40 protein-coding genes and 1 pseudogene (1 of these 41 running past the window's edge) are annotated in these 44,075 nt (G+C 57.7%); 21 read left to right on the top strand and 20 right to left on the bottom strand.

Going from position 1 to position 44,075, the window contains the following annotated elements:
• Positions 1–106: 106 nt before the first annotated feature.
• Positions 107–283, bottom strand: coding sequence for a hypothetical protein (locus GRO01_RS13280; RefSeq protein ID WP_167494564.1), 177 nt, complete (start codon positions 281–283; stop codon positions 107–109).
• A gap of 123 nt (positions 284–406) precedes the next feature.
• Here GRO01_RS13280 and GRO01_RS03995 point away from each other — a divergent pair, with 123 nt between their 5' ends.
• Entirely contained in the window at positions 407–1,177 is a 771-nt protein-coding gene (locus GRO01_RS03995; RefSeq protein WP_167494563.1) for a retropepsin-like aspartic protease, read from the top strand.
• Here the strand turns inward: GRO01_RS03995 and amaB are convergent, their stop codons facing one another.
• Both amaB and GRO01_RS03985 read right to left on the bottom strand, forming a co-directional pair.
• The gene (amaB, locus tag GRO01_RS03990) at positions 1,178–2,716 is read right to left on the bottom strand and encodes an L-piperidine-6-carboxylate dehydrogenase (RefSeq protein WP_062509087.1); all 1,539 of its coding nucleotides are present in this window, start codon (positions 2,714–2,716) and stop codon (positions 1,178–1,180) included. It lies immediately after the preceding gene.
• Positions 2,717–3,187: 471 nt separating this feature from the next.
• Positions 3,188–3,502, bottom strand: a complete 315-nt coding sequence (locus GRO01_RS03985; protein WP_062509089.1) for an antibiotic biosynthesis monooxygenase family protein — start codon at positions 3,500–3,502, stop codon at positions 3,188–3,190.
• A 221-nt stretch (positions 3,503–3,723) separates the two neighbouring features.
• On the opposite strand from GRO01_RS03985, the gene GRO01_RS03980 reads away from it, so the two are divergent.
• Complete coding sequence (locus GRO01_RS03980) at positions 3,724–4,881, top strand: iron-containing alcohol dehydrogenase (protein WP_062509092.1); 1,158 nt, start codon at positions 3,724–3,726, stop codon at positions 4,879–4,881.
• Between the two features lie 38 nt (positions 4,882–4,919).
• Here GRO01_RS03980 and GRO01_RS03975 read toward each other — a convergent pair whose 3' ends face one another.
• The gene (locus GRO01_RS03975; protein ID WP_062509095.1) at positions 4,920–5,510 is read right to left on the bottom strand and encodes an NAD(P)H-dependent oxidoreductase; all 591 of its coding nucleotides are present in this window, start codon (positions 5,508–5,510) and stop codon (positions 4,920–4,922) included.
• A gap of 131 nt (positions 5,511–5,641) precedes the next feature.
• Between GRO01_RS03975 and GRO01_RS03970 the strand changes: the two genes are divergently transcribed.
• Positions 5,642–6,559 carry a LysR family transcriptional regulator gene (locus GRO01_RS03970; protein WP_062509379.1) on the top strand — a complete coding sequence of 306 codons (918 nt, stop codon included), beginning with the start codon at positions 5,642–5,644 and terminating at the stop codon, positions 6,557–6,559.
• Positions 6,560–6,580: 21 nt separating this feature from the next.
• On the opposite strand, the gene GRO01_RS03965 is transcribed toward GRO01_RS03970, so the two are convergent.
• Positions 6,581–7,555 carry a LysR family transcriptional regulator gene (locus GRO01_RS03965; RefSeq protein WP_062509098.1) on the bottom strand — a complete coding sequence of 325 codons (975 nt, stop codon included), beginning with the start codon at positions 7,553–7,555 and terminating at the stop codon, positions 6,581–6,583.
• 166 nt (positions 7,556–7,721) lie between these two features.
• On the opposite strand from GRO01_RS03965, the gene GRO01_RS03960 reads away from it, so the two are divergent.
• Genes GRO01_RS03960 through GRO01_RS03950 form a run of 3 tightly spaced genes read left to right on the top strand, consistent with a single transcriptional unit; the run spans position 7,722 to position 11,999 of the window.
• Positions 7,722–9,398, top strand: coding sequence for an MFS transporter (locus GRO01_RS03960; protein WP_062509101.1), 1,677 nt, complete (start codon positions 7,722–7,724; stop codon positions 9,396–9,398).
• A gap of 16 nt (positions 9,399–9,414) precedes the next feature.
• Positions 9,415–10,491, top strand: a complete 1,077-nt coding sequence (locus GRO01_RS03955; RefSeq protein ID WP_062509102.1) for an HlyD family secretion protein — start codon at positions 9,415–9,417, stop codon at positions 10,489–10,491.
• Positions 10,488–11,999 carry an efflux transporter outer membrane subunit gene (locus GRO01_RS03950; RefSeq protein WP_062509104.1) on the top strand — a complete coding sequence of 504 codons (1,512 nt, stop codon included), beginning with the start codon at positions 10,488–10,490 and terminating at the stop codon, positions 11,997–11,999. Before GRO01_RS03955 ends, GRO01_RS03950 begins: the two co-directional genes overlap by 4 nt.
• Positions 12,000–12,023: 24 nt before the next feature.
• Here GRO01_RS03950 and GRO01_RS03945 read toward each other — a convergent pair whose 3' ends face one another.
• The 3 genes from GRO01_RS03945 to zigA all read right to left on the bottom strand — a co-directional run bounded on the left by GRO01_RS03945 (position 12,024) and on the right by zigA (position 16,101).
• Complete coding sequence (locus GRO01_RS03945; protein WP_174787398.1) at positions 12,024–12,926, bottom strand: S1/P1 nuclease; 903 nt, start codon at positions 12,924–12,926, stop codon at positions 12,024–12,026.
• A gap of 411 nt (positions 12,927–13,337) precedes the next feature.
• Positions 13,338–14,327 carry a glycosyltransferase family 61 protein gene (locus GRO01_RS03940; protein ID WP_167494562.1) on the bottom strand — a complete coding sequence of 330 codons (990 nt, stop codon included), beginning with the start codon at positions 14,325–14,327 and terminating at the stop codon, positions 13,338–13,340.
• 571 nt (positions 14,328–14,898) lie between these two features.
• Positions 14,899–16,101 carry a zinc metallochaperone GTPase ZigA gene (zigA, locus tag GRO01_RS03935; protein ID WP_062509106.1) on the bottom strand — a complete coding sequence of 401 codons (1,203 nt, stop codon included), beginning with the start codon at positions 16,099–16,101 and terminating at the stop codon, positions 14,899–14,901.
• Between the two features lie 179 nt (positions 16,102–16,280).
• Between zigA and GRO01_RS03930 the strand changes: the two genes are divergently transcribed.
• The 6 genes from GRO01_RS03930 (at position 16,281) to GRO01_RS03905 (ending at position 23,374) form a co-directional block, all read left to right on the top strand.
• On the top strand, positions 16,281–16,796 hold the full coding sequence (locus tag GRO01_RS03930) for a DUF1826 domain-containing protein (protein ID WP_231490266.1): 516 nt from the start codon (positions 16,281–16,283) through the stop codon (positions 16,794–16,796).
• Positions 16,797–16,799: 3 nt separating this feature from the next.
• Positions 16,800–17,366, top strand: a complete 567-nt coding sequence (locus GRO01_RS03925; RefSeq protein ID WP_062509110.1) for a hypothetical protein — start codon at positions 16,800–16,802, stop codon at positions 17,364–17,366.
• Between the two features lie 363 nt (positions 17,367–17,729).
• Positions 17,730–19,376 carry a lactate permease LctP family transporter gene (locus tag GRO01_RS03920; protein ID WP_062509112.1) on the top strand — a complete coding sequence of 549 codons (1,647 nt, stop codon included), beginning with the start codon at positions 17,730–17,732 and terminating at the stop codon, positions 19,374–19,376.
• A gap of 413 nt (positions 19,377–19,789) precedes the next feature.
• On the top strand, positions 19,790–20,407 hold the full coding sequence (locus tag GRO01_RS03915; RefSeq protein ID WP_062509114.1) for a sorbitol dehydrogenase family protein: 618 nt from the start codon (positions 19,790–19,792) through the stop codon (positions 20,405–20,407).
• A gap of 20 nt (positions 20,408–20,427) precedes the next feature.
• Positions 20,428–22,065: a GMC family oxidoreductase gene (locus GRO01_RS03910; RefSeq protein ID WP_062509116.1), complete on the top strand. Its 1,638-nt coding sequence runs from the start codon at positions 20,428–20,430 to the stop codon at positions 22,063–22,065.
• Positions 22,058–23,374, top strand: a complete 1,317-nt coding sequence (locus tag GRO01_RS03905) for a c-type cytochrome (RefSeq protein ID WP_062509119.1) — start codon at positions 22,058–22,060, stop codon at positions 23,372–23,374. The genes GRO01_RS03910 and GRO01_RS03905 overlap by 8 nt, the downstream gene beginning before the upstream one ends.
• Positions 23,375–23,448: 74 nt before the next feature.
• Here GRO01_RS03905 and GRO01_RS03900 read toward each other — a convergent pair whose 3' ends face one another.
• On the bottom strand, positions 23,449–23,703 hold the full coding sequence (locus tag GRO01_RS03900) for a hypothetical protein (RefSeq protein WP_062509120.1): 255 nt from the start codon (positions 23,701–23,703) through the stop codon (positions 23,449–23,451).
• 239 nt (positions 23,704–23,942) lie between these two features.
• On the opposite strand from GRO01_RS03900, the gene GRO01_RS03895 reads away from it, so the two are divergent.
• Positions 23,943–24,998, top strand: coding sequence for a Rieske 2Fe-2S domain-containing protein (locus GRO01_RS03895; RefSeq protein ID WP_062509121.1), 1,056 nt, complete (start codon positions 23,943–23,945; stop codon positions 24,996–24,998).
• A 9-nt stretch (positions 24,999–25,007) separates the two neighbouring features.
• Here GRO01_RS03895 and GRO01_RS03890 read toward each other — a convergent pair whose 3' ends face one another.
• The 5 genes and pseudogenes from GRO01_RS03890 to GRO01_RS03870 form a co-directional block, all read right to left on the bottom strand.
• Positions 25,008–26,054, bottom strand: coding sequence for an aldo/keto reductase (locus tag GRO01_RS03890; protein WP_062509122.1), 1,047 nt, complete (start codon positions 26,052–26,054; stop codon positions 25,008–25,010).
• A gap of 252 nt (positions 26,055–26,306) precedes the next feature.
• Positions 26,307–27,836, bottom strand: a complete 1,530-nt coding sequence (glpK, locus tag GRO01_RS03885; protein ID WP_062509123.1) for a glycerol kinase GlpK — start codon at positions 27,834–27,836, stop codon at positions 26,307–26,309.
• A gap of 52 nt (positions 27,837–27,888) precedes the next feature.
• Complete coding sequence (locus tag GRO01_RS03880) at positions 27,889–28,776, bottom strand: MIP/aquaporin family protein (RefSeq protein ID WP_062509124.1); 888 nt, start codon at positions 28,774–28,776, stop codon at positions 27,889–27,891.
• A 36-nt stretch (positions 28,777–28,812) separates the two neighbouring features.
• A complete protein-coding gene (glpD, locus tag GRO01_RS03875; RefSeq protein ID WP_062509126.1) occupies positions 28,813–30,393 on the bottom strand; it encodes a glycerol-3-phosphate dehydrogenase in 1,581 nt (526 codons plus the stop codon).
• Between the two features lie 130 nt (positions 30,394–30,523).
• Positions 30,524–31,297 (bottom strand): annotated as a pseudogene (locus GRO01_RS03870) (DeoR/GlpR family DNA-binding transcription regulator); the annotation flags it as partial.
• 248 nt (positions 31,298–31,545) lie between these two features.
• On the opposite strand from GRO01_RS03870, the gene GRO01_RS03865 reads away from it, so the two are divergent.
• Positions 31,546–31,998 (top strand): RcnB family protein, encoded by a 453-nt coding sequence (locus GRO01_RS03865; protein WP_062509128.1) that lies wholly within the window; start codon positions 31,546–31,548, stop codon positions 31,996–31,998.
• 80 nt (positions 31,999–32,078) lie between these two features.
• Here the strand turns inward: GRO01_RS03865 and GRO01_RS03860 are convergent, their stop codons facing one another.
• The 3 genes from GRO01_RS03860 to GRO01_RS03850 form a co-directional block, all read right to left on the bottom strand.
• On the bottom strand, positions 32,079–32,261 hold the full coding sequence (locus tag GRO01_RS03860) for a hypothetical protein (RefSeq protein ID WP_062509130.1): 183 nt from the start codon (positions 32,259–32,261) through the stop codon (positions 32,079–32,081).
• An 82-nt stretch (positions 32,262–32,343) separates the two neighbouring features.
• A complete protein-coding gene (locus tag GRO01_RS03855; RefSeq protein ID WP_062509383.1) occupies positions 32,344–33,288 on the bottom strand; it encodes a ribokinase in 945 nt (314 codons plus the stop codon).
• Between the two features lie 85 nt (positions 33,289–33,373).
• Positions 33,374–33,928, bottom strand: a complete 555-nt coding sequence (locus GRO01_RS03850; protein ID WP_062509133.1) for a YceI family protein — start codon at positions 33,926–33,928, stop codon at positions 33,374–33,376.
• A gap of 166 nt (positions 33,929–34,094) precedes the next feature.
• On the opposite strand from GRO01_RS03850, the gene GRO01_RS03845 reads away from it, so the two are divergent.
• From GRO01_RS03845 to GRO01_RS03830, 4 genes are all read left to right on the top strand, one after another.
• Positions 34,095–34,370, top strand: coding sequence for a YtcA family lipoprotein (locus GRO01_RS03845; RefSeq protein WP_062509135.1), 276 nt, complete (start codon positions 34,095–34,097; stop codon positions 34,368–34,370).
• A gap of 2 nt (positions 34,371–34,372) precedes the next feature.
• Entirely contained in the window at positions 34,373–35,422 is a 1,050-nt protein-coding gene (mdtN, locus tag GRO01_RS03840; protein WP_062509137.1) for a multidrug transporter subunit MdtN, read from the top strand.
• Positions 35,403–37,235: an FUSC family protein gene (locus GRO01_RS03835; RefSeq protein WP_083541358.1), complete on the top strand. Its 1,833-nt coding sequence runs from the start codon at positions 35,403–35,405 to the stop codon at positions 37,233–37,235. The genes mdtN and GRO01_RS03835 overlap by 20 nt, the downstream gene beginning before the upstream one ends.
• 86 nt (positions 37,236–37,321) lie before the next feature.
• Positions 37,322–38,884, top strand: a complete 1,563-nt coding sequence (locus GRO01_RS03830) for a TolC family protein (RefSeq protein WP_062509139.1) — start codon at positions 37,322–37,324, stop codon at positions 38,882–38,884.
• Between the two features lie 102 nt (positions 38,885–38,986).
• Here the strand turns inward: GRO01_RS03830 and GRO01_RS03825 are convergent, their stop codons facing one another.
• The gene (locus GRO01_RS03825; RefSeq protein ID WP_062509140.1) at positions 38,987–39,256 is read right to left on the bottom strand and encodes a con-10 family general stress protein; all 270 of its coding nucleotides are present in this window, start codon (positions 39,254–39,256) and stop codon (positions 38,987–38,989) included.
• A gap of 297 nt (positions 39,257–39,553) precedes the next feature.
• Here GRO01_RS03825 and GRO01_RS03820 point away from each other — a divergent pair, with 297 nt between their 5' ends.
• Together GRO01_RS03820 and GRO01_RS03815 are read left to right on the top strand one after the other, a co-directional pair.
• A complete protein-coding gene (locus GRO01_RS03820) occupies positions 39,554–40,108 on the top strand; it encodes a 5' nucleotidase, NT5C type (protein WP_062509141.1) in 555 nt (184 codons plus the stop codon).
• A gap of 155 nt (positions 40,109–40,263) precedes the next feature.
• Positions 40,264–42,471, top strand: a complete 2,208-nt coding sequence (locus GRO01_RS03815; RefSeq protein WP_062509142.1) for a TonB-dependent receptor — start codon at positions 40,264–40,266, stop codon at positions 42,469–42,471.
• A 19-nt stretch (positions 42,472–42,490) separates the two neighbouring features.
• On the opposite strand, the gene GRO01_RS03810 is transcribed toward GRO01_RS03815, so the two are convergent.
• Together GRO01_RS03810 and GRO01_RS03805 are read right to left on the bottom strand one after the other, a co-directional pair.
• Positions 42,491–43,120 carry a TetR family transcriptional regulator gene (locus tag GRO01_RS03810; RefSeq protein ID WP_062509143.1) on the bottom strand — a complete coding sequence of 210 codons (630 nt, stop codon included), beginning with the start codon at positions 43,118–43,120 and terminating at the stop codon, positions 42,491–42,493.
• Between the two features lie 70 nt (positions 43,121–43,190).
• The gene (locus tag GRO01_RS03805) at positions 43,191–43,562 is read right to left on the bottom strand and encodes a hypothetical protein (RefSeq protein WP_141306772.1); all 372 of its coding nucleotides are present in this window, start codon (positions 43,560–43,562) and stop codon (positions 43,191–43,193) included.
• Between the two features lie 174 nt (positions 43,563–43,736).
• Between GRO01_RS03805 and metH the strand changes: the two genes are divergently transcribed.
• Positions 43,737–44,075, top strand: partial view of a methionine synthase gene (gene metH, locus GRO01_RS03800; protein WP_062509145.1) — the 5' portion only. Its footprint extends 3,168 nt past the window's final position; 339 of the gene's 3,507 nt are visible here — the first part of the coding sequence; the start codon lies at positions 43,737–43,739; the stop codon falls past the right edge of the window.

Below are 44,075 nucleotides of genomic sequence, written 5' to 3'. Positions count from 1 at the left end.
AGCCTTTACACGGTAAGGCCGGACACAGCGTCCGCGTGAAAGCATTTGGCTTTTACTGCAAAACGGGACAAGGTTCTGGCAGGGTTACCTCGCCCTTGAGTTAGGATCAGTGATGGGCAGACTGTCTTTCGGGCGGAATATTTCTTCTGCCTTTTTCACTCTGCTTGCCTTCATCCCATCCGCTCAGGCCAGAACCATTCACGACTGTGTCGTGATGAGCGAAGTTTTGCCCTTCCTTAACCCGGCTGGCGCGCCTGTCATTCATGTTGGGATCAATGGGCATGATGTCGGCGCCTTCTTCTCGACTTTCACGTCACGGACAAGCGTCTTGAATGCGAAAGGATTTGACTTTTACAAGCGCGATCCCATCAGAACCATGTCCGTCACGGGAACGGGCGGAAACTATTTGACGTCTGTCGACAGCCTTCAAATCGGTCAATCCGTCCTCAAAGACCTGACTGCCATTCTGGTCGATGAGCGCCCTCCAAAAGCTCCTGAGGGCCTGCTGCTAATGGCCGATATCGGATGGGACATCCTCGGAAACTACCATCTCCTGATCGACCGATATTCGCAGGAAATGGCTATTTTCAGCTATGATACCGCGCAGGACTGTCCGGATATCGGCACACTTCTAAAAAACCCCGGACCATTCATTCCGCTCGTCTCCTTTGATGGGGAGTCTCCGCAGCTCAATCAGGCGACGGTCCTGCTTGATGGTCACAAGGTAGACATGCAGCTCAATACCAGCGCCAACCGCTCCATCATCCAGCAATGGGTGGCGCGCAAAATGGGTATTTCACGACGCATGCTCGCGCAGGATGATGAAATCCGTGTCGGCGCAGGAGAGGTCCTGCTTGGGCACAGACATCATTTCAACACGCTGCAACTTGGCTCGCACACGCTGCATGACATCACGCTGGATGTCGTCCCGGATGCGGAATTCAATATTCTTGGAATGGATGTACTCAAGCACTTCAACGTCCTGATCAATCCCATGAAGGGCAGGCTCTGGCTTGAGGACTTCAAGCCCCCGCCGGATTATGTCGAGGAGAAGGCCCTCCCCTGGTCACCGACCCATGACCGGCTCAGCATCACCCATGCCAGCGAGGAAAAGCAGGCGCCACCTACACAGGACCAAGGGACGAAGCCTGCGCCCCGCCCCTCTGGAAATCCATAATCAGGCGTCCGCCGAGCCGCCATCCACATCGAACTTCACACCCTGCGCAAGTGGCAGGGTTCGTCCATAATTGATGGCGTTGGTCTGTCGGCGCATATAGGCCTTCCACGCATCGGAACCGGACTCACGACCGCCACCGGTTTCCTTCTCGCCCCCAAAAGCCCCGCCGATTTCCGCGCCGGATGGCCCCATATTAACGTTAGCGATACCGCAGTCGGAACCCTGGGCCGACAGGAACTGCTCAACCTCGCGGATATCGGTCGCGAAGATCGAGGACGACAGCCCCTGCACCACATCGTTCTGAAGCGCGATGGCTTCATCGAGCGTGTCATATTTCATGACGTACAGGATCGGCGCGAAGGTTTCTTCCAGAACCGGCCCCGTCTGCGAAGGCATCTCGACCATTGCCGGACGGACGTAGAACGACGCCTCGCCGTTCACATCCACACGCGTTCCGCCGTGGACCGTACCGCCAGCATCAGCCGCAGCCTTCAGGCTGTCCTGCATCATCTTGAAGGAGGCCGCATCGATCAGCGGACCAACGAGCGCGTCCCCCTCGACCGGATTGCCTACCGAAATCGCCTTGTAAACATTCACCAGCTTCGGCACGAGCGTGTCATAGACGCTGAAATGGACGAGCAGACGACGCAGCGTCGTGCAGCGCTGACCGGCCGTTCCCATGGCACCGAAAGCAACAGCACGCAGTGTCAGGTCCAGATCGGCAGAGGGCGTGACGATGGACGCATTGTTGCCGCCAAGTTCCAGAATGGAGCGCCCGAAACGCCGCGCTACACGCTCACCGACATCGCGACCCATTCGGGTTGATCCGGTTGCAGAAATGACAGGGACGCGACGATCTTCCACCATCAGTTCGCCGATCCCGCGACCACCGACCAGAAGCATGCTGAGCGCGGCCGGTGCGTCACTGCCAAAACGGGCCGCGGCTTTCAGGAACAGGGCCTGAGTGGCCAGAGCCGTCAGCGGGGTCTTTTCCGAAGGTTTCCAAATCACGCTATCACCGCAGACCAGCGCCAGCGCGGCATTCCAGGACCAGACCGCAACCGGAAAATTGAACGCCGAAATGATGCCTACCGCCCCGGCAGGATGCCATTGTTCCGTCAGGCGATGATCCGGACGTTCAGACTGGATCGTCAGACCGTAAAGCTGGCGGGAAAGACCGACCGCGAAATCGCAGATGTCGATCATTTCCTGCACTTCGCCCAGACCTTCGGACGGCACCTTGCCCACTTCCAGCGTCACCAGACGTCCAAGCGCCTCCTTGTTCGTCCGGAGCTCTTCGCCCAGCAGACGCACGAGCTCACCACGACGTGGCGCTGGCACCTTGCGCCACGCCTTGAACGCGTCAACCGAACTGGCAATCGCGGCCTTCGCCTGTTCCGCACCGATTTCCGCAACCTCAGCAATCACCTCTCCCGTAAGGGGCGACTTCACCGTCAGACTGCCGCCCGTGTAGAGGTCAGCCGACACACCCAGGCTGTCGAGGAGCGTTTTCACTTCGGTACGGAGAGAGGCCGTCATTGTTCTTCCTGTCTTGGGTGTCGTGTCGGAGGCTTGACACGTCCGGGTTTGCAAAAACTGTTCAGCCTGTCCTGCAAGCGCTTCATAACAAGATGGGCGACAGAGACACCGACCTCGTACCAGGCTTCCTGAACATTCGGGCTTCGAACCCACATCAATGACATTCACAAACCGTTACGACTTATTCGTCAAGATAGCGGGAGCGCGAAAACATGATCATTGGTCATGCCGACGCTGTCCCACCAGCCGCGTTCAAACGCATCCCCAGATGCAGGGGAACAACCACCCATCATCCTTCGGAGATTAATTCCTGTGAATGGCTGCTTGCTTGGCACGATGTCCCATAGGACATCAGACGGCTTACAACCGTTTCCTAAATGGCTTGCTCGGGCGGCCACACAACGCGCCAGGCCCTCATTGCATCACAGTACACGAACCCTAGCATCTGTTCTCAAGGCGTGAAAAAGAACCTTAAGCCTCAATATCCTGAAGAACCTGAAAACCTTCAAAAACTGGCGGACCAAGCGTCAGAACCGGTCCCTGCCCTGCGCCCGCATGAGCAGCGCGGAACTCCTCCGACCGCGTCCAGCCAATAAAGGCATCATAGGATGCCCAGACGGTATGCGAGGCATAGAGGACGTAGTCTTCCATTGCCGGTCCACGCAGAAACTGGAAGCTGACAAAACCGGGGACAGTTCTGAGAAGGACGTCGCGATCCAGCCATTTTTTGCGAAAGGCCTCTTCGCTGTCCGGCCGGACCCTGAAGCGGTTCATGGCAATATACATTGGAATATCCTCGCTTTTCGCCTCACCGGCCCCGTGCCCGGCGGTCAATATAACGGTCGGGCCACAGCCGGGTTTTTCTTGCGCCCCTCTTCCAGACTGGGACAGGACCCTCAAACCGGTTAGGGTGATAGGAAAGCAGGGTCCTGCGGTGGCTTTTGCTGGACCGCATGTCCCACGTCGAATACGGCGCAGTCAGAACATTCATCTTGAAGTCAGGACCCATGCAGAATTTTGAATTTTACAATCCCACACGCATCATTTTCGGCGAGAACACGATCCCGAAACTGGCAGAGCAGATCCCGGCCGAAGCCCGCGTCCTGATCCTGTTTGGCGGATCGAGTGCAGAGCGCAACGGCACGCTCCCGGAAGTCCGCAAAGCACTGGAAGGCCGATACACGCGGGAATTCGGCGGGATTGAGGCCAATCCGACCTATGAAACCCTGATGAAGGCTGTGGACCTTATTCGGACAGACAAACTGGATTTTCTCTTAGCCGTTGGGGGAGGCTCCGTGATCGACGGCATCAAGTTTGTCGCGGCGGCCGTGGATTTCGAAGGCGATCCGTGGAGCATTCTCACGACGCATGGCGCGAACGTCAAAGCCGCAATGCCGCTGGGCACGGTGCTGACGCTGCCGGCGACGGGTTCGGAAATGAACAGCTTCAGCGTCATCACCCGCCAATCCACACGCGAGAAGCTGGCCTTCGGCAGTCCGCATGTCTTCCCGCGCTTCTCGGTCCTGGACCCGACGCGCACCTATTCCCTGCCCGTCCGACAGGTTGCGAATGGCGTCGTGGACTCCTTCGTCCACATCATGGAACAGTACCTGACCTATCCGGCCGATGGTCTGGCGCAGGACCGTTTTGCCGAAGGTCTGCTCCTCAGCCTGATCGAGATCGGGCCAAAAGTCCTGAAAGAGCCAGAGAACTATACGCTGCGCGCCAATTTTATGTGGATCGCAACACTGGCTCTCAACGGAATTATCGGTGTCGGCATGCCGGAAGACTGGTCCACACACAGCATCGGCCATGAGTTGACGGCACGGTATGATATCGACCATGCCCGGACGCTCGCGATCGTCCTGCCGTCCATGCTTCGTGTGCGGAAAGACGCCAAGCGTGGCAAGCTGCTTCAGTACGCAACCCGTGTCTGGAACCTGCATGAGGGTACGGAAGACGAACGGATTGAAGCGGCGATCGTACGGACCGAAGAGTTTTTTGAAAGTCTAGACATCCCGACGCGCCTGTCAGCCTACGACATCGGCGAGGACGCCATCGAACCGCTGATCGGGCAGCTTGAGGCTCACGGCATGACGGCGCTGGGCGAACATGCGGATATCACACCGGATGTCAGCCGCCGTGTCCTGCAGATGAGCCTGTAAACGTCAGGGGCAGCTTACAGGCTTGCCCCCTTGTCTGCTCAGGATGCCGTACCGACGACATCCTGCAGGTGCTGACGATAGGCCGCGAGAGTGGCATCTACATTTGGTGCCTTCATCACGTCTGTAGCCAGAAAAGTTGGCAGCGCAGACATACCCAGAAACTCATGGGCCTTGTGGAACGGAAAATAGACCCCGTCCACGCCACGTCCTTCAAAGAACTGCTTCGGATCCGTGAAGGCCTCTTCCGGTGCATTCCAGGTGACGGACAGCATGTAGTGCTTGCCCTGTACCAGGCCGCCCGAGCCATATTTGCGGTCGGGACGGGACCGGCTGCGGCCATCATTGGCGTAGAGCTTTCCGTGCCCGGCCGTCAGAACCTCGTCCATGTATTTCTTGACGGTCCAGGGCACACCCATCCACCAGCCGGGGCACTGGTAGATAACCAGATCAGCCCACATGAAGTTTTCGACTTCCTGCTCCACGTCATAGCCATCGTCGATTTTCGTCTGGCGGATTTCATGGCCGCTCTTGGGCAGAATATCTGCTGCCAGAGCCTGCAGCGTGTCGTTCAGCCGTCCGTGGGAATGGGCAAACGCCTTGCCGCCATTCAGGAGAAGAATTCTTGTCATGAGTGCATGTCCATTCTGTCAGGCATCGGGGATGTGACTGTTTGAGGGTCATCATGAACCGATAAATGTCTCTTGATAATTGTTTCAGGCTGCACAAAACCTGTGAAGAAGTTTCACAGATCGGAAAGCTGATGGATAACCGTTTCGGCGAAATGAAAATCTTTCTCCGCGTCGTGGAAAGCGGAAGCTTTTCCGAAGCCGCCCGCCTGTCCATGACTACGCCGTCCACGGTCAGCAAGCTGATCGGGCGGGTGGAGAACCGTCTGGGCGTGCGTCTTGTGGAGCGCTCGACACGGCGGCTGTCAGTGACACCTGAAGGTTTGGCCTATTACGACCGGGCGCAGGCCCTGATCGCAGAGCTGGATGACATGGAAGGTTTTCTGTCCAAGAAAACCGTGCAGCTCAAAGGGACGGTGCGAATCAACGCCTCCGTGGCATTCGGAACGCTGGCGCTGGAGCCATTGCTACCGGCGTTCTGGGCGGCATATCCGGATATTCTGCTGGATCTGTCACTGTCGGATGAAATGGCGGATCTGTATCTGGACCGGACGGATATCGCCTTCCGCGTTGGAAAACTTCAGGATTCCAGCCTCACCGCCCGGCATCTGGGGACCGTGCCGCGGCTTATCGTGGGGACGCCGGATTATCTGGAGCGGTTTGGGCGGCCTGAAACTGTGGATGATCTGGAACATCATCGCTGTCTGGGATTCAATTTCCGCCGGGCGGCTCCGGTCTGGCCGTTGCAGGAGCGCGGAAGGATCGTGGATCGGATCGTGCGGGGACCTTTGCTCGCCAATAATGGCGAGACCGTTCGGCGGGCAGCCGTTCACGGTGCCGGACTGGCGCGGCTGGCGGAATACCATGTGCGTGAGGATCTGGCGGCAGGACGGCTGGTCGAGGTTCTGTCGGAAAGCGGAACGCGGGATGAAGAGGAAATCCACGCGCTCTATCAGGGTGGCAAACGTGTTCCCCAGCGCATCCGAGTGTTTCTGGACTTCGTGGTGCCACGCCTTCAGGCCTATCTGGAACCACTTCGGGAAAATCTATGAACGCAATTCCCAGATCCTTCTTCAGGCGCCCGGTAATGCTGGTCCGTTGCCTTCACCCCTGAACCGGACGAGTTCGCGTCGGATGACCTGAAAGACCGTATCGCGCAGCCAGCGGTGAACCCCATCCGTATCCACCCGGGGATGCCAGGCCTGAAAGGACGTAACAGGCGGCAGCTCGAACGGAAAATCAAAAGCCTCAAGCTGGATCTGGGAAAGCGGCAGGCGGTCAATGACGATATCGGGCAACGGCAGGATCATGTCTGTCTCGCGCATGGTCTCGATCATGGAATGGTAGGTCGGCACGACCATCGCGATGGGGCGAGTTAGGCCGTAGCGTTCCTTGAGGATGGCGTCGATCGGGCCATAGGGCCGGCCTTTGCGGGAGACGCTGATATGGTCGTAATCGACCAGCGTCTGCGGGGTAATGCCGCGCGCAAAAATGGGATGCCCCTCGCGGACCATGGCGCGGAATGATGTCAGGAACAGGGTCTGGCGCATGATTTCAGGGCGCAGATCGTCCGTGGCGCCCACATAGAGGTCGATCCGGCTGTTGCGCAGGGCCTCGCTGGCCGGCTCTTCCGTCTCGGGCGAGAAAACGATGCTGCAACCGGGACAGTCCTGTTTCAGAGCCATCAGGATGGCGTTCCCAAAGGCACCGACGATCAGGTCATTGGCGCGGATCGTGAAACGAGGTGAAAGATGCTTCAGGTTCAGCGTTTCGCTGTCATTCACCAGCGCATCGGCGTCGCGCACGATACTCTGCACTCTGTCGCGGATCCGGTTGGCGAAGGTCGTCGCCATCATGCGCCGCCCCGACAGAACCAAAATCGGGTCTCCGAACACTGTCCGGAGCGTGGTGAGATGACGGCTCATGGCGGCGTCGCTCACCTTCAGGCGTCGAGCAGCCTGTGAGACGCTCTCTTCTTCCACCAGAACCTGAAGATAGCGCAGAAGATCGAGATCGTAGCGTCTGTGGCTATCGGTTCGCTTCGCCATTACGCACTCCGTTTCCTGCGGGTTTCAGGCCCATTTTCACGCATTCGTGTAAAAATGGAAGGGTTTCCTGAACCCTTCCGAAAAATGGAAACGTCACTTGCTGCAAATGTGGGTTTTCGGACCCATACACTCCGGATAGGGGCTTTTGGGAAACGGAAGAGACTCCATGGACCCAGCAGCTTCACCGACCGCAGGCGCGCCACCTGCCCAGCCTTCATATATCCCGCCTTTCGGTATGCGGACGATCATTGGCTGTCTGGGAATGCTGCTGGCCGTCCATGTGGCTGGATTCAATGAACACATCACGGAAATCGGCCTCACCGACATCCGGGGTGCGATGCATATCGGGCATGACGAGGGGACGTGGTTCACCTCGATCTATGAGTCCTTCAACATCGCGGCCATGGCATTCACGCCCTGGTTCTACATGACGTTCTCGATCTACCGCTTCTCGATCTTCATGACGGCTGTCCTCGCCATGCTGTCGATCCCCCTGCCCTTCATGCCGGACATGATCTCGCTGTGTTTTCTTCGCGCAGCGCAGGGACTGAGTGCCGGGTGCCTCCCGCCCGTCCTGATGACGGTGATGCTCAAATACCTGCCGCCACCCATCAAGGTTTTTGGCATTGGTGGCTATGCGATGAGCGCCACTTTCGGCCCCAATCTGGGCGGCCCGCTGGAGGCGATGTGGTTCGAACATGTGGGCTGGCGCTGGCTGTACTGGGAGGTCATTCCCTTCAGCATCATCGCCATCGCCATGATGGCCTATGGGTTGCCGCGCGACCCTGTGCATCTCGAACGGTTCAAAAAGTTCAACTGGCGCGGCTTCTTCATTGGCGTGCCATCCATCATATGCGTCGTAACCGTGCTGTATCAGGGGGACCGGCTGGACTGGTTCCGCTCGCCTATCATTTCCCATCTGACATTCTGGGGTGGTGCGCTGTTCGTGGGGTTCCTGTTCCATGAATGGCATCATCACAGCCCGTTTTTCCGGCTTCAGTACTGGAAGAACCGCAACATCACGATGTCACTCCTCACACTGGTGGCGGTGCTCATTATCTGCGGGCTGATGCTCGAAGTGCCGATGACGTATCTGGAAGCCGTGCGCGGATACCGGCCGATCCAGGCGGCCCCGGTTGCACTGACGGTGGCTCTGCCCCAGCTCATCATGCTTCCGTTGACGGCAGCGCTCTGCAACTCCGCGCGGGTGGACTGCCGCTATGTGCTGGCCTTCGGTATGTCATGTCTGGCGCTCTCGGCGTTCCTTGGAACCTGGCTGACTCCCGACTGGGTACGGGACAATTTTTATGTCATGCAGGGGCTTCAGATTTTCGGCCAGCCGATGGTCGTGATCCCGGTGCTGATGCTGGCGACCATGTCCCTTGGCCCGGCGGACGGACCGTTCATTTCGGGCATGGTGAACATGCTCAAAGGCATGGCCAATGCATTCGCAACCGCCATTTTCGAAATCCTGCTGCGCCGCCGTGAACAGTATCATTCCACCATGCTTCTGGACCGGGCGGGCAATAACGCCACGTCGCTCTCGGGCATGGGCGATCCGATCCATGCCGCCATCAGCAACACCTCGCCCGACAGCGATCATGTGGCGCGCAATACGCTTCAGATCTTCCACACCTATCTGCACGAACAGTCGATCACGCTGGCGCTGGTGGACATCTATTTCGTCGTGATGTGCATCTGCATCTTCTATGTCGCGCTGACCGCCGTGCTGCCGAAACGGGTCTATCCGCCCGGCAAGGGACCCGCTCCCCCCATCCCTGCCGCGGCCCGCGAACCGGATCCCGAACCGGCCCCCTCCTCCATTCCCGCCACCGCACACTGACGGACCTGCCTCGAACATGATTTACGGAAAACCCCTTCTCCTGGCCGGATGTGCGGTCATTGTCCTGACGGGTCTGGCCTGGACGGCTGACCGCTTCTTCGTGGGTGACGGCATCCGTCAGGAAACCAACGACGCCTATGTCACGGCCGATTTCACGACTGTGGCCCCGAAAGTCTCCGGGCGTATCGACCGTGTGCTGGCAGAGGACAACGAATACGTCCATGCCGGGGAAGAACTCGCCCATATCGAGGACGACGACTACCGCGCGGCTTTGGGAGCCGCCCATGGTGACACCGCCGCAGCGCAGGGCGATGTGGACAACCTTCAGGCCCTGCTGGACCGTCAGGGCTCCATCGTCGATGCGGCGAAATATACCGTTCAATCCGACGAGGCCGCACTGGTCTTTGCGCGGCAGAATGCGGCGCGATATCGCAATCTCTCGGCCGGTGGGGCCAGCACGATCGAGCAGCAGCAGGGCGCGGAAGCCCGGCAGCTTGAAGCCGTCGCCGCCCTCGCTCGCGACAAGGCCGAAACCAGCACGGCTGAACAGCAGATCGCAGTGCTGAAAGCCCAGCTTGAAAAGGCACAAGGTGCGCTTCTGAAGGCCCAGAGCGCAGAGCATCAGGCCGAACTGAACCTGTCCTACTGCACCATTCCTGCCCCCGTAGATGGCGTGGTCGGCGAGCGTGGCGTGCGCGTTGGTGCCTATGTCCATCCGGGCACGGGACTGCTGGCAGTCGTGCCGGTCCGCAAGGCCTATGTGCTGGCGAATTTTCAGGAAACGCAGCTGACGAAGGTCCAGACCGGCCAGAGTGCGACGATCTGGGTCGATACGTTCCCCGGCCATCCGCTCAAGGCGCATGTGGACAGTCTGGCCCCGGCGACGGGTGTGGCCTTCGCGGCCATTCAGCCGGACAATGCGACGGGTAACTTCACCAAAGTCGTGCAACGCGTTCCGGTCAAGCTGACCTTCGATCCCGGCCAGCCTCTGGCGGAAAAGGTGCGCGTTGGCATGTCGGTCGAAGCACGGATCGATACGTCCTCCACGACTGAAGGCATTCATGCCCATGACGAGCGGTATCTCTGGAAATGAGCTCTTCCCTGTTCCGGCCTTCCCGCTGCTTTCTTCTGGCCCTGACCGCGCTGTCCGCCTGCACGGTGGGTCCGGATTATCATCGTCCCGATCCGCATGCGCCGGCCCATTGGCACCAGAGCCTCGCCCCTGCTGCGAGCCATCCGCAGGAAACGTCTGCCATCGAGGCGCAGTGGTGGCGCATCTATCGTGACCCGACGCTGACGGCGCTGGAAGAGGATGTGGCGCGCAATAACCTCGATCTGCGTGAAGCGGCCCTGCATTTCACCGAAAGTCAGGCTGAACGGAAGATCGCCAGTGCGGCCCAGATGCCCCATATGGAAGGTGCCGCCTCCTATGCCCGCGAGCGCGCCAGCACGAACGGTATTCTCGGCCTTCTGGGGACCATGCAGCAGGCCGGTCCGGGCGAGATCGCCAGTGGTGAACAGGGGTTCGGTCCGGCTGCAGCGGATGGTGCAAAAGGAAATCCGTCATTCAACCTGCCGCAATACGGGTTGAGCGCATCCTGGGAAGTTGATTTCTGGGGACATGTCCGCCGGCAGGTTGAGGCTGCAACAGCGGCCATGCATGAGACAGACGAACTGCGCCGCGATGTGCTGGTTTCGCTCATGGCCGAAACCGCGCAGGATTATCTGAACCTGCGCAACATCCAGACGCAGATCGGCATCACCCAACAGAGCATCGATATCGCCCGCCACAGCGTGAAGCTGACGGAACTGCGTTTCGCACAGGGCACGGCAACGAAGCTCGATGTCGCCTATTCCCGCGGGCAGATGCATGGCTTCGAGGCGCGTCTTCCGGTCCTGAAAAGTCAGGAAGTGCATCTCGTGAACGCGCTAAGCTTCCTCACGGCGCGCGAGCCCGGCGCGTTGAAGGACAAACTTGGATCGTCCCAGACGATCCCCCCCGTTCCCGATATCATTCCGGTTGGTCTGCCCTCCGAACTGGCCGAGCGCCGTCCGGACGTGCGGGCCGCAGAAGATCATCTCCATGCCGCAACGGCCAGTATCGGCGTGGCGGTCGCGGACTTCTTCCCGCGTGTAACGCTCTCGGGCAGTCTGGATATTCAGGCATTGCAGTTCAGTGGTTTGGGCTCATGGGCGTCCCGTCAGTACGGGTTCGGCCCGACCATGACGCTGCCCCTGTTCGAGGGCGGACGCCTGACCGGACAGCTTCATCTGCGCCGGGCCCAGCAGAAGGAAGCGGCGATTGCCTTGCAGCGCACGCTTCTGAAAGCCTGGGAAGAAGTTGATGATTCCATGGCGGATCTGAGTGCCGCGCAGGAGCGCCGGCACCGCTTGGAAGAGACGGTTTCAGAAGACGAGACCGCCGTACATATCGCGCAGCTTCAGTACAGTCAGGGTGCGGGAGACTTCCTTAACGTCCTGACGACGCAGAATGCCCTTCTGTCGAGCCGGAGCGCACTGGCTGAATCCAGCGCCGGCGTATCTGTTTCCGTGGCCCATCTGTACCGGGCACTGGGTGGAGGATGGACGCAGAAATCCTGACATCCATCCACACAGAGACCGTTCTCAGCCACCGTTCAGGGCGGTGTTGAGGACGGCAGCCAGACGCACGCCAGCCTGTTCCAGACGCAGTTCCATGATCGGCCAGGTCAGCGCGGTGTAGTCCTTGCCGATATCGGCGCCCTTGTTGGCTGGAAGCGCACCATAGGCCACACTGCGAGCCAGCGAATGGCTCTCATCGGCCCAGTCAACGGTCGCGCTGTAAACATCGCCGCCGTCCAGATCCTGCACCCAGTACTTCGTCTCATCCGGCGTGATCAGAGCGCCAAGACGGTCGGCCTCCTTCTTCGCGCGGGAGGCGTCGATGCTATAGAACGGGCCAACATGCAGATCCGCCTCATGGTCGATCACGCCCTCGTCCCACAGAGAGTGCAGGTTCATGTGGCCGTTGGCGTTATTGCCGAAATAGGTCAGGCGGATGGCGTTCCCACCCATATCCTTGTTGCGCTCGGCAGCATGCAGCGGCTGATGGATGTCACCCATCAGATGCACCACCCATTTCAGCGCGACCAGACGCTCCTGCGAGGATGCATGTGTATCGGCGAGGACCTTGATCTCTTCAGGCAGTTTCTCGACGACACATTCACCATCCGGGCAGTCCCGCGTCTGCTCATAGGCCGGATGGGACACGTCAATATCGACATAGTGCCATTTCAGCGTCTCGGGCAGGCCACCCTTTTTCTTGGGCACATGGCCGATCGTATCGGGCCAGGAGGCAACCTGATCAAGCGTCTGATGGTTCTCCAGCGCCAGCAGCGCCGTCGCAGCTTTCTGGGCCTGCGGCGTCAGCCGCTCCTGAGCGATGTCTGCCACAATCGCATGACCGTAAGGGCCCCAGGCAAACGCGCTGGATGAAAAAGCAATCGTACCGGCCCCAATCAGGGACGCACATAGATGACGAAAATGCATGGGAACCTGACTATCCATCTGTGAGGGTGACGTTTGAACCTGTTTCTCACCCTTTCGGAAGTCGGACAAGACATTCGGCTGGTACACCGGGATCGGCAAGGATTTGCAGCCGAACATTCCACACGCCCTGTTCACCTCACCATCGAAACCGAACATAGACCAGGTTTCACCTGCCGTAGTGCTTATGCATATCCTTCTAGGACAGACCATCCGCAAAACGTGTAATATATCCTTGAGAAATCAGCAGCTATATCTCGCTGGATGTCCTCCACGTCTAGGACCAAAAAATAGAAGACGCCCAATCATAGAGCATACCTATTCCATCGTACGGCCTTTGCACCGCAACAGTTAAATGAAATTTAATATGTATTTTTAGACAAAATTTTAAATACTTATGCAATAAATATGCTTTCAATTGCCCATAATTCTTATTGAATTTATTATATCGGATATTATAGCTTCACAGTTAATTATTTTAAATACATTTTCTTTTTCTAGATTTCTCGAGATGAAATTTTCTACATTTATATATGCAGTCTTATTATTAGAAGATACATCCACCATTAGTTGTGATCCAAAAACATAATCATCGTGATGAAGTATGATAAGTTTTTTATTTCCAAAAAATGAAGATGTTATAAAAGAAGATCCAGAAAATCCTATGAATATTTTATTCCTGTTCCAAAAATCCAATTGTTCTTTAAAGCTCATTTCTTCTACATAGACAGTTTCGATGCCAAATTTTTTTAAAGTTTCTGATACACATTCTTCTCCCTCGAAAAATCTAGTTCCGGATTTCATTCGAGATCTACTGATGTAAACAGGAGTTTCACTTAGAGAACCGCAATTATCACTTATGATTTTTTTTGAAATTCCCCTCATAAAATCACCCCACATGGGATAGCAAAAATAATTCTCCACAAAAGAAGATTGATTTACAGTGATATTTCTTAATTCACATCCGGAAGATGGAGATATAATTTTATTAACATCTATTTCTAACGCATCAAGTATTATTCCAATGTAATCAAGATTATTTATTAATGATTCATCAAAGCTTGGCGCTATGATGAAATCTTTTTTTTGGTCTATTTTCCATAGTCTTTGAAGGGTGCTTAGTAAAAAATGCCCATAATGAGCATGGAAATACCCCAACCAAAAACTATTATCTATTATTTCATTAGAAAAACTATTTAAAATTGGAGTTTCAGGAGCATATATACGAGAATTAAATACACCATCCAACGTTTCACCGACTGCATAAGAAGATGATTTTATTAATTTTACATTTGAATCGTACAAAGAATTATGAAACAAAAAAGATTTATTATATGTGCGACTTTCAGGTTTACCTTTAAGTATTAGACTCTTTCCAAAAGGAAATTTGCAAAATCTTGTCATTTTTCTGCACATCAAATTAATTTTTAGGTGAGTTTTATATATCACATTGTCAAAAAATATGCAACATTGTCGGTAGAATGCAGTAGAATAAAAATATAGTTTTTAGTATGCGAATTTTGAATATACCAAGGTATGGACTCTAAGTGCATTTCTGTGAGCATTAGATGTCTATTGATGATATGACATTTCTGCGTGAATGACAAAAAGCTTTATAAGATGGAATCATCATAGCCGCGCTATAACCATGCGCGTCCTGCAATCAGCAATATAGCGATCGCAGACTTTGCTTTCGGCGCTGAACAAGGAGTTTGATCTAAACCCAAAAGCTGTAATGCAATATTGAACATACCAGTGAGAACGCACCTCAATGACCGTATCGCGCCCTAGAACTTCAGGCAAAGACTCAAACCCTGAGTGGAATCACATCTTGTGAACATGTCTGCAAAAATCTGGAACTCAGATTCAGAATACTTCATTCTCAACCCAATTCATCATAATACGAGACTAAACACCTAGATCGCGTTGACAGGCTTGGAAGATCCCATCGGACACAACAGCCATACGCTCTCTTCTATGCCCATTGAGGAAACGGATCAGCAAGATGGTCGTAATGCCATGGCATGAAGACATCGTCTTGTGAGGACGGGACAAGACAGTTGTTCAGAGCAGATCGAATAGCGGTTTCATCCATGCCTGCGCCGATAAAGACGAGTTCCTGCCGACGGTCTCCGTAAACATCGTCCCAATACCCCGCAAGGGTCGCTTTCCATGCCTCGTCGTCTGGCCAGTTCTGGTGCGGAATGCTGGCCCACCAGCGTCCGGCAGCCTGATGGCGGGCCAAAGCGCCTGCAATACTCAGATCCCCGACCCAGTCCGGTCGGGTTGCCAGCCAGAAATAGCCTTTGACCCGTACAACGCCATGCCATGACTGCTCGATGAAACCAGCGAAAGCTTCCGGCTTAAAAGGACGGCGGGCACGGTAGACAAAACTGGTAATGCCATATTCTTCGGTCTCGGGGCGGTGTTCTGCATGTCCGTACAGTTCCCGGAACCATGTCGGGTGCTGGTGTGCACGCTCAAAATCAAAACGACCCGTATTCAGGATCTGATCCAGCGCGACCTGACTCTGGCTTGTCTCGATCAGAACTGTATCGGCGTTCAGAGAACGGATGATCAGGCGTGCAGCTTCTGCCTGCTCAGGAGACGCCGTATCAATCTTGTTGAGGATAATGACATCCGCAAATCCGATCTGATCGACAAAAAGGTCCACAAGGGCACGCTCGTCTTCCTCTCCTGCTACTTCACCGCGGTCCCGAAGAAAATCGGTTGAACCGTAGTCTTTGAGCAGGTTCACGGCATCAACAACTGTGACCATCGTGTCTAGCCGGGCCACATCGCTCAGACTATACCCTTCCTCGTCCCGGAACTCGAAAGTCGCAGCAACAGGAAGGGGCTCGGCGATACCGGTTGATTCAATCAGAAGATAATCAAACCGTTTTTCCTGCGCCAGCCGGTTCACCTCCGTCAGCAGGTCATCGCGCAATGTGCAACAGATGCACCCATTGGTCATTTCGACCAGTTTTTCGTCCGTTCGTGACAGGTTACTCCCCCCGTTTCGAACCAGTTCAGCGTCAATGTTCACATCACTCATGTCGTTGACGATGACCGCGACTTTCAGGCCTTCGCGATTGTTCAGGATGTGATTGAGGAGTGTCGTTTTGCCAGCCCCGAGAAAGCCGGAGAGGACGGTCACAGGCAGTCTGGTATCTGACATGGAGGAGAGATCCTTGGGAAGAGCAGGGTTGATGCGCTTCCATTAATAGTTATGTTATAACATATCAATAGTAAGGAAAGCCCTCTTTCATGTTTGCCTGCCCGACACGCTGTCACCTGGAGCAACTGTTGCCTTTCAGAGGCATTCTTTCTCCCAATCGCAGTCTTGAGATGCACCGGATGGACATGTTTCCCGCCCTGAAACAGGCGGCGGAAGCGTACCTCAAAGAAGGGCCGCGCCTGCTGATGGCAAACGGCGCCCTGTCGGAAATAGCAGCACAGCTTCAGGTCAGATGTTCCGGACATACACGGCTTCTGATGGCCGACATGATGGAGCTTGCAGAACTCTACAGGGATGTTTCAGGACACCAGAATCTGCGCGTCCGGCTGGAAAAGATCACCACAGACAGCTGCCGGAAATTCCACGTGGACTGCGTCGATCTGCGTCTGCTTCGAACCTATGTGGGGCCGGGCGTTCAGTGGACAGGGGATGAGGGGCGTACCGTGCAGGAGGCTCCGACAGGTGCTGTTGTTTTCCTGAAGGGAAAGCATTTTCCCGGGTGGGATGATGCCGAGAAAATCCTTCATCGCTCACCACCACTCTCAAAGCGCCCTGTCGCAGAGCGGGTCAGGCTCCTCCTGACGATCGATGAAGCAAATGCCTGCGCGGATGCGCCTTTCGATATGGTCGCCTGAAAGATGCTGGCAATAGAAAGCTGGCCCGATCCTGCTCTGGGTCATGGTCCCCATGTCCGGGCGTCAGGAGGACCCGAGATCCTGACAGATCTGGCCCGGCCGGATCTGGACCTCGTGATCTGGACACGACAGGTTCCGGATGAGTGGAAAAAGGAGCTAAACGGCCATGAATTTTCTGAAAATACCCTGTCATTAACTGGCTCTCTCAATGAGATCCTGAGCCAAGTGAAGGCACCGGATTTCTGCCAGAATTATCCTGAATTCATGCTCGAAGATGTGGCCCAGATTGCAGCACTTGTCGCCGCCTTTGCCGTTTCTGACAGGCTGACGTTTCATCTCGGTTATGAGCCGGATCAGGCGCAGATAACAAAACCCGCAAAACTGAAAGCACTCTGCTGTTACGGCGAAAGCACTGCAGGATGGAGTTCCGGATCAAGATACAGTGGTGATGTCTTGAGTTTGCTTGAGCCTTTCGGTGTAGCTTTCATTCCTTTCTGGAATAATGACCGGGCTCAGATAGGCCCGCCGAGTAAAAGCAAAAATATCTTTCTGACATTGTCCGCGCTCTGAGATCGATTTGAAATTCCGAAGATGTTTTCTGGCAGCGGATATTCAACTGCTCCAAGAAGATGAATGTATTGCCATCCGGCACCAGTCTTGTCCTTGACAAACCTCCTCAAAGCTATGGATCAGGCATTTCGTCACCCCGCCCATGTGCACGAAATCTTTTTGAAAATCGCTCACGGCAGAAATTTTCACAAAAATTGGCTGGATATATCCAACTATTAAAAACAGTATGTCGTAAAGTTTATCTATCAATACATCCACCCCTTATTGCGCTTGTTGTTTTCAAAAAATACGATCCGTCAAATAAGACAAGAAATCATAGTCAAATTCTTATTATCACTTAATTTTTACTTGGAGGCTTTCGGGATGCAATCCTGGGCACAGGTTTACGACCCAATTGGAAATATCTGGATTTCCGGCGTAGTCGCTCTGATTCCAATCCTGTTTTTCTTTTTCGCCCTTCTGTATCTTCGCATGAAGGGACATATTGCCTGCACGATTACTGTCGGAATTACTTTCGCTCTGGCAGTCGCCTTTTATGGAATGCCGTTTTTCATGGCCATCTCGGCCTGTTTATACGGGTTCGCCTACGGATTATGGCCGATTTCATGGATCATCATCGGGGCGGTGTTTCTCTACAAAGTCTCCGTCCGGACCGGTCAGTTCGATATCATCCGCCATTCCATTTCCACGGTTTCGGAAGATCAGCGCATCCAGCTTCTACTGGTCGCATTCGCATTTGGCGCTTTCCTTGAAGGTGCGGCTGGCTTTGGTGCACCGGTGGCGATTACGACTGCTCTGCTTGTAGGGCTGGGTTTTCCGCCCATTTACGCTGCCGGATTATGCCTGATCGCCAATGCCGCACCCGGCGCTTTCGGAGCAATGGGCATCCCCGTGATTGTGGGCGCACAGGTCATCGGCGCTGAACCTTATGTGGTCGGGCGTCTGGTCGTGATGCAGCTCATCGTGATCGGCATCGTCATTCCGTTCTGGCTGGTCGGCGTGGTGGACGGACTACGTGGTATCCGCGAAACATGGCCCATTATTCTGATGACGGGTGCAACATTCGCCATTACCCAGACCCTCACAGCGCTGCTGATCGGCCCGGAACTCCCCGATATCATCGCGCCTCTGGTCACAATGATCGCCATCCCGGTCTTCCTGAGAGTCTGGAAACCGCGCCGCATTTTCCGCTTCGATACAGGTGATACGTCTGCCGATGCCGTGGTGGAAAAGACGTCTTACACAGCATCCCAGATTCTGCGCGCCTGGTCGCCCTTCATCATCCTCACGGCTTTTGTGGCCGTCTGGAGCATCAAGCCCTTCAAGGCCCTTTTTACGGCAGGCGGGCCACTGAACTGGACAGTACTCGTCATCCGCTTTCCGGGACTGCACAATCTAGTGCTGAAAACGGCACCGATTGTCCCGACCCCCACACCTTATGGGGCCATTTTCAAGCTTGATTTCATTGCATCCGTTGGAACAGCCATTCTGCTAGCGGGCATAGTCTCTGTCCTGTTCCTGAAAATGCGCCCCAGAGATGCCCTGACGACTTTGGGAGACACGCTGCGTGAGCTGAAGACGCCGATCTACGCCATTGGCATGGTGCTGGCCTTTGCGTTTCTGGCAAATTATTCGGGCCTCTCGACAACACTTGCTCTCGTGCTCGCCATGACCAAGGGCGCATTCACGTTCTTTGCGCCACTGCTGGGCTGGCTTGGCGTATTCCTGACAGGATCGGACACTTCCTCCAATGCACTGTTCGGTGGCCTTCAGGCTGCAACCGGACGCCAGATCGGGGTCAGCGGAGAGCTGCTGGTTGCAGCCAACACGGTTGGCGGGGCGGTAGGAAAAATGATCTCACCGCAATCCATTGCCGTGGCTTCGGCTGCCGTGGGGCTGGTCGGACAGGAAGGAGCGCTGCTCCAGTTCACGCTGAAATGCAGCATCGTTCTGGCCATACTGGTCGGGTTAATGACAACGGCGCTGGTCTTCATGGGGATTGGGACCTAGCGACTTCTCTCCATTAGCAAAAACAGACAGGGCGCGGGTTATACCGCGCCCTGTCTGTTTTTCAGGACCTGAATAGTACCCTATTCATTGCTCAAAAAATGACGTTGCGATCCATCCGCAATATATAAAAAAGAATCGCCTGTTGCTCTCATATTATTCACGATGAAAAATGAGCATATAGTACTTCAAGATTCTTTGATGACTACCCGAAACCTCATTAGGATAACGGGCGTTACCGCCAGCTATCCTTTTCGCCAGCACCCGCTGAACCGCGATTTTCTCCGGAATATTTCCGGATAATTGGCCGATCACGGTTGCATGATCACTCTGTCTCTGTAGGTTGAGGCCCATTGAAGGTGACATGGATCACGGTCGTGTCACCGGTCTCGAGTGTATGCAAAGAGTGATTTTCCATGACGAAAGAGCGTCACTGCCCTCTTGTTGACCTCCATGTTTCCTCTCCCAATGCCATGCGCCTGAACCGGCTGATGCGGATGTCCCGTCGCGATACGCTGATGACGGGCATGGCCGGCATGGGAGTTCTGGCGGCAGGAACAGCAGTTTCCGCAGAGCCTGCAACCGGCGCAGATCCTGAACTTGAACGCTTCATGAAGGTCTCCGAGCGCCTGACGGATCGTCCGTCCCTTGACCCGCGGATCGGGCAGGCACTTTACGAGCGCATTCTGCAGTCAGGACCGGAGCGGAAGGCCCAGCTGGCCAAACTGGCCGATCTTCTAGACGGCAGCAGCTACGACAGTGCGTCTGCATTCGCCAAGGCAGCCGAACAGGCTGACCCGGCGTTCAAGGACGTTATTCATGACCTGATGACCGGCTGGTATCGCGGGGTCGCGAACGGCAAGGTCGTGGTCTACCGCTCCGCACTGATGTTCGACATCACCAAGGACGCCATCTACCCCAAGACTTACGCCGCGGGCGGCCCGTTCTACTGGACGACGCAGCCTCCTGAAGTCGACAGGCCGACCGGTGGCCCTGCCCTGTCGCCCTCGAAGTTCGACGTGGAACCTACCTGAGAGCGGGAACAGCATCTCTTATGTCTTCTGAGCAGAATCTCTCCGCCGATGTCGTGATCGTCGGATCCGGTGTCGCGGGCAGTTCCATTGCGAACGAGCTTGCACGCGCGGGCATCTCCGTCATCGTTCTGGAAGCCGGGCCGCGTGTGGACCGGCAGCATTTCGTGGATAATTTCCGCAATCTGGAAAACAAGCCCTCCTATCAGGGGCCTTTCCCGTCCACGCCTTGGGCCGAACATCCGCCCAATCAGATCACGCCGAATAAATACCTGCATACGAGCGGCCCGAACGCCGAAGCCTATCAGCAGGTTTATCTGCGGATGATGGGTGGCACGACCTGGCACTGGGCCGGCTGTGCATGGCGTTACCTTCCGTCCGATTTCGAACTCAAGACCCGTTATGGTCAGGGCCGTGACTGGGCGCTGAAATACGATGATCTCGAGCCGTTCTATTATCAGGCCGAAGTCATGATGGGCGTGTGTGGTCCGGACCCGAAGGTCGAGGATCTGGGCTCGCCCCGCAGGCAGCCCTACCCCATGGAAGCCCTGCCGATTTCCTATGCGGCGCAGCAGTTCCGCAAGCTCATCAGCGAAAAGACGCCCTACCGCGTCGTGCATGAGCCGCAGGCCCGGAACACCAAGCCCTATGACGGCCGTCCGACCTGCGAAGGGCACAATAACTGCATGCCGATCTGCCCGATCGGGGCGATGTATAATGGTGGATATTCCGTTTATCACGCCGAGGCAGCCGGTGCGAAGTTCGTCCCGAATGCGGTCGTCTACAAGATCGAGCGCGACAGCGCGAACAAGAAGGTGACGGCCGTTCACTATTACGATCCGGACAAGGGATCGCACCGTGTGACGGGCAAGTATTTCGTCATCGCCGCACACTGCATCGAGACAGCCAAGCTGCTGCTGGTTTCGGCAGACGAAAAGAGCCCTAACGGTATTGCCAATAGTTCGGGCCATGTCGGCCGGAACATGATGGACCATACCGGCGTGCAGGTGACGTTCATCAGCGGCGACAAGGCCCTGTGGCCGGGACGCGGCCCGCTTGAGACCAATGTGATCGACAATTTCCGTGATGGCGACTGGCGTGGCGATCGCGGCGCGTATCTCGTGCACATGGTCGATGACAACCAAGTCGATTTTGCAACGCAGCTTGCGATTTCAAAGGGTTATGTCGGCAAGGCTCTGGAAGAGCAGATCCGCTATCTGGCCTCCCACACCGTCCGTCTGTTCAGCCATAACGAGGCCCTGCCCGATCCGGACAACCGTCTGACGCTGAGCACGACGCACAAGGACGCACTCGGCATTCCGCATCCTGATGTCTATTACAAGCTGCCGGAATATACGGTCCGCAGTTGCGAACACACGCGCGGGCTGTTCAAGAACCTTATCGGCCTGATGCATGGCACGGATGAGCAGTGGACGCCGGGTTACTTCCCGCAGGATCATCCCTCGGGCAGCACCATCATGGGCGTGGATCCTAAGGATTCCGTAGTGGACGGCCATTGCCGGACGCATGACCACGAGAACCTGTTCATCGCAAGTTCCTCCGTGTTCTCCACGGTCGGAACCGGGAACATTACCCTCACCGTCGCAGCCCTTGCGCTTCGTGTTGCCGATACGCTGAAAAAAGAACTGCTCCATGCCTGATTTCAAAACCGTTTTCTGGTCTTTCCTTGTTGGTGGAACGGTTCTGGGTGGACTGTCTGCTCATGCTGCGCGGGCGGCGGATGTGGATCAGGATGTCATGAACCGTGGCGCCTATCTCGCCACGGCTGCGGACTGCGTTGCCTGTCACACCAAACAGGGCGGCACGCCGTTCGCGGGTGGGCTGAAAATCGCAACCCCCATGGGCGACATCATTTCCACGAACATCACGCCTGACCCCGATCATGGCATTGGGAAATATTCGGAACATGATTTCGAGCAGGCCCTGCGTCGCGGCAAGCGTCGGGATGGCGAGAACCTGTATCCCGTGATGCCGTATGTCTCCTATGCGGGCATGACGGATCAGGACATTCACGCGCTGTATGTCTGGTTCATGCACGGGGTCAAACCGGTTGCGGAAACGCCCCCCGCCACGCAGTTGAGCTTTCCCAGTAATATCCGCCTGACTTTGTCAGGCTGGAACATGCTGGCGGGTAGCGAAAAGCAGGAAACGGGCGATTCCGCCACTTATGACACGCTGCGGCGCGGCAAATACCTCGCCACCGCGCTCGAACACTGCGGAACGTGTCATACGCCCCGCAATGTGATGCTGATGGAGAAATCCGATCAGTATCTGGCGGGCAGCCCGCTTGCAGGCTGGTATGCGCCAAACATCACTCCGAGCAAGACCGGCGGCATCGGCGACTGGAGCGAAGACGACATCGTCCAGTATCTGCGCACCGGCCGGGTCAAGGGCAAAAGCCAAGCGGCTGGCCCGATGGGCGAAGCTGTCGAACACAGCACGAGCCATTTGACCGATGCCGACCTGCATGCGCTTGCGGCCTTCATCCGCCAGGTCAAGCCCATGGAGGATGACGCCGATCATCAACCGCGTGACGGTTTTGGCAAGGCCAATGACGCCCCAGATATCCGCTCGGGCGAGCTGACACGCATCGACAACCTGTCTCACAAAAGCCCGGCGAACCTGTTCGATGCCAACTGCGCTGCCTGCCACGGGCAGAATGGTGCGGGAACAGTCGATCAGTACGCGCCGTCCCTCTATAAAAACTCCGCCGTCGGTGCCGGTCGCCCCGACAACCTGATCATGACGATCCTGATGGGCGTGAACCGCACGACCGCAGACGGTCATGCCAGCATGCCTGCCTTTGGCAGCACGGGAGATGTTCAGCGTCTGGATGACGAGGAAGTCGCAAGCCTCGTGAACTATGTCAGCAAGACGTTCGGCAATGGCTCCTATAACGTGACGGCCGATCAGGTCGCACAGGTGCGCAAGAACAATACGCCGCACTGATATTGGTGGCATACAGACAAAAAAGGGGAGACGGATCTGATCCGCCTCCCCTTTTTTGTGGGTCATTCCGCAGTTCAGCTTTCGCCGGAGCGGCGGTTCGTCAGCAGCAGGATGAAATACGGCACGAAGAAATAGAGCGCGATCATGACCATGAGCGGCCCCAGAAGCCATGCCATGTTTTCATGAAAAAGCGACTGGCTGAACAGATTGCCCAGCCCCATCATACAACTGACGCAGAAGAAACCGCCCAGATTTGCAAGAAATCCACGATCTCCATTGATCTGACGCAGCTGCTGGAAAAAGGGACTGGATTGCTGCGGGACGGTCATGCGGACATACTTCCTGTTTGCCGGCAGGGAATGAAAAAACGCGCCATTCGCGCCTGTCCATGCTGCGGACTGCGTGACAGGATACTGCCAAGTCCCGCAGGATCAAAGCCTGAACTCTACAAACCGGACCTCACGATACTCCGGTGATCTCTTTTTGCGAACGAACAATCATTGAATTTGATATATCGGCGAACGCTCAGGTGAGGAATGATGAGGGCTCCAACGCCCAGGAGCCCCTCATGACCTTACAGGCCCCTCAGACCGACCGCCTGCCCTCTGCTCCCCTGCCCCGCAACTGCACGTTCGAGCCTGCCGACTGGGATCTGCTGTCCCGCTGCTGGCATCCGGTGGCGCTGGTCCGTGAACTGGGGGACAGTCCGCTTGGCGTTACGCTGCTGGATGCACCCCTTGTGATCTATCGCGCTGGTGAGCGGATCGTGATTGCGGATGATCTTTGCCCGCATCGGGGCGTACCATTAAGCATGGGCAAGGGTAATGGCGAGACGATCGCCTGCGCCTATCATGGCTTCCGCTTTGGGGCAGAGGGACGCTGCGTCCGGGTCCCGGCACATCCTGACAGTGCCATTCCCTCCAAACTGAACCTGCGGACCTATCCGGCTGTCGAGCGGTATGGGCTGATCTGGACATGCCTGAACTCTGATGGCTCCCAGAACATTCCGCCGATGCCGCACTGGGATGAGCCAGACTATCAGCGGATCAACTGCCCCTGGATCGATATTGCGGGCTTTGCAGGCCGGCAGGTCGAGGGGTTCATCGACGTGGCGCATTTCGCTTTCGTCCATACCGAGACCTTCGCCGATCCCGACAACCCCATTGTCCCCTCTTATATGCCTAAGATGACGAAAGACGGGTTTGAGGCAGAATATCGCAGCACGGTCAGCAATTTTCCCGTGGGTCACGAGGACTGGGAGAAGCCCGGCTTCGAATGGCTGCGGCATTTCCGCGTGCATGTGCCCTTCGTGGCCACACTGGAAATCCATTTTCCGGATAACGGTCGTCTGGTCATCATGAATGCCGCCTCCCCCGTCTCGGCACGGATGACGCGGATGTTCTCACCGATCTGTAAGAACTTCGACAAGCATATCCCGGTTCAGGCCGTCTATGACTTCAACCGCAAGGTTTTTGAAGAGGATCGCGCTCTGGTTGAAGCGCAGAAACCCGAGAACCTGCCGCTGGACCCCACGCTGGAAGCGCATGTGATGGCGGATCGGAGTTCGATCGCCTATCGCCGTGCCCTGCGCAGCATGGGGTTCAGCCAGTTCTTCACGGCTTGAAAATGGGCGTCAGTTCGGCTCCAGCTCTTTCTCAGCCAGACCAGACGGAACGGGCGCATTTTCTGCCAGAAGGCCGCGCTGCTTCAGGGCTTCCCAGAACTCAGGCGGGATTGGATGGCTGAACCAGCCAAGGTTCTGCTCAAGCTGATCGACGGTCCGGGTTCCGGCACAAAAGGCTTTGATAGCTGGGTGTGCCACAACGAACTGCAGGGCTGCGGCCGGCAGGGGCACGTTGTATTCCCGGCAGACGGCTTCGATCCGTGAAACGCGTTCAAGGATTTCGGCCGGTGCAGGCGTATAGTTGTATTTCGCACCGGGCACGGCGCCTGTCGCAAGGATGCCGGAATTGAAGCCTCCGCCCACCAGAAGGCTGACGCCGCGCTCTTCGCAGAGTGGCAGAAAACTTTCGAGCGAATCCTGTTCAAGCAGTGTGTAGCGGCCTGCCAGCAGGAAGCAGTCGAAATCCCGCTGTTGCAGAGCTTCATGGCAGACCTGCCATTCATTGACTCCGACACCGATGCCCTTGACCACGCCTTCAGAGCGCAGTTTTTCCAGCGCGCGCCAGCTTCCATTCATGGCCGCTCTGAAATGCTCCGGCTGTGCGTCCCCATGAGTGAAGCGGTCGATATCGTGAATGAATACGAAGTCGATGCGTTCCAGTGCCAGACGCTGAAGGGAATCTTCAAATGCCCGCATCGTGCCGTCATAGCTGTAATCGAACGCCATTGTGTTGGCAGCGGCATTGTTCCAGGGCGCAAAATCAATGCTGGCGCGCGGCGCCGGATGAAGGACACGTCCGACTTTCGAGGTAAGAGCGTAATCATCCCGGTTTTTCCAGCGCAGGGCATGTCCAAGCCGAAGTTCCGCCAGTCCGTGGCCGTACATGGGTGCGGTATCAAACAGCCTGATCCCGCTATCCCAGGCATGATTGATCATGGTCTGGGCCGCGTCTTCCCCAACTTCGTGAAGGAAATTTCCCAGCGGGGCGGTCCCGAACGCGAAGGCCGTAACGTCAACTCCGCTCCGCCCGAAGGTGCGTTTTTCCGTTGGTTTCATGCCATGCTTTCCTTTTCAGAGACGCCTGTGCCGTGCGCTTCAATGCCGGGCCACGTCCTTGTTCAAGTCGAAGCTTGACGCTCCGAAGGAAAAGCAGATTTGTTTACACGCAAACTTCATCTGTAGCGTGGGATTCGGGTTTTTTAGATATATTTATTTCCGTTTTACTGTGCAGGTCTTTTTATAGCGCGACCGATATAAAAAAGCCGGCGCTCCTTTCAGAGCGCCGGCCAGTCAAATGATGTTTAACGCTCAAGCCGCACGGATCGACGTGACCTCTGCAGTGGGCTGGGCGGGCGGTGTCAGCGTGCGACGCACCGCGTCATGCCAGCCGTCGATCATGATGCGGCGCTGGGCCGGATCCATCTTCGGAGCAAAAACGCGCTCCTGTTTCCAGGTTGCGGCAACTTCGTCCAGGCTCTTCCACAAACCGACCTGCAGACCGGCAAGGAAGGCCGCACCAAGAGCCGTGGTCTCGATATTGACCGGACGCTCGACTTCGGCCTTCAGCATGGACGACAGGAATTGGGCGAACCAGTCATTGACGGCCATACCACCATCGATGCGCAGGATGCTGGTGCGCATCGCACCGTCCTCACGCATCGCGCGGATCAGGTCATAGGTCTGGAATGCCACCGATTCCAGCATGGCACGGGCGATATGGGCCTGCGTGGAACCAAGCGTCAGGCCACAGATCAGCCCACGGGCATCCGGATCCCAGTGCGGTGCGCCAAGTCCAACGAAAGCCGGAACCATATAGACGCCATGGCTGTCCGGGATGCGGGTTGCCATATCATCGGTCTGGGAAGCATGCGTAATCAGCTTCAGTCCGTCACGCAGCCACTTGATGCCGGCACCGGCGACGAAAATGGAGCCTTCAAGCGCATAGAACGTCTTGCCGCCGATGCGATAGGCGATCGTCGTCAGCAGACGGTTATGGGACATGATGGGCTTCTCACCGGTATTGAGCAGCATGAAGCAGCCCGTGCCGTAAGTCGCCTTTGCCATGCCTTCCTGGAAGCAGGCCTGTCCGATGACGGCAGCGTGCTGGTCGCCCGCCATGCCACCGATGGCGATCTTCTCCCCGAACAGCTTGGCTTCCGTCTCGCCGAAATCGCTGCTGTTGTCGCACACTTCCGGCAGGAGCGAGCGGGGGACGTTGAAGAGCTGAAGAAGATCCTCGTCCCACTCCTGCGTATGGATGTTAAACAGCGACGTGCGGCAGGCATTGGTGATGTCCGTGGCATGACGCTTGCCCCCGGTCAGACGCCACAGCAGGAAGCTGTCGATCGTACCCGCGGCAAGTTCGCCCGCTTCCGCACGACGGCGCGCATCGGGGACATGATCCAGCAGCCAGGCAATCTTGCTTGCGGAGAAATACGGGTCGAGCAGAAGGCCGGTCTTTTCGCGGACCATGGCTTCCTTGCCCTGCTGACGGAGCAGGTTGCACTCATGGGCCGTCCGGCGGTCCTGCCAGACGAGCGCACGATGGATCGCACGACCTGTCACACGGTCCCAGATCACGATGGTCTCCCGCTGGTTGGTGATGCCGAGGGCCGCGATACGGTCCGGACCGCCGACCTCGTCGATCGCTTCACGTGCCGTGGCCAGCACATCGCGCCAGATGTCTTCCACATCATGCTCGACCCAGCCGAGCTCGGGGTAATGCTGGGGGAACTCGCGACGGGAAATCGACAGCGCCTGCGCATCTTTTCCGAAGACGATGCTGCGGGTCGAGGTTGTGCCCTGATCGATGGCGAGGATGCAGTCTTTATTGCTCATTGTATATTCTCCGGCAGAAGGTCTTGAGAATTCGGAAGGTTTCGGACGGATTTCAGGAGACACGGTTGATGACGGGTTCGGCAGGATTGGAGACGACCAGGACCGGCTCGGCAGGGTTGATGCCTTCAGGTGTGACGGTAATGGTCTGCTCGACATAGCGGGGCATGAAGGGACGCAGACCATACTGATAGATGGCCGCCCCGATCGGACCGCCGACCAGCGGAGCTACGATCGGAACCCAGAAATAGTTGCCCGGTGCCGGCAGGGCGCTCTGCCCCCATCCTGCGAAGAAGCAGAACAGCCGCGGGCCGAAATCACGGGCCGGATTGATGGCCCAGGCATCCAGATAGCCACAGGATGCACCGATGATCGCAACCAGCAGACCGATGATCAGCGCGCTGGAGTTCGCCTGCGGCGCCTGCGTGTTGTACTGGCAGGTGATCGCGAAGATGCCGAACACCAGAACGGCCGTCAGAACCAGCTCATCCCAGAACGCATGCGAGACCGTGACGAAATCACCCGGATGGGTAAAGAACACGCCCGCAGCACCACCATCGACGGCACGCGTCAGGTTATGCGCCACGTTGAAATGGTCGATCACCGGGACATAGAGCGAGTACACGAGGGCCGCGCCGACAAAACCGCCCAGAACTTGAGCGCTAATGTAGGGAAGCACTTTTTTCCACGAAAAGCCGCGGAACATGGCCAGCGACAACGTGACAGCCGGGTTTGCATGGGTTCCGCTGATGGCGCCGGTCGCGTAGATCGCCACCGTCACGCCAAGGCCCCAGACGATACACACCCCCCAGTAGGCCGTTTTATACGGGCTGGGGTCGTACAGAGAGTACATGGCCGCAACACCATCTCCGAAGAGAATGATGATTGCGACTGCGAAGAACTCCGAGAGGAGCTCACCAAGGTAACGCCTGTTTTCTGACATGACTGGTATCCGCCATGAAAAGATGAAGCTATGAGGTCAGGCGACGTTCTGACGCGTGACCAGGCTGGGGTCGGGAATGGAGACAACACCGCCCTGCAGACGGCCTTCGACATAGGTCTGAAGGTCCGCACGGTCGGCATCGCTGACGAACAGGCCAAGCCGCGAGCGGCGCCACAGGATGTCCTCGGCGGTCCGGGCCCATTCATTGTCGATCAGGTAATCCACCTCACGCGCACTGAGCGTATCACCGAAATTCCGGCCCATACCCTCGGGATCAGGTGTCGCAATTTCATAAGCCCGCAGGCCGTAATTGCGCATCAGACGCCAGGAACTGCGCTCAGACAGATGCGGTGCATACCCTCTGAAACGGCGAAGCTGTGCCTCGAAATCCTTCGGGGCAAACTCGCCTCCGGGAAGCGGCGTGCCATCCGTCCAACCCGGCTTGCGCAGGACGGGAAGATGCGGTGCGAGCTTCTCGACGGCATGCTCGGCGAGCTTGCGGAACGTCGTGATCTTGCCGCCGAAAACGGACAGGATCGGCGCGGCAGTCGCGTCCACATCCAGGACGTAATCACGGGTCACGGCCGAAGCATTGCCCGAATTGTCGTCATAGAGCGGACGCACGCCGGCATAGGTCCAGACAACGTCATCGGGACGGACGGTCTTTGTGAAGTAGCGGTTCACGCTCTCACACAGATAGGTCACTTCGTCGGGCGAGATTTCGACATGGCTTGGATCCTGCTCCCACGGAACATCCGTGGTGCCGATCAGGGTGAAATCCTGCTCGTAAGGAATGGCGAAGACGATCCGCTTGTCCGGGTTCTGGAAGATATAGGCCTGCGAGCCTTCGAAGACGCGCGGCACCACGATGTGGCTTCCCTTGACCAGACGCACGCGGTTGCGGCTCGGCACATTCAGACGATCCTGCAGCAGTTCGGCAACCCATGGGCCAGCCGCATTGACGACAGCCTTGGCATAAACCGTGCTCTGCTCGCCGGTCTCGGTGTTTTCAATCGTTGCGGTCCAGCCCTGAGGGGCACGCACGGCCTTTACCAGACGGGTCCGCGTCCGGATGTCGGCTCCGACGCGCACGGCATCCATGGCATTGAGAACAACGAGACGACTGTCCTGCACCCAGCCATCGGAATATTCAAAACCGCGCACATATTCGGAACGTAGCGGCTTCCCGGCCGGAGCCGTCCGCAGGTTCAGCGCCTTCGTTCGCGGCAGCGTCATGTTCGGACAGAGGTGATCGTACAGGAACAGCCCTGTCCGCAGCAGCCAGGCCGGACGCAGCATTTTCGAATGCGGCAGGACAAAACGCATCGGCCAGATGATGTGCGGTGCAATCTTCAGCAGACGCTCGCGCTCCATCAGGGCCTCGCGGACCAGCCGGAACTCGTAATATTCGAGATAGCGCAGGCCACCATGGATCAGCTTGGTGCTCGCGGAAGATGTATGGCTCGCAAGGTCATCCTGCTCGACGAGAAGCACCTTTGCCCCCCTGCCTGCGGCATCCCTTGCGATTCCACAGCCATTGATGCCGCCGCCCACGACCAGCAGGTCGTAAGGTGCGGAGGCACTGGCCGCGGAAGAAACCTCGTGAATCGATGACATCACACTCTCCTGTCATCACGCTCCAAAACGAGCGGTCGATGTTCGTTTTGGAGCATGTTGAGCGATAAAGAAAGAGATTTATGTGATTCGTAACGAGATAGTGTTCGTTTTTGTGAAATCGGGCGTGATTTTCAGCGACATGAAGCGTAACGCCCGCAGCATCCAGATGCCGCTGGAACGCTTCGGGGACCGGCTGGTCAGTAATCAGATCATCAATATCTCGCAGATCCCCTACCCGCCCCATCGGATGACGACTGAACTTCGTGTGATCGGCCAGAAGCAGGACGCGACGCGAATTGCGGATGATCGTCCGGGCGCACTGGATCTCGCTCAGATCAAAGTCCAGCAGTGTTCCATCATCTTCGATTCCACTGATGCCGATGACGCCGAATTCCGTACGGAAAGACGACAGGGATTCGATCGCGCTGCTTCCCAGAATGGCGCCATCCTGCGGACGCAGCTGGCCTCCGGTAATGACCGTATGAAAATCCATCCGGCCTGATACGAGCGACGCCACATGCAGATTATTCGTCACAATCCGCAGGTCCCTGTGCTTTGTGAGCGAGCGCGCAAAGGCTTCCGTGGTGGTGCCAATATTGATGAACAGGGAGGAGCGATCCGGAATCAGGGAGGCCGCATAACGTCCGATGGCGTCTTTGGCCGAGGCATTCAGGATCTGACGCGCGTCATAATCCAGGTTCTCGACAGTGGAGACAGGCGTTGCACCGCCATGATGTCTGCAGAGCAGACCGAGCCCGGCGAGAGACGTCACATCCCGGCGGATGGTCTGGACCGCGACGCCAAAATGCTGCGCCATTTCCTCATTGGCCATGTAGCCGTTGCTGCGTACCAGACGCACGATCTGGTCCTGACGCGGGCTGATCAAGGGCGTTTCCTGGCGCATGGCAGAAGGTCCGGATACAGGGCTGTAAGAAAACGAACATAAGCGCACATTTTCCCGGACGGAAAGCCATAGAAACGCACAGTCCCTTTTGATCCGTCACATAAAAGGAAACCTCTGCCCCCTGAACACCGTTACAAAGCGCGCCCCGAAAGCCATATTCCAGCCATGCTTGAAGGGCTTTATGACAGTCTGGTACATGCCCCCGGCCGTTTTATCCGGGTGGTGATGACTGGATTTAAAGGTGAGTTATGAAGACAAAACTATTCGCAGGGTTGATGGCTGGCTGCCTCCTCGCCGCAGCACCTCTCGCATCTGCCGATCCCCGTGGCGGTGGTCCTGGCGGACCTGGCATGAATGGCCCAGGTGGTCACGGAGACTATCGTGGTGGTGGACGTGGCGGCGGTCATGATCGCGTCTGGCGTCGGGGTGACCGTTACGACGGGCCTCGTGGCAGCCGCTGGGCCATCAACAACTGGCGCAACTATCGCGGTCTCTATGCTCCGCCTCGTGGGTATTACTGGATGCGCTATGGCAACCAGTTCCTGCTGACCGCCCTTGCGACCGGCCTGATCGCCGGTGTCGTGAGCGCCAACGGTATGGGGGTCGCACCGGGCGTCGTGCAGCCCGGCGTTCCCGTGGCCCCTGCACCGGGTGCGGTCGCTCCGGGATATGGCCCGGGTTACGGACCCGGTCCTTACTGATCCGCTCCGACCTCGACAAAAAGCAGGGTGCCGTCCGGTGCCCTGCTTTTTTTATGCCGCTGGCGACTGAAAGAAGCCCGTCATTTTGACATGCATGTGCAATAGACATGCACGATGGCAAAAATGATGAAGCCGGCCATCCAGAAATAGCTGGCGTGAATATGGCCTGCGGCATCCATCGTCGTTGTCATGCAGGCGACAAGAAAAAACGCCGTCATGAGGGCTCCGGAGAGAACCATCCATGTGATGCGTCTTTTCGTCATTGTCCCGCAGCTCCGTTTTTCAGTTCAGTCCGTCTTGTGCGCGGGAACCTGAACCTGAAAAACCGATGACGCAAGCGGCTTTTCAGCCTGCGACCAGCGCGGCGACTTCATCCCATTCCGGAGCCGCATCCGCAGCGCCATGCCGCGTTGTGGCGAGTGCTCCGCAGGCAGAGGCAATCTTTGCTGCTTCCGGAAGGCTCTTGCCGAGCGCCAGCGCCACGGCGAGCCCTGCATTAAAACAGTCACCGGCGGCCACCGTATCAATCGGCACAACACGAAATGGCGCCAGATGCCCGGACGCAGTGCCGTTATGCCAGAACACGCCTTTCGCGCCCATCTTGACCAGTACGGCCCCCACACCTTTTGCGAGCAGAATATCCGCAGCCTTTCGCGCCTCTTCGACGGTCGTGGGACGGATACCGGTCAGGCTGAAAGTCTCGCTTTCATTAGGCGTGAGGATATCAATCTCGGACCAGAGTGGTTCAGACAGACCCTGCTCGGGAGCCGGTGCCGGATCGAGCACGACAGTCCCCCCTGCCCGGCGCGTCCGGCGCGCAGCGGCAAGGACGGCCTCCTGCGGGATCTCGAGTTGCAGCAGCAGGACCTTTGCCCGTTCCAGCCCGGGCGCGGCCGCGTCGATATCCGTGCCGTCCACCGCCATGTTCGCACCACCAGCGACAGTGATGCAGTTTTCCGCCAAGGTGTCGATCCCGATCAGGGCGATCCCCGTGGGGTTCTCGGGATCGTCACGTAGCGGGGAAAGGTCCACGCCAAAGCCTGACAGGCTGGCACGGGCCTGCGCGCCGAACGCATCGCACCCGACCCGCCCGGCAAGCGCCACGTCCAGATCGAAGCTTCGCGCCAGCCGCGCCGCAGCGGCGGCCTGATTGCTACCCTTGCCGCCCAGACCAATCGCATAGCTGTCGGCATGGACGGTTTCACCCGGTCGGGGAAGCCGCTGGCTGCGGGCCGTCAGATCGATATTGATGCTGCCGAAGGAAAGGATCAGGGGCGTCTCGAAGGTCATGTCCACAAGGCCGGAAAGCTGGAGAAACGGGGAGTTGAAGGCCTGCTTATCGGAGGAACCGGCACCCTTCAAGAACGCCAGCGTGTCACTTCATGAGGATGACGGTTTCAACCTTCACCATCGGGTTCACCGAATGCAGCAAGGTGCTCACGCCCCACTGTCTCTGATCGAACGTGCCACGGCTTACGATGCGCATGAGTGTATTGCCCTGAAACTGAAGCTCCGTCGTGAAGACGAGAGGATGTGTCTGCCCGCGCATGGTCAGTTTTCCGGCAAGCTCGGTCTGCAACTGGCCTTTGGTGATTTTGGGACGACAGTCGCCGACATATCGCATGACCGGATGGCTGTCGCTGTCGAGCATGATACCCGAAAGCATGATCTGCTTCATGACGCCACTGCCGACCTTCAGCGAATTGACGTTCATGGTCATGTCCACATGACAGGTCTGCCGGTCCAGATCGTAAGTCAGCGTTCCGGAGACATCTTCGAAACTCCCGTCAATATCAGTCAGCGCAGAACGGGCGTGCAGACGGGCCTGTGTATTGACTGGCGACAGGACAAGATCTTGCCTTGCTGCAAGAGCCTGCCCACTCGTCATCAGAGCCAGAAGAAACACTGCGGGGAAAAAGCCGTTTTTCATTGCCTCGGACCATGTTCTGAACCGTGTCTGCTTTTTAAAACTTCCCGCAAAGGGTCCGGTTTTCTTTTTCGACTTCGGGCGCAGGGCAGCGGGACTGTGGCTTTCACAAAAGGATGTGATAGGCTCCGGCTTTCCTGATGGCCGCGCGAAAGTTTCAATTCCCCTCATGCGTCCTGCCCGCCTGCGTCTGTCTCTATCCGGCCTGTGTCTTGTGGCGACGGGCGGGTGCTCCCTCCGCGGAGCACCGTCCTTCCCCGTCGTCGGTGCCTATTTTCCGGACTGGATGGTCTGTGGCCTCATCGGGATTGGCACGGCCGTGGGACTGCGGGTTGTCTTTCTGCTGACGGGTATTGATGCCCTGCTCAGCTTTCGCCTCTTTACCTATGTCGCCCTGGGCGTCATCGCCGCACTCACGGTGTGGACACTGGTATTCGGACCCTGATCGTGCAGCGCATCCATGTCTCCGGCAAGAAGCCGGTCGGTACCATCATCGCAGTGCTCTGTGTGGGAGCGGCTGTCGTTTTCGGCATTCATGTCTCCCATGAAGACAGCACCCATCCTTCGTCCGACAGCGGCACCATTGATGCGGAAGTCGTGCATGTTGCTTCCACTGTTGGCGGTCGGCTGAAGGAGCTTGATGTCTCGGTCAACCAGCATGTTCACAAGGGTGATGTCCTGTACCGGCTGGACCCGGAGCCCTACGAACTGACCGTCCGTCAGGCGCAGGCCAATCTTGATCTGGCGGCGGCCGAGGTGGAAAACCAGACGCGCCTGCTGAGCATCAAGACGTCCAATGCCGCAACCGCCGATGATCAGGTCGTCCGGGCCCAGACCAACCGCGATCTTGCAGCGCGCACGGTGCAGCGGCTTCAGACTCTGGCGGGCAAATCCTATATCCCCTGGCAGCAATATGATCAGGCCCGGGTTGCCCTTCATGATGCCGAAGTGTCACTGGCCCAGTCCCGCAACCAGTCCGTTGCCGCAACTACCGCAATCGGGGATTTGAAAAGTTCGATCGCCGCGCGGGAGGCCAGTCAGGCGGCGCTGGACCATGCGCGTTATGAACTGCGCCAGACCACTGTGATTGCTCCGGTGGACGGCTATGTCACCAGCCTGCGGGTAAAGACCGGCGAAGTTCTGGCACCATCGCAGGTCCTGTTCACGCTGATTGCGGATGATGAATGGTATGCGATGGCCAATATCCGCGAGATCAATCTGGGAGCCGTACAGATCGGGGACTGTGTGACGGTCCATTCCATGATCGACCGCCGCACGCCACTGCGGGGGCATGTCGAGAGCATCGGCTGGGGCGTGCTGTCGGCGGATTCCGCCGGAATTGCACGCTCGCTCCCGATCGTGCCCCGGCAGATGGACTGGGTGCATGTGGCGCAGCGTTTCCCGGTCCGCATCCGTCTGGAAAAAACCAGTCCGCTTCTGCTGCGACTTGGTGCTACCGCAACGGTCGAGATCCGGCATGGCGCTGCCTGTCCCTGAGACCGCCCTTCCGCTGGAGGGACCGCGTCCGGACATGATGCGGCCCGGTCTGGGACTGGCCCGGATCTGGCGTCTCGTCTGCAATCCCGCTCCGGGGCGTCTGGGCTATGCACTTCGTATGGCGGCGGGCTGTACGACGACGGTTCTGGTCGGCGAAATCTGGCAGGTTCCGGATCTGGCCGTCCCCGCACTCGTGACGATGGCACTCTGGCAGAAAGACCGCGTCACCAATGCGCTTGCCGGCGTAGGCGTCAATATCGCGGTTCTGATCCTGCTGGCCATCATCTACGGGCTGATCCGCCTGACGCTGGATTATCCGATGGGGCTGGTGATCGTCATTGCCCTGCTATCCTTCATGTTTTTCTTTCTGGGATCGGCCAGCAAGCTCAAACCTGTGGCCTATATGCTCGGGCTGATCACCGTGTACGGACTGATTGCAATCGACGAAGTTCCGGTCGGCGAGGTCGTCACACGCGCGCTGCTTTATACGGATTTGTTTCTGGCCGTACCGGGCGCGGTCATGGTCGTGCTGGGCCTGCTGATCTGCCCCTCCCCGCGGACGATTTTGACTGACAGTATCGCCGACCGTCTGCGCATGGCATGCGCCCTCCTGCGCGATCCTGACGAGCGTGTCCGCGAACAGGCCACGGACATGCTGCGCGGTGGCACGACAGACATGATGAAATCTGCCAAAATGGCAGGCTTGGAAAAGATCTGGTCTCCTAGAGATCTGACCTGCCTGCGACAGGCGGCCAGCAGCAGCGTGGTGGTACTCGCCCTTGCAGATGACGCGAGCAGAACCGGGATTGCGGCAGACGATGCTGCCTGTCTGACACAGACACTGGAGGAGATGGCCGCCATTTTCGCGGATGGAGACTATCCCGCGGCCATTGCGCGCCCGGCGGTCAGTCCCGGTTCTGCCACGGCCTGTGCGATGGCGGATCTGCTAACGGAATTCGCAACCCCGGTTTCGGACGAAGACAAAACCAGAAAGCCGGAAAAGAAATCAGAGTTCTTTGCCGCGGACGCGTTTACCAATCCCGATCATGTGCGCTTTGCGGTCAAGGGCACGGCAGCCGTCATGCTGAGCTATCTGATCTTCAAGGTGCTGAACTGGCAGGGCATCCATACCTGCATCATCACCTGTTTCATTGTTGCCCTCCCCACGATGGGGGAAATGATTTCCAAGCTGACCCTGCGTATTTCCGGCGCACTCGTGGGGGGTGCGCTCGGAATTGCGTCCATCATTTTTGTCATGCCACATCTGAACGACATCACCGGTTTTCTGGTGCTCGTTTTCGTCGTGTCCCTGATCGGGGCCTGGGTCAAAACCGGCGATGAACGCATTGCCTATGCGGGGTTTCAGATCGGTCTGGCTTTCTATCTGACGGACCTGAAAGGTTACGGCCCCACCAGCGACATGGCGACCGCGCGGGACCGTATCGTGGGGATCATGCTCGGCAATTTCATTACCTATGCCATGTTCACGAGCTTCTGGCCCGCCAGCGCCTATGACAGGATCGGCGACAGACTGCGCAAGCTGGCGGACTGCCTGAGGGGACAGGCAGACGCCTCAAGCGCTCAGGATCGTGCGGATGCCGTCGCCCGAACCCAGTCGGCCCTTCTGCAAAGCGAACTCACACTGGAATATGCCATGTCCGAACCCGTCCACATGCGGGCCGATCTGCCCCGGCTCGAGGCCACACGGATGGTGCTTGATGATGCGGGGCGGCTGTCCGAAGACCTGCTTGTTACGCCCGACAGGCCGGATCTTTCCGAACGCACGGCACGATTGGAACAGATTGCCCGATGACCTGTCCTGCACCGTCCCATTTACGCTTTGTCTCACACCGCAGGGCTGCGCGCATTCTGACAAAGAGTGCACTGTATTCAGTGCCAATGCTGCTTTCCGCCTGTGCCACGCAGGCTCTCGATAGCGCACCGACGGCCCCGGACCGGCCCTGGCAGCCCAATATTGCTGCGAATGGCGAGATCCTGCCCGGAAAGCATAACCCGCATGCGCTCAATCTGCCGGCAGGCTACACGCTGCCATCCAATACACAGATCCGCGTGCGGCCCCCTGCCCCGGAACTGTCAGTGCAGGGCGGCCATGCCTATTCGCTGGCAGAACTGATCGACATCGCACAATCCGCCAATCCCGAAACACGCCGGGCCTGGAACATGGCGCGGGATGCGGCTCTGGCGGTTGGCATAGCCCGCAGTACCTACCTGCCGCGCCTGACGGCAACCGTGGTCGGAGGCTACAATCACAGCCGCAATGACGGTGCCAACCCTACGATCAGCAATGCGGGGGCTGCAGAAGGCATCGTCAATTCGGGCCTGAGTGGGCTGGAAAATGCGCTGGGTGGTGTGCGCAACAACAATTCGGGCGCTGGCGAAGTCCAGACGCTTGGCATGGAATGGCTGCTGTTCGATTTCGGCAAGCGTGAAGCCGTAATCGAGGCCACAAAACAGGCCCAGATTGCAACCAATGTGCTGTTCACCGCGGCCCATCAGAAAATCATCTACGGCGTCACCACGGCCTATTACACTCATGCCGCCGCAGCCAGCCGGGTGCAACTGTTGCGACAGGCACGGGATAATGCCCGATTTGTGCAAGCAGCAGCCGAAGCGCGGCTGCATCAGGGTCAGGGCACGATTGTCGATGTCACGCAGGCGCGGCAGGCAACGGCCCAGACGGAACTGCGCCTTGTGCAGACCGAGGGCGATGAAGAGAACACCCGGCTGGAACTTCTGAATGCCATCGGGATTTCTCCTTCCACGAAGCTGGAAACGCTGGATATTTCCGGCCGCCCGCTCGCTCTGGATGACATGCGCCTGACGGATGCCTTCGTTCAGCAGGCTGTCTCGCGCAGGCCAGATGTTCTGGCTGCCTATGCGAGTGCCAAGGCAGCAAGGAGCAGGGTTCAGGCGGCCAGAAGCGAGTTCCTGCCCAAGATCTTCATGACGGGCAATGTTGCCTACACGACCGGACGTCTGGCGCTGTCCTCCGTGCCGGGCGTAGGAAGCGAAGCGCCCCCAACGCTTAACCTGTCCAGCAATGCTTTCAGCAGCCTGATCCTCGGTGGTATCACGGTGCCGATCTTTGATGGCGGAACCCGTGCGGCCCTTCTGAAACAGGCGCAGGACCAGTCAGACAGCGCGGACGCAACCCTGCAGCAAACCGTGGACAGTTCGGTCAAACAGATCGTAGCTGCGGAAAACGCATTGCGAACAAGCCTGAGTGCCTATGCCGCGTCAGGAAAACTGGAAACCGCCGCCCGCACGAGTTTCGAGGCTTCCTCGGCCGCCTATCGCAGCGGCGTAGGCTCCCTGACCCAGACCAGCATTGCCCAGAACGGTTATCTGGATGCGACGCTCAGTCATTCGGATGCCTATTACGCCGCAATGATCGCGGCGGCAGGGCTGGCCTTCGGGACGGGCTCGATTAGTCGGGATTAACGCTCTGCTCCAACGCACAAAACCTGCCGGGGATAGCCCTCGGCAGGTTTTGCAACAGCAGTCGCGCAGAAAGGATTGTCTCCTGCCTGCGCGCAGGCCGGTTCAGGACTTGTGGGAAGCCTGTCCACCTTTGCGGCCAGCTTCGGACGCTTTCTGCGGGTCCTTGGCAAAGCCACGGGTAGAGTGCTCTCCCCCTGAAGAGGACGACTTGGAGGTCTCCTTGGTGGAGTGACCGCCATGACTGTGCTCGCCGCCCTTGCGACCAGCTTCCGAGGCCCTTTCGCGATCCTGCGAAAAGTTGCCAGAGTTGCCACTGCCGGAGCCGTTGGCGGCGAAAACAGTACGGAAATTCTCTTCATATTTAAGAAACATGATGGTTTTCCTTCTACAGGTGCCGGCGCGTCCTCTTCGCGGGAAAGAAGCTCTGAACCGGACGAGCGGAAAACAGAACCCAATGCTTACAGTTGCTGAAATACAGAACAAGAATATTTTACTTTAAGTAAAGTGTTTTATTTATGGAATGACATATTTGAAATACTTGAATAATCGGAACAATAAATCTTTCATGAAAGAACTATTCTTCCCTCAATCTTGCAGACATCTTTTCGCTTGCCCTGCAGGAACATCGGGACAAGAGTTCTGGTCCTGTCCCAGTTGCCGGAGCCACCCATGCCCCCGTCCCGCCTGCGCCTTGCTGTCGATATGGATGAAGTCCTTGCGGATGCATTCTCCGCCCAGCGTGTCTGGTTTCGTAAAACCTACGGCTATGAATGGACGGATGCTGAACTGCAGGGGCAGCGTTTCCGGGATCTCGTCTCGCCCGAAGATTATGCCGCCATGGAAGCCATGCTGCATCAGGGGGACTTCTTTGCGAACCTTGATGTCATGCCCGGCGCGCAGGAAGCGATTTCCGCCCTGTGCGAGACCTGTGAGGTCTTCATCACGACAGCAGCCATGGAATATCCGGCTTCCTGTGCCCCGAAGTTTGCCTGGCTGCGGGAGCATTTCCCCTGCATTTCGCCCTTGGACATCGTTTTCTGCGGCGACAAGAGCATTCTGGCCGCCGATGTGATGATCGACGACAATCTGCGGCATTTCAGGCGTTTTCGGGGTCAGGGCGTGTTATTTACCGCCCCGCACAACATGTCGGAAACCTGGACCCCGCGCACCAATAACTGGCAGGACGTGCTGACGATCGTCGACCAGATCGACACCAGTCGCTGATCTGGGCCTGATGGGCACAGCTGTGTCTTTCAGGAAACAGCCATGGCTCAATCACAGCGTAAGCAGCACTGAAGCGGACGAATCATTTTGACACTGGGTGTCATAATGTAGAGAGGAGAGACCAGCTTCACGACACGTACCGATCAGGATCACCTATGAAATCCGCACGCCTGCTGCTTTGTCTTCTCTCCGGATCTGTTCTCAGCAGTATGCCAGCGTTTGCGGCAGAAACACAACCCGTTTCCGATACGAAAGCTGCGGCCAGCAAGGCCGCCACGAAGGCAAAACCGGCAGCGCCAAAAGCCGAGACCATCACGGTTCACAGCCGCAACGGCTCCGGCACGGCTGCGGATTACCGGACCAAGGACGTGGCCCTTGGCCCACTCGGGACACGCTCCGTCCTCGATACGCCCATGTCGATCATGGTCGTGCCGCATGATGTTCTGGTGAACCAGCAGGCGCGTAACATCAACGATCTCGTGGCCTATGTGCCCTCCGCACAGCTCGAAATGCGCGGTGATCCGAATACCAGCCGTCCGCAGTCCCGCGGCTTTGAAGGCGATGTGATTTCCAACACCCGTATGGACGGGTTGAACATGGTCATCACCACGCCGTATGCAGCCGAGCAGTTCGACAGCATGCAAGTCCTGAACGGTCTGGCAGGCGCGCTTTACGGGCCGCAAAACCCGGCCGGTACGTTCGATTTCACGCTCAAGCGCCCGACGGACCGCATGACCGAGCGGCTGGTCGTCGGGACAGACTCCATCGGCTCACCGCTGGAAAGTGCGGATGTCTCCGGCCGCGTGGGCCGGAACGGCTGGTTCGGGTATCGCCTGAACCTGCTGAACCAGAATGGCGAAGGCTATGTCGAGGGCTCGCATCTGCGGCGTGATCTCGTCAGCGGCGATTTCGACATCCACCTTTCGCCCAAAACCGTCATCCAGCTTGATGCCAGCCAGTACACCTATGCCGAGCGTGGATTTCCGGGCGGCTTCGCTTACAGCACCGCGATCCAGCTGCCCCAAGCGCCGGATCTCAGCCAGAAGGGTTATGGCCAGCCACAGGCGGGCTATAACATGGAAACCGATACGGCCATGGCCAAGATCATCCATAACTTCAACGACAACTGGAGCCTCAAGCTCGGTGGTCTGTGGCAGAACGCGGCCCGTAACGTCTTCAGCACGTCCAACCAGCTTCTCAATTCCGCCGGCCTCTATAAGCAGACGATCTCCGCGGCCCTCACGGCCAATGACTTCGTGGCCGGCAGCAATATGGCCTACCTGAACGGCAAATTCCGCACTGGTCCCCTGCGCCACCAGATCGAGCTCGGCACGAACGGCTACGTGATGGGGAACTACAACCCCACCTCCTCCACCGGCACCCTGACGCTGGGTGAGGCCACGATCGGCCATCCCAAGAGCTTCTCAAGCGTGCAGCCCTATTATTCCGGCCGCTACAAATCCGCCGATACGATGAACCAGTCGCTTCTTGCCGGCGATACCATTTCGCTTGGAAAACACTGGTCGATCATGGGCTCCCTCGCCTGGAGCTGGCTGAGCACGAACAACTATGCCAAGACGGGCACCAAGACCTCGAGCTACAGCCGTTCGGCCGCGTTCAGCCCGATGACGAGCCTGCTGTACAAGCCGACCGACAACCAGACCATCTATTTCACCTGGGGCAAGTCGCTGCAGGCCGGTACCATCGCACCTGCCGGGGCGGTTAATATGAACGAAGTCACGGCGCCGCTGCGTTCGGAAGAATACGAGGTTGGCTACAAGATCCTGATCGCCAAGCGGATGCAGGTGAACATCGCCGGCTTCCGCATGGCGCGTCCCTACGGCTTCACGGACCCCGTCACCAATGTCTACGCCAATTACGGCCTGCAGCGGAACTACGGTGTCGAGTTCCAGGCTTCCGGCAACATCACTGACGACCTGACCTTCCTCGGCGGCATGACTTGGCTGGATGCGCAGATGCTGGGTACGGGATCGTCACTGACGGCCAACAAACAGGTCGTGGGCGTGCCGCCGCTGATGGCGAACGCGCTGCTGGATTACCGCCTGCCGTTCCTCAAGGGCGCTGCCGTCAATGCGAATGTCCATTACATGGGCCGTCGCGCCGCCAACGTGTACAACACGACCTTCGCGCCGTCCTATGTCACGCTGGATCTGGGCGCGCGTTACGCGACCCATGCTTACGGACAGCCGCTGGTGTTCCGTTTCGGGGTGAACAACGTGACGAACCAGAGCTACTGGGCGTCCGTCTATCCGTCGAGCATCAACGGCGTCAGTTCAGCTACGAACTCGGCCGTTGCCGGTCTGCCGCGCACCTATCACTTCAGCATCGAACTGGACCTCTGAGGAGGTCCAGCCCGAACTTCTAGCCTGAACTTAGGGGGAAGTCGTCCTGCCATAGCAGGGGCTGGAGCGTGAACGTCCGGCGCAGGATGACTTCCAGATCGGATTTCCCCTCTGTCTTCATCCATTCGTCCAGCGCGGTCCGGAACGTCGCAATCGCCGTCCGGGCCAGCAGACGAGCCACGAGAGACGGCATTTCGGTTGCGGGCAGCCGGGCGATCAGGAGGGAGGCCAGCGTCTCCTCCCATTCGGAATAGCGACGCAACGCCATGTCGCGCAGCGCGGGCGTCTGCTCCACAAGCCTGACAACCGCATAGGCGTCCATCCGGTCGGAAGAATAGCAGGCCACGACCGGTAGCAGCCCGGCCAGAACGGCATCCTGCAACGGAACATCCAGCGGTACGGCCCGAATGGCATCGGTCAGGATCGTGGTGACCCCGCCGGTCCAGGCGAGAATGATGTCCGCCTTGCCCGGAAAATAGCGGAACAGTGTCCGGCGTGAAATCTGCGCAGCCTCGGCGATCTCGTCGACGGATGTTTCCTCATATCCATATGTCGAGAACAGACGCATGGCCTCACGCACCAGCGCGGCATGGGTGCGGTCCTTCTTGCGTTGCCGGAGCGGCCCGTCCTGTTCTGCGTCTGTCGTCATGCCGTCCAGTTATCCCGAAGTCCCGCAGGAGCATAGACCCGAACTGCAAAACCCTTCCAGCAACGAAGGATTATACGCCTTCAGGCACAAGTCTGTAGCGGGCACGGACCAGCACATCATTTTCAAGCTGTTGCCGGACTGCCACGCGGTCTTTCGATGCGACGGATACCGCCACTTCCCTGAAAAGCGGACGCTTTCCCAGGACGCGATCCTGAAAAACCTCTGCAAGCACCATGGCCACGGGATCTCGTGTGCAGCACAGGCAGCCCGCCGCATGACGGTTCATGAAGGGCGACGGGGCCGGAATATCCGCCACATCTCCCCACCCTCCTTCAGGGTCCGGAACACCGATCAGCAGGGCCTGACGTCTGCGTTCTTCCGGCCAGAGCGCCTGGTCAGACAGAACGGTCAGGGGTATCAGGGAATTGCGGGAGGACGTCATGCCATTCCCTGTAGCAGGACCGACCGCAGCGAACAGCATTTTATGGTGTTGCCTCTTTGCCGGAGCAGAACCGTTTTGCTACACCCTCCTGTCCCTGACCGTGTATAGAGGCGCAAGCCCGATCGCGGCTCCCATATCCATTCCCAGTCATCCTAACTACAGAGCAGCCTGCCCATGTCCTCACGTCCCCATCTGCTTGACGCCCTCGCCGATCAGGTCCTGCTGTGTGACGGCGGCATGGGATCGCGCGTGCAGATGCTGGATCTGGAAGTCGAGCGCGATTACTGGGGGCAGGAAAACTGCACCGAAATCCTGAACCTCTCGCGCCCGGAACTCGTCCGTGAAATCCATCGCGGCTATTTCGAAGCCGGGGCGGACATGGTGGAGACGAACACATTCGGCGGCTCCATCGTTACCCTGGCGGAGTTCGGGCTTCAGGACCGCACGCGCGAAATCAATCGTACGGCCGCGACACTGGCCCGCGAGGCCGCCGAGACGTTTTCGGACGGGCGG

It is taken from the genome of Gluconobacter roseus NBRC 3990, from assembly GCF_006538885.1.
Lineage (GTDB): Bacteria > Pseudomonadota > Alphaproteobacteria > Acetobacterales > Acetobacteraceae > Gluconobacter > Gluconobacter roseus.
The sequence above is the reverse complement of the archived record's forward strand: the minus strand, read 5'-3'. Positions and strand labels throughout refer to the sequence as shown.

Bases quoted from the DNA above. Each gene is read 5' to 3' on its own strand.
- GRO01_RS03815 (WP_062509142.1), top strand. From the start codon at position 40,264: ATGAAATCCGCACGCCTGCTGCTTTGTCTTCTCTCCGGATCTGTTCTC.
- zigA (WP_062509106.1), bottom strand. From the start codon at position 16,101: ATGTCAGATACCAGACTGCCTGTGACCGTCCTCTCCGGCTTTCTCGGG.
- GRO01_RS03845 (WP_062509135.1), top strand. From the start codon at position 34,095: ATGCGTCCTGCCCGCCTGCGTCTGTCTCTATCCGGCCTGTGTCTTGTG.
- GRO01_RS03920 (WP_062509112.1), top strand. From the start codon at position 17,730: ATGCAATCCTGGGCACAGGTTTACGACCCAATTGGAAATATCTGGATT.
- GRO01_RS03975 (WP_062509095.1), bottom strand. From the start codon at position 5,510: ATGACAAGAATTCTTCTCCTGAATGGCGGCAAGGCGTTTGCCCATTCC.
- GRO01_RS03900 (WP_062509120.1), bottom strand. From the start codon at position 23,703: ATGACCGTCCCGCAGCAATCCAGTCCCTTTTTCCAGCAGCTGCGTCAG.
- glpD (WP_062509126.1), bottom strand. From the start codon at position 30,393: ATGTCATCGATTCACGAGGTTTCTTCCGCGGCCAGTGCCTCCGCACCT.
- GRO01_RS03810 (WP_062509143.1), bottom strand. From the start codon at position 43,120: ATGACGACAGACGCAGAACAGGACGGGCCGCTCCGGCAACGCAAGAAG.
- GRO01_RS03965 (WP_062509098.1), bottom strand. From the start codon at position 7,555: ATGGCGAAGCGAACCGATAGCCACAGACGCTACGATCTCGATCTTCTG.
- GRO01_RS03980 (WP_062509092.1), top strand. From the start codon at position 3,724: ATGCAGAATTTTGAATTTTACAATCCCACACGCATCATTTTCGGCGAG.
- glpK (WP_062509123.1), bottom strand. From the start codon at position 27,836: ATGAGCAATAAAGACTGCATCCTCGCCATCGATCAGGGCACAACCTCG.
- GRO01_RS03950 (WP_062509104.1), top strand. From the start codon at position 10,488: ATGAGCTCTTCCCTGTTCCGGCCTTCCCGCTGCTTTCTTCTGGCCCTG.
- GRO01_RS03855 (WP_062509383.1), bottom strand. From the start codon at position 33,288: ATGACCTTCGAGACGCCCCTGATCCTTTCCTTCGGCAGCATCAATATC.
- GRO01_RS03880 (WP_062509124.1), bottom strand. From the start codon at position 28,776: ATGTCAGAAAACAGGCGTTACCTTGGTGAGCTCCTCTCGGAGTTCTTC.
- GRO01_RS03890 (WP_062509122.1), bottom strand. From the start codon at position 26,054: ATGAAACCAACGGAAAAACGCACCTTCGGGCGGAGCGGAGTTGACGTT.
- GRO01_RS03930 (WP_231490266.1), top strand. From the start codon at position 16,281: ATGGACATGTTTCCCGCCCTGAAACAGGCGGCGGAAGCGTACCTCAAA.
- GRO01_RS03915 (WP_062509114.1), top strand. From the start codon at position 19,790: ATGACGAAAGAGCGTCACTGCCCTCTTGTTGACCTCCATGTTTCCTCT.
- GRO01_RS03895 (WP_062509121.1), top strand. From the start codon at position 23,943: ATGACCTTACAGGCCCCTCAGACCGACCGCCTGCCCTCTGCTCCCCTG.
- amaB (WP_062509087.1), bottom strand. From the start codon at position 2,716: ATGACGGCCTCTCTCCGTACCGAAGTGAAAACGCTCCTCGACAGCCTG.
- GRO01_RS03850 (WP_062509133.1), bottom strand. From the start codon at position 33,928: ATGAAAAACGGCTTTTTCCCCGCAGTGTTTCTTCTGGCTCTGATGACG.
- GRO01_RS13280 (WP_167494564.1), bottom strand. From the start codon at position 283: ATGCCCATTGATCCCAACATGAATGACAGGCGCGCCAGCCGGGTTAAG.
- GRO01_RS03955 (WP_062509102.1), top strand. From the start codon at position 9,415: ATGATTTACGGAAAACCCCTTCTCCTGGCCGGATGTGCGGTCATTGTC.
- GRO01_RS03925 (WP_062509110.1), top strand. From the start codon at position 16,800: ATGCTGGCAATAGAAAGCTGGCCCGATCCTGCTCTGGGTCATGGTCCC.
- GRO01_RS03865 (WP_062509128.1), top strand. From the start codon at position 31,546: ATGAAGACAAAACTATTCGCAGGGTTGATGGCTGGCTGCCTCCTCGCC.
- GRO01_RS03825 (WP_062509140.1), bottom strand. From the start codon at position 39,256: ATGTTTCTTAAATATGAAGAGAATTTCCGTACTGTTTTCGCCGCCAAC.
- GRO01_RS03830 (WP_062509139.1), top strand. From the start codon at position 37,322: ATGCTGCTTTCCGCCTGTGCCACGCAGGCTCTCGATAGCGCACCGACG.
- GRO01_RS03805 (WP_141306772.1), bottom strand. From the start codon at position 43,562: ATGACGTCCTCCCGCAATTCCCTGATACCCCTGACCGTTCTGTCTGAC.
- GRO01_RS03820 (WP_062509141.1), top strand. From the start codon at position 39,554: ATGCCCCCGTCCCGCCTGCGCCTTGCTGTCGATATGGATGAAGTCCTT.
- GRO01_RS03985 (WP_062509089.1), bottom strand. From the start codon at position 3,502: ATGTATATTGCCATGAACCGCTTCAGGGTCCGGCCGGACAGCGAAGAG.
- GRO01_RS03910 (WP_062509116.1), top strand. From the start codon at position 20,428: ATGTCTTCTGAGCAGAATCTCTCCGCCGATGTCGTGATCGTCGGATCC.
- GRO01_RS03945 (WP_174787398.1), bottom strand. From the start codon at position 12,926: ATGCATTTTCGTCATCTATGTGCGTCCCTGATTGGGGCCGGTACGATT.
- GRO01_RS03960 (WP_062509101.1), top strand. From the start codon at position 7,722: ATGGACCCAGCAGCTTCACCGACCGCAGGCGCGCCACCTGCCCAGCCT.
- GRO01_RS03905 (WP_062509119.1), top strand. From the start codon at position 22,058: ATGCCTGATTTCAAAACCGTTTTCTGGTCTTTCCTTGTTGGTGGAACG.
- GRO01_RS03860 (WP_062509130.1), bottom strand. From the start codon at position 32,261: ATGACGAAAAGACGCATCACATGGATGGTTCTCTCCGGAGCCCTCATG.
- GRO01_RS03940 (WP_167494562.1), bottom strand. From the start codon at position 14,327: ATGACAAGATTTTGCAAATTTCCTTTTGGAAAGAGTCTAATACTTAAA.
- GRO01_RS03835 (WP_083541358.1), top strand. From the start codon at position 35,403: ATGGCGCTGCCTGTCCCTGAGACCGCCCTTCCGCTGGAGGGACCGCGT.
- GRO01_RS03970 (WP_062509379.1), top strand. From the start codon at position 5,642: ATGGATAACCGTTTCGGCGAAATGAAAATCTTTCTCCGCGTCGTGGAA.